Origin of the sequence: Paenibacillus nicotianae (genome assembly GCF_042681745.1) — a bacterium.
Lineage (GTDB): Bacteria > Bacillota > Bacilli > Paenibacillales > Paenibacillaceae > Saccharibacillus > Saccharibacillus nicotianae.
The window spans coordinates 288357-346027 of sequence record NZ_JBHUGF010000010.1 but is presented as its reverse complement, the minus strand read 5'-3'; the positions used below and the strand labels follow the sequence as shown (position 1 = coordinate 346027).

Here is a 57671-nt window from a genome sequence, read left to right as displayed (position 1 = left end):
ACTGCTTCAATTCCTTGTAAAGTTAAAGCAATATCGGTCATAATATTCTGAACCCATGACGTATTCTGTAACGAAGAACCGTCTGTTACATTAAATTCGGCTGCTGTACGCTCTAACCAGTATTCAGGCCACGGATGACTACGCGCAAAATGATAAAGACGCTCTACCAAAACCAAAGCAGCATCATCGCTACGCTCTCCACCGAACCAGTTCATTAAGCGATAAAATTGCTTGTTATCCCGCTCTTCTTCTTCGGTATACTTCTCTTCAAATAATTCTTCCAACAATTCTTCACGCAAAATATCACATTCATTTGCAGTTGCGATCCGAAATCCAGGATCAAGCGGAATCATTGAATAATAACGTTGAATAATTTCCAAGCAAAAAGAATGCAATGTCGTAATCGATGCTTGACTCAACAACGCTAATTGTTGACGCAAATGATCATCTTCTGGACGACGCAATACTTCTTTATCGAGAGCAGCCCGTATCCGTTGTCTCATTTCGGTTGCCGCTGCTTTGGTAAAAGTAGCTACTAACATCCGATCTACATCCATCGGCTGAATAGGATCAGTTACTTGACGAATAATGCGTTCCACCAGTACGGCTGTTTTACCAGAACCTGCCGCTGCTGCTACCAGCATATTGCCACCATCTAAAGAGATTGCTTTCCATTGATCATCTGTCCATGTACTATTTTCTGGCTTTGGCATCTCCTGTCTATTGGACAACAGTTGCTCATTGTCTGCAAATAGATCATCTATATATTCATTGTTGTCTTTATGATTATCGTTGTCGATCATGAAGGTGAATCTCCTTTCTGGTAGTCATGGCGGTTTTGTAACAGTTCCCATGTTTCATTTTTGCCCGGTTTTTGCAGTAATTTATATTGATTTTCTTTTAATGATTCATCAAATTGACAGACTGATTTGTAATCACAGTAATCGCAGGCTTTTTCTTGTTCTATACGATAAGGAGTAATCTGCGTAGTTCCATCGGTGATTTGTGTACCGATTTCCTGTGCTGTCTGACGGACGTTACGCAGTAATTCTTGCCATTGATCTACTGACGCGACCGCAGAACTGCTATAAAATCCTCCATCTGCTTTGACAGCTACAGGCAAAATAGCAGAATATCCTTTATCTAATTCATTGTCCATTTTGCTAATCACATCACGATCAGCCAGCAATAGCCCTTTCATTTTGAAACGCTTCAGCATTTCTTGTTGAGATTGTTGCATACTTAGTCCGTTACCTGCTTGTAGCATAGGATTATGCACATGAAAATACAGTGCACCTGCTGGTTGTGCTGATTGACCTAGTTCTTCTTCGGCATGAGTTAACAGCACATCCAGATACGTGAGCATCTGCAATGCTAAGCCGTAGTACACTTCATGCAATTTAAGATCGGTCTGGCTAGACTTGTAATCGATAATCCGTAGTAATAAGGTATTATCCCCTTCAGCTACATCTACCCGATCTATCCGTCCTACAATTTCCATCGTACATCCATTTGCTAATGTAAAACGAAGGGGTGGCCAGTCTCCATTCGGGCCAAATGCAAGTTCTAAATAGAGCGGTTCAAAATCTCCACGTCGTGCTTGCTCTCCCAACATCACTGAAGCACGACTTACAATCTCACGCAATTTACGTGAAATATAATTGTAGCGCTTAGAGCTAGAAAGAATCTGTCCTTGCAAACGCGGAATATGCTTATCAACTGCTTCATAAGCAATCTCTACACACTCTTCACGAGTCAATTGCCCCCATGCGCGTCCTTGCTCTTTGAGCATTGTAGCAAGATCCGTTAATGAAGCATGAAATAATTGACCGATATCCGGAGCTTTTAAGCGATATTCTTGACGCTCTCTCAATCTCAAGCCACGCGAAGCAAAGTGAGCAAAAGGACAAGATACAAATTGTTCCATTCCAGATACACTGGTACGTAACGTCTGTCCGTACAAATGTCGACTGGTATCTATATCTAATAAATCACCTGTATTTTTATAAAATAAAGACTGCACCAGCATACTTATCTGCGGTCTCAATGCTTCATGTGTCGTATACCAATTCAATACATGCCACCATGTGTTGGAAATCGTTGTTCCTCGACTCCATTCTCGTAGCTGTGCGATCAAATGCGGTAACGTTGTTGTAGGAGTACTCACATATTGCAACGATGCTATAGGGTCAGACTGAGCAGATAATGGAGACACTATCGATTGATTTTGTAAAAAAGGAAATAATTTATGGACATTTGTAATCACTTCTGAAGGCAAAAGCCCTTTATCTTCATCATCTGTTAACGCATAACTGAGACATAATTTAGAGCTTGCTACCGTCAGCGCATGATAAATCAAAAATTGCTCATTCAACAACAATCGTTTACTACCTGGCGATAATTCTAATCCACCTTCTAACATATTGGTTCGTTCCGGTTCGCTTAGAATACCACTGTCTGGAAAAAGGGACGGCACAATCCCTTCATTCATCCCTAATACAAATCCATATTTAATATCCATAGGACGGGTACGATCCATCGAACCGATCAACACCTGATCAATCGCTGGCGGTACAATCCCTAATCGAATACCACTAAGCCCTGTTTCCAGTAAGCCTGCAAAAGTTCCCAGATCAATAGCATCTTCTGCCATAATATCAACCATTTGATCCAGCAAATCGATAATTTCACCATAGATCTGAATATGCTCACGAGCTCGCAAAGGATTACCTTGTGCAGTAGCATGTGTACTCATTTTTTCCAGATGTATTGCAATATTGCAATCTTCTAATAATTGATAAAGCGCAATACACATTTCTTTGGCGTGCTTCGCTTTTTTGATTCTTTTTTCAAAGCGGTATAATGGCTCAATCACAAGCTGACGGGCTTGTTGCATACGTTGCCCTTCTGCTAATTCGCGTTCACTGATTTCTTTGACCTCATCACCAGCTTCCAGCGAAAGACTAGGGATGCCTTTCCATGGGTGTCCATCTGTCCAGCGTGATCCATGAATACCTGATGCTAACACAACATTTTCTAAACGGTCGATATCTTCTGTGGTCACACGTCCATCATCTGGAAGCAACAACCCTGTTTTGATACAACGGAACACATCTTCATACCGCCAGAAATATTGCACAATATCCAATGCTGAACGTATAAATTCTGCTAATGGATGCTGTAATATAGTACGCTTCTGATCTAGAAAATAAGGAATCTCGTAATCTTGCAGTAGTGGTGCAATAATATGTTCATAATCTGCTAATTGACGGACAAATACACCCATCTCTTGCCAGCGTGCACCTTCTTCACGAGCAAGTCGGATCATTTCCCGAATCGCACTTTCTACTTCTGAACGACGATCAGGAGCAACATACGTATAAATATCCTGTTGTTCATCGGCTTGCTTGATATACGATGCTTGTTGCCAGCGATGAGAAGAACGATACGCATTTTCTAAATGAGCTAACTGCGGACTAGATTGAAAACGAACAGGGATATCTGTAGGATTCTCTGAAAGATTTTCAACATCTATCGTAAAAGACTCATCAATAGCGCTAGCATACTGCTTTAATTTGATATACGTGGTAGCTGTCTGATGAAAAAGCTCCAATTCATGAGGCGGCTCACCATCATAAGAACGATCTAATGTTAAAGCAATCGTCACTGAATTGGCTTTTTGCAATAATGCTGCAATAACACCATATTCTTGAGGTGTAAAACTATGAAATCCATCGATCCAAATATCAACATTATGCAGTACCTGTGATTCTGGAATCGCTAGAGCAAGATCAGTTAATGTATTTTCTCCATCTACATATAATCCTTGCAAATTCTGTTCAAAATCTTGATAAATACGCTGTAAATCATGCAATTTATCGATTAATAAAGGAGAACGAGCTGAAGTTGATAACCGTTCACTGTATTCATTTAATTGCTCTAATGTAATCGTATGACGCTTAAATTCATTATATAATTCGCTTAATTTACCGATAAATCCAAATTGATCACTAGATGTGCCAAACATCCGTAATTGCGATTGATGTCGCTGAATGAGTCGATAAAGAAGCATTTTTTTACCTTCTTCACCAATCGGTGTTTTGGCACTTCCTCCTACATCTTGTAGCACCCAATTAGCTAGACGACGGAAACCATAGGTTTGTACACGCACATTTCCTTTAGATTGACGGGAACGAACAAGTGCATATTGGGCTTGAAAAGAACCCTGTTCAGGAACCAGTAGCAAAATAGGTGGTCCATCCGGTTGTTGTGTAATTTTATCGATAATTCGCTGTGTTATTGTGGTCGTTTTTCCACTTCCAGAGCGACCTAATAAAAAATGCAATGGCATGTGAGTTCACCCTTATTTACGTAGTATAGTCTTCACGATGCAAAAGTTTGTTCGAGATTAATCAGAACAAACGTTCCCTTTATTATAAAGTAATAGGTGTATATATGTAAATCCCCTCCGGTTCAACCGTACAGTGTGTACACGTTTCACAGAAGGGGATATTTTGGATCATTGCAAATACAATTGTATATTCATCATTTTCTATAATAGAATGGTTCCTATTATAGATATCTTAAAATTATTATTTAAAACGTTTTACTGCGTACTTCAAAAATAGCGAATTTCAAATAATGCCCTTCATCTACGCCCAAAATTTGCGGATGATCTTTACCTGCTGCACGCCATTCGATCAGACGTAATACTTTACCTGCATCTTTGGCTGCATCTTGAATCGTCTCCAAAAACAGATCAGGACGCATATGGTAGGAACAACTGGCTGTAACTAGATATCCACCTTCATTCACAAGCTTCATTCCATGTAAGTTAATATCTTTGTATCCGCGAACAGCACCTGCGACAGCACTTTTCGTTTTGGCAAAAGCAGGCGGGTCCAAAATAACAACATCCCATGAACGCCCACCCGCAGCAGTCATCGGTTTGGATGTGTCTTGTTTGCTATCTGCGCTACTACGTAATTGACGCTCATCTAATCCTTTGGCGTTACGACGCAAATAATCAAACGCATCATCGACAACAAATTCAACACGATCTTCAAATCCATTCAACCGTACATTTTCTTTCGCACTTTCGATGGCGTGTGCAGAGATATCAAGACAAGTTACTTTTTTGGCTCCATAATGACACGCATGTAGTGTAAAGCTTCCTGTATGTGAAAAGCACTCTAGCACATTAGCTCCATCCCAATAAGGGAAATCTACTATTTTACCATTGCGATTTACAGGCTTATGCGTCATATGCCCATCTACTTCAACTTCAGTCAGTTCAATTCCACTACGATCGCCCCAACCAAGCATTAAAGGAGCAATCGAAGCACGATTTTCACGCTGGTCAAAGAAATATCCTGTTTTCTGACCTTCTACAATATCGACTTCGATCAATAGACCATTTTCAGTCACTGTCACATGACGAGGACATTCTCCATATAATACACCTGTTACTTCTTCTAGTCCTTCTAATTTGCGAACAGATACATCGCTACGTTCATAGATACCCAGCGGTTGCATCACTTGTACCAATGCATCAATAATATGTTGACGACAAGCATCCATACCTAATGTTAATAATTGGACAACCAATACTTCTCCAAAACGATCTACAATCAATCCAGGTAGAAAATCAGCTTCTCCATAGACCAAACGATACGCATTTTCAGTAGGTAAAAAACGATTACGATGCTTTAGACAACGTGTAAATCGCTCTACAAAAAAAGCAGTATCCATTTCTTCTAACGGTTGATACGATACTACCCTTACAGTGATCTGAGAAGCAAGATTATAATATCCTGTAGCCAAAAAGCGCTTCTGATGAGTCAGTACATTAACCAATTGCCCCGGGATAGGATCTCCTTCAACCGAAGCAATCTCATTTTGAAAAACCCATGGGTGGGCTTGTTCTAATCTTTTTTTACGTTTGGGCTGCAATATCACGCTTGCCAATAGTGTTCCACTCCTTCTTGATATCCCTGCTAATCATTTATTATTGTTAACCTTTGTTAGCGTTCATTTCGCCTGTTTCATACATTATACATGCCAGTGCAGTCATCGCTGCTGTCTCGGTACGTAAAATACGTCTTCCCAATCCGGTAACGATAGCGCCACTTGCTTCTGCCGCTTCTACTTCTTGCTCGCTAAATCCACCTTCAGGGCCTACTACAATCATCACACGTATCGCTTTGGAAGTTGTCGTATCTTTGGTGATCAGCAATGATTCAGCAAAAGGTTGAACCACATCCCGAAGCTGATGCCCGTTTTCTTTTTCATAACAAAAACAGATCAAATCATACTCTGCAAACTGCTTCAATAATTGCTTCCACGATACAGGCGAATCAACCTGCGGGACACGACTACGATGACTTTGTTCTGCGGCTTCTTTCGCTATTTTGCTCCAACGCTGAATCCGTTTGACTTCTTTACGTTCATCATATTGCACAACAGTACGCTCAGATAAAAATGGCAGAAAAGAAGATGCACCGATTTCAGTACATTTCTGAATAACACTTTCCATTTTATCGGCTTTGGGTAGACTTTGAGCCACTGTTACAAATACGCTTGGTTCTCCATGTTGTTCTAATTGTTCTACGATCGACGCAGTCACTACGCCTTCGGCAAGTTCTGTAATTTCAACCAATACATCTAAAGATTGACCGTTACAAGCAATCACTTGATCGCCTATACGGGATCGCATCACCCGACTAATATGACGCGCATCTTCACCAGTAATATGCACTTCTTGCTCGTCAAACTGGTCTGCGGGTACAAAATATCGCTGCATATTTCATCCACTTTCTATCTGCATTTGATAACGTGCTAACTCAAGTTAATATCATACAACTTTTAAAGGGACAGGGCTAGGTGTAATGTATCATTCACCTGCTTCTGTCCCTTACATGGATTGATTTACTCATTATTTACAATTTCAATCGTGGCTTCATTTTTAATCTTTACTTCATTTATCCACCGAAAATAACGCCGGCAAACGTGTAAAAGCTAGATGCCAGATCCTGTGCTAATGTGTATAGTGGCGAAATCGTAACCGCACGTAATGGCGGTAAAAATAAAACAAGTAAAAAGATTAACATTGCCCATTGTTCCATACGTTGTAATTTTGCACTCGCACGTCTTGGCAACCAATCACTTAATATACGGTAACCATCTAATGGAGGCAAAGGAATTAAGTTAAATATAAATAAGAAACAGTTCATCAAAGCCATATACTGAACAAACATAAAGATTGCTTCATCAATACGAGTGTTAGCAAAAGAACCCACAATTCCAAAATAATTAAGTCCATAATAAATAACGACTGTAATTAAAGCTAGTAGCAAGTTACTAACCGGGCCTGCGGCAGATACGATAATCCCCATCAGACGTGGATTTTTAAAATTCTCACGAGTTACAGGTACAGGCTTCGCCCATCCAAAACCAGCAATCAATAATAAGATAATCCCTAGCAAATCAATATGCACCGCAGGATTAAGACTAACACGTCCTAACAAGCGAGCCGTTGGGTCTCCGAACTTATTGGCAAAGTAAGCATGTGAAAATTCATGTACTGTAAACCCAATCACCAATGCTAATACGTAAAAAGGTAGTACATCCAGTCGTACAAATAATAAGTTATTCAAAAAATCCATTACTTACCTCTTTCTCGCAACAAAGGCAATCCAATCTTCATCCCGATGTGCGCCTTCGATAATAAATCCGGCAGCTTCTAGAGCTTCACGAACAACATCTTCTTTATTTTTATAAATGCCTGATGCGATATATACACCGTCCGGTGTTAATGCTTCGTATACATCTTCAATAAATAGCAAAATGATTTCTGCTAAAATATTAGCCACTACCACTTGCACAGGTAAAGTTACATTCAGCTTGGTTGTTGCATCCGCTTTGAGCACAGATAACAGATCACTTTCAAATACAGTGATCTCTTGTTCTAATCCGTTCAAATGAGTATTTTCTTTAGCACTGGATACAGCTACCGGATCAAGGTCAAGAGCAAGCACGCTTTTAGCTCCTAATTTAATCGCTCCAATCGCCAAAATACCTGATCCTGTTCCTACATCGATTACTTCTTCTCCGCCTTTAATAACGGTCTCCAAAGTACGTAGGCAAAGTGATGTGGTAGGATGTGTCCCTGTACCAAACGCCATTCCTGGATCTAATTCAATAATCTGTTCGATTTCGCTCTCAGGTGTGTAATCTTCCCATGTTGGCTTAATCGTTAGACGCTCGGAGAGACGAATCGGTTTGAAATATTGTTTCCATGCATTCGCCCAATCTTCTTCGTCAACCGTTTTAAAAGACATTTCTGCTGTACCAACTTCAATATCAAATTCATGAAGTTGTGCTATACGTGCCCGCACTTCTTCCATCAGAATATTCATATCCGTTTCTTCTGCAAAATAACCTTGTACTACCGCTAATCCTTCAGGAATATCATTAAGCGGAAGTTCATACCATTGTCCGTATGAAGTATCGCGTGGCTTGTTCAATGTACCAGATTCCTCGATTGCTACACCGCCAGCTCCAGCTTCATGCAGAAAGTTAGAAATCATTTCTACAGCTTGCTCTGTTGTATGTATAGTTAACTCATGCCATAACATTATTATTTTCCCCCTAATAGTAAAACATACGTACGATTTATTGTACTACATCTATACGCCCAAATTCAAAATTCTCTTTCACACCTCATAAAGAGCGGAATGAAAAGCCCGGCTCATAAAGAACCGGGCTTTCTATTCAAAGATTCTATGATTTAATCACCACGGAAAGCACGTTTTACACGATCAAAAAAAGATTGCTCATTTTCATGAGTATGCTCACCGTTTAATGCTCCAAATTGACGAAGCAAATCTTTTTGTTCTTCACTCAGATTGCTTGGAGTTACAACAACCACTTTGATATGTTGATCCCCTTGACCTACGCCACGTAGACGAGGAACACCTTTTCCTTTAAGACGGAAATACGTTCCTGTTTGTGTACCAGCAGGTACTTTAATTTTCACTTTTTCATTCAATGTCGGAACTTCAATCTCATCACCCAAAGCTGCTTGAGCAAATGTGATCGGAATCTCACAATAGATATCATCATCTTCACGCTCGAAGAAATCATGCGGTTTAACGCGGAATACGATATACAGATCACCTGGAGGGCCTCCACGTGAACCACCTTCGCCTTCACCGTTAACTCGCATTTGTGCGCCATCATCTACACCAGCCGGGATACGAACATTAATTTTGCGTTGTTTTTGTACGCGACCTGTACCGCCACAAGTACCGCATTTTTCTTCAATAATCGTACCTGATCCTCCACAGTTAGAACAACTGCGACGGTTAACCATACGACCGAATGGTGTATTTTGTACCACTTCTTCTTGACCGCTACCATGACAAACCGAACATGTTTTAGGTTGAGTACCTTTTTTAGCACCTGTTCCATTACATGTATCACAATTTTCAGTACGATTAATCGTAATATCAGTTTCTTTACCGAATACCGCTTCTTTAAATTCAATCGTCATTGTATATTGAAGGTCATTTCCGCGTTGTGGAGCATTCGGATCACGCTGTCTGCCTCCACCACCAAAGAACATATCGAAGATATCGCCAAATCCTCCGCCACCTCCTGAGAATCCGCCTCCGCCCATACCTTGGTTCGGATCGATATGACCAAATTGATCATATTGAGAACGTTTAGAAGAATCGCTCAATACATCATATGCTTCTTTAACTTCTTTAAATTTCGTTTCTGCATCTGCTTCTTTGTTTACGTCTGGATGATATTTACGGGCTAGTCCACGATATGCTTTTTTAATTTCATCATCGGAAGCACTTTTGCCTACACCCAGTACTTCATAATAATCGCGCTTATCTGCCATCGTTCCACCTCGACTCCTTGTAATATAGATATCTTATTTCGCCTAAATCTTGATAGACTTTATATCTGTCGCACATTAGCCACACAATATCCAAGTGTATCCTTATAAACAAACGAAAGTCAAAGCACGGGATGCCCCGGCTTTGACCTTCCCACTTCATAAATGTTATTTATGTGGTGCTAATTATTTATCTTTTTTCTCGTCTTCGTCAACCACTTCATACTCAGCGTCAACAACATTATCTTTTTGAGTTGTTGTGCCTTCAGCACCTTCTGCTGCTTGACCTTCTTGTGCAGCTTGCTCATACAATTTAACAGCAAGAGCTTGAGCCACTTCACTTAGCGCTTCTGTAGCAGATTTGATTGCTTCTACATCGTTGCCTTCCAAAGCAGTTTTCAATGTTTCTTTCGCTGCATTTGCTTTTTCTACTTCTGCTGCATCAGCTTTTTCGCCAAGATCTTTGATTGTTTTTTCAACAGAGTAGATCAATTGGTCACCGCTATTTTTAACTTCAACCAATTCTTTACGTTGACGGTCTTCGTCAGCATGAAGTTCAGCGTCTTTCATCATACGTTCAACTTCTTCATCGCTCAAACCGCTAGAAGATGTGATCGTAATTTTTTGGCTCTTACCTGTACCTTTATCTGTAGCAGATACGTTAACAATACCGTTCGCATCGATATCGAAAGTAACTTCGATTTGTGGTACGCCACGAGGAGCAACAGGAATATCACCCAACATGAAACGACCTAATGTTTTGTTACCTGCTGCCATTTCGCGTTCACCTTGAAGTACATGGATTTCTACGCTTGTTTGGTTATCAGCATATGTGGAATATACTTGTGATTTACTTGTAGGGATCGTTGTATTACGCTCGATCATTTTAGTAAATACGCCACCTGCTGTCTCAATACCAAGAGACAATGGAGTTACGTCAAGCAAGACAACGTCTTTCACGTCACCAGTCAAGACACCTGCTTGTACAGCAGCACCCAATGCTACAACTTCATCCGGGTTAACGCCTTTATGAGGGTCTTTACCTGTTAATTTTTTGATTGCTTCTTGTACAGCAGGGATACGTGTAGATCCACCAACCAATACAATTTTGTCGATTTCGCTAGCGCTTAGACCGGAGTCTTTGATCGCTTGACGAGTAGGTCCAAGTGTACGCTCAACCAATGGAGCAGCCAATTCTTCGAATTTAGCACGAGTTAAGTTTACTTCTAAATGCTGAGGTACGCCATCAACAACAGTGATAAACGGAAGAGAAATTGTTGTTGTTAATACACCAGACAATTCTTTTTTCGCTTTTTCAGCCGCATCTTTCAAACGTTGTACTGCTGCTTTATCTTTACTCAAGTCCAAGCCTTGATCTTTTTTGAATTCACTTACCAAATAGTCGATAACCACTTGGTCAAAGTCATCACCACCAAGGTGATTGTCACCACTGGTTGCTTTTACTTCAAAGAATCCGTCGCCTAGTTCAAGGATCGATACGTCAAACGTACCGCCACCAAGGTCATAAACAAGGATTGTTTGATCTTCTGATTTTTCCAAACCGTAAGCTAAAGCTGCTGCTGTAGGCTCGTTGACAATACGTAGTACTTCAAGACCTGCGATTTTACCAGCATCTTTTGTAGCTTGACGTTGGCTATCGTTGAAGTAAGCAGGAACAGTGATAACTGCTTGAGTTACTGTTTGACCCAAGTAAGCTTCTGCATCTGATTTTAATTTTTGCAAAATCATAGCTGAAATTTCTTGCGGGCTGTAGCTCTTATCATCGATAGATTCTTTGTGATCTGTACCCATATGACGTTTGATTGAGCTAATTGTACGGTCAGGGTTAGTGATCGATTGACGTTTTGCTGTTTCACCAACAATACGCTCACCGTCTTTTTTGAAACCTACAACAGAAGGAGTTGTACGTGCACCCTCTGGATTTGGGATAACGACAGCTTCGCCGCCTTCCATTACTGCTACACATGAATTTGTTGTACCTAAGTCAATACCAATTACTTTACTCATCGTAAAACTTCCTCCTAGCATCTATTTAATATATTTTTTAAATTTTAGTAATCATCTATTGATAAGAATGATATCGAAAAGCAAAAGCTTGTATTAGCTGCTGACTTTAACCATTGCCGGGCGAAGTACTTTATCTTTCAGTACATAACCTTTTTGCAATTCTTCAACAACGATACCTTCTTCATGCTCATCAGACTCGACTTGCATCACAGCCTGGTGAAGTTCAGGGTTGAATGGTTGCCCTACAGCGTCCATTTGTGTCAAACCTGCTCCTTTAAGCACTTCGTCTAATTGACGGAAGATCATATCAATACCTTTGTTAAATGATTCTAACTCAGGGCTTTCCGGCTTAGTCGCCATAGCGCGTCCAAAGTTATCAACAACCGGAATCAACTCGGTAATCAATTGCTCGGAAGCATATTTCGCCAAGTTTTCTTTCTCTTTTTGTGTACGACGACGGAAATTATCAAAATCCGCTTGAGCACGTAGAACACGTTGTGTCTGCTCTTCTAGTTGTGCCAGTACACGTTCCAATTCAGCTTTGGATACCATTTCATCAGATCCAGTATCGGCTGTTGTAGAACCTTCTGTTGCTTCAGAAGCAGGTACTTCGCTTTCTACAGCTTCAGTTTCTGTATGATTAACCGGGATTTCTTGCTCCGATTGATTATTTTCTTGAAAGGATTGCTCTTTATTCAAGATTGTTCACCTCCTTAAAATACGTTAATAGCAGATTGTTATATTTATATTGAAATAGTATCTACTAACGATACCAATGATTCAAAATTTTAGTCATATCACGAGACAGTACATTAAGAATACCGATTACTTTCGCATATTCCATTCGTGTAGGTCCCAGTATACCAATTGTTCCTAACGATTCGCCATTCACTTCATAGGTAGCTGTGATTAGACTACAATTTTCAAATGCCTCATGTCTATTCTCTGTACCTATACGTACTTGAATACCATTTGGTGCCGAAGCTTCGGTAATTATTTTGGATAGTGTTGGTGTTTCTTCGAGTAGATCGAGAATACTTTTCACTTTGTCCATATCTTTAAATTCCGGTTGAATCAGCATATTGGTAGCACCGCTCAAAAAAATCTTCTGTTCTTGATCTTGATCAAAAGCAGCATTAAGTGTGCTCATCACTTCTTCATAATGATTCATATGGCGCTGCATCTCTTCGCCAATTTCTGAAAAGATACGCGATTTTAATTTATACAAAGGAACGCCGATCAATTTGCTATTTAGTAAATTGACTACCTGTTCCAATTCAGAAACAGCGACACCTTCTGGAATACGAATTTTACGGTTTTCTACTTGTCCGGTATTCGTCACTATAATCGCCAGAGCCGTCTGGTCATCCAGTGAGATTAACTGAAAATGACGTAATGATGTATTAAACACTTCAGGCCCTAATAGAATCGATGTATAGTTTGTCATATGGGACAAAACCATCGCAGCATGCTGTATAACCTGCTCTGCGGCTGTTAATTTCTCGGTAAAAAATTGTTTCAGTTCTTTTACATCTGAAGCGCCGATCGGTTGAAAAGGAGTCAGATGATCCACATAATAACGATATCCTTTATGAGAAGGAATACGTCCAGCTGAAGTATGCGGCTGTTCTAGAAAACCTAGCTCTTCTAGATCGGCCATTTCATTCCGAATCGTAGCCGGGCTGTATTGCACATCGCCACGTTTGGATATACTGCGGGACCCGACAGGCTCTGCCGAACGAATATAATCATCCACAATCGCATTTAGAATCATCTTTTGACGCTCGGTTAACATGTAGTTCCCTCCTTCTAATCATATCCAGTTTGATTTTGAATTTGATATAACATTTTTGCTTATCGTTAGCACTCAATCAACATGAGTGCTAACGACTAATACAAAAATACCAAACTGACTCGATTATTGTCAAGTTAGTTTGGCTCTTTTTTAATATATATTTGATTATATTGCTCTACTTTTTGATTTATACAGCAATAACTTTCAAAACAGCGATTTCATCGCAGCAATGTTGTTTGGGACAATGCACGCAATCTGTCCATACTTTTTCAGGAAAAATACTCGTATCTACCACTTCAAATCCATTCTTTTTGAAAAAAGAAACTTCATACGTTAAAGCCATTACTTTAGGAAGTTTTCTAGCAGCAGCATGTTCAAGTAATGTGTCGACTAACTTAGAACCTATTCCCTGACCTTTATGACCATCTGAAATACCTAACGAACGAATCTCAACAAGATCTTTGCCCAATTGACAAAGCGATCCGCAACCAACCAATTCGTTATCAATCTCAGCTACTACAAAGTGTTTCAATTGACGTTGCAACGCCTCACGAGAACGTGGAAGCATAATCCCTTGCTCGGCATAACCTGCAATCATTTGATACAGTGGTTCGACATCTTCTAGTACTGCTGCTCTACAAGTAACTACGGCAGGCATTTTGCTTTCCTCCTCATAAGGTGATGCGGATCTATAGAGATGATGTAATCCTTTGATCTAATCCGTATCATTTGTTTTGTATTTTTGTTGTTCATTTTTAATCATTTTATATTAAAAAATCACTGTTTATTGAATCAATCATAGGAATTGTAAACTGTCATCATATACTTCAATATTGAATCTTATAAGTGAATACGTATAAATATACATTAAGATGAATGATATTTCAATAGATTTTTAGAAGAAATTTATATTATTGTTATCGGATAATGAGTCTACTTTTGATTATAGTTTTTTTGATTTTCGATACATATTTACTTCTTAATATTCATATTTTATATATCCAGAAGCTGATCTATAGTTATTTTTTGTGCATGATTGGTTTTAATTTGATGACTTTGGTATTATCTGCTTGATGATATACAATATATTAATTACCATTTAACCAAATCGACATTGATTATTCATGTGATTGCATAATTTCTGTTTTATTTTTCCATCCATTATCAATATTTGTGTAAAATATAAACAAAAAACCTGAAGAATAACTCTTCAGGTTTTGATTATATCGTTATATTATTGAGCTGTTTCTGCTTCGTGCACCAGACTGCCTACAAACTCTCCAAAAACATCGTTACCAAACAGCAACCCTTTTTCGCTTAATTTATAACCTTCTGCTGTAGGTTCTATCAATGCTAGACGTAACAATTTTTCGATTTGTGGGCGGAAAATATCATCCAACTGTGCTCCATTAAATTGACGAACAAAACGTTCTTTGGAGACGCCTTGTAACAACCGCAGACCGACCATCATAAAGTCTTCCATCGCTTCTTCACGATCTACTTCAAAATGTTCTAATCGCGGCAAACCTTTGGCAGCAGCTTCGTTATAAGGATTCACGCCTTTGATATTCATATGACGTTTACCTCCTACATACCCATGCGCTCCTGCTCCAAGACCATAATAATCTTCATTATGCCAGTAGGTGGTATTATGACGACTGCTATAGCCCGGTTTGGCAAAGTTACTGATCTCATACTGTTCATAGCCTGCTTTTTTCATGCGTTCCATGAGTAGAAGATACATATTCAATTCATCATCTTCATCCGGTAAAGGAAGTTGATTTTTTTGGAACATCGTATGGAATAATGTATTCTCTTCCACTTTCAAACTATAGATCGAATAATGAGGCAGATCCAATTCTAGCGCACGATCTATACTATATGACAGCATTTCAAGTGTCTGATTCGGCAAGCCGAACATCAAATCGATCGATAGATTGTTTAGCCCCACTTTACGTGCATTTTCCAGACTGCGATACACATCATCAATATTATGGATACGTCCGATGCCGGTTAATAGCTCATTTTGAAATGCTTGTACACCGAAGCTCACTCGATTCACTCCGCCAGCTTTCATAATTGCCATTTTTTCTATATCAGTTGTGCCTGGATTGGCTTCCATCGTAAATTCGATATTTTCTGACCAGTTAGGAAAATGCTTACGAATACTTTGTAAAAAGTATTCCATTTCATCGTTTTTGAGAACCGTTGGTGTACCTCCACCAACAAAAATCGTATCAATTACTCCTGGTGGAGTCTGTTGTACTGTATATTCCATCTCACGTTCCAACGCCCGTAAATAATCCATTACTGGCTGATCTTTGAGAACATAAGAATTAAAGTCGCAGTAAAAGCACTTATTCGTGCAAAAAGGAATGTGCATATAGATCGCACGGGGCGCGTCGCTTTGTACATTGCTATTCATGACTCTTTTTCCTCCCCGTTTGTGGATAGTTGGTATTGCTACGCACTTATAGTGCAAAGCGCTTATAGTGCCAAGTGCTAGGACAAAAGGGAAAGCCTTGCGGCTCTCCCCGAATGATCCTAATATTGCGGTTATCTTGGTAAAACATGAGAAGTAAGATATTTTGCTTCGCAAAAATCACTTTTGATTGCACTAGAAGAAGTCGCGCTTATGGTGCCAAGCGCTTTAATCGTCGATTTTCAGTACTGCCATAAATGCTTCTTGAGGCACTTCGACATTACCGACTTGTTTCATCCGTTTTTTACCTTCTTTTTGCTTGTCTAGCAATTTACGTTTACGCGAAATGTCACCGCCATAACATTTAGCCAATACGTTTTTACGCATCGCTTTAACAGTTTCGCGGGCAACAACTTTGGTTCCAACCGATGCTTGGATCGGAATCTCAAACATTTGGCGAGGAATCAATTCACGTAACTTTTCACAAATGATCCGTCCGCGATGATACGCGCGTTCGCGGTGAACGATAAAGGATAATGCATCGACTTGTTCGCCGTTCAGCAAAATATCCATTTTCGCCAGATTCGATTTGCGGTATCCAGACACTTCGTAATCAAATGAAGCATACCCTTTAGTACTGGATTTCAATTGGTCAAAAAAGTCATATACGATCTCAGACAATGGGACTTGATACGTAATCGTTACACGAGTGGTATCTAAATATTCCATGTTGATAAATTCGCCACGCTTATTCTGACACAATTCCATAACCGTCCCTACATAATCGTTAGGTACGATAATCGAAGCTTTGACATAAGGCTCTTCTACATATTCGATCTTGCCCACTTCTGGATAGTTTGAAGGGTTATCGATGGTCATGATATCGCCGTTCGTCAATGTAACTTTGTAAATAACACTTGGAGCAGTTGTAATCAACGGAATATTGAACTCACGCTCAATACGCTCTTGAATAACATCCATATGAAGCAGTCCTAAAAATCCGCAACGGAATCCAAAGCCAAGTGCACTTGAAGATTCAGGCTCAAAGCTGAGCGAAGCATCATTCAATTGCAATTTCTCTAAAGCTTCACGTAGATCGATATAATCGGAAGATTCAATAGGATACAGTCCGCAATACACCATTGGATTGATTTTGCGATAACCTGGTAAAGGTTCTGGTGTTGGATTTTTGGCATCAGTGACAGTATCACCGACACTGGTATCGCCAACGGTTTTGATCCCCGCTACGATAAATCCTACATCCCCTACATTCAATTCATCGACAATCGCCATACGTGGCATAAATGCGCCTACTTCAATAACTTCAAATTCTTTACCTGTTGCCATCATTTTAATTTTGGAACCGGATTTGATTTTGCCATCGATAACACGAATATAGACAATAACGCCTTTATACGGATCATAATGAGAATCAAAAATCAATGCTTTGAGCGGCTTGTTCGGATCTCCTGTAGGTGCAGGTACTTTTTGTACAACCTGCTCCAAGATTTCCTTAATACCGATTCCTGCTTTGGCAGAAGCCAGTACAGCATCACTTGCATCCAGTCCAATCACATCTTCGACTTCTTGCTTCACCCGTTCAGGATCAGCACTTGGAAGATCGATTTTGTTGATCACTGGCAAAATTTCTAAATTGTTATCTAACGCCAAGTAAACGTTAGCTAACGTCTGAGCTTCGATACCTTGCGCCGCATCAACGACAAGCAAAGCGCCTTCACAAGCTGCCAGACTACGAGATACTTCATACGTAAAATCGACGTGTCCCGGTGTATCAATCAGATTCAGCAGATATTCCACACCATCATCTGCTTTGTACACAAGACGAACCGCTTGTAATTTGATCGTGATTCCACGTTCACGTTCCAAGTCCATTTGATCGAGTACTTGTGCTTGCATCTCACGCGAAGTGAGCGCGCCTGTATATTCCAAAATACGGTCAGCCAAAGTGGATTTACCGTGGTCTATATGCGCAATGATTGAAAAATTACGAATTTTTTGTTGTCTTACTGACATATCAGTCATGCCTTACCCCCAACACAAGCCTGAAATATACTGCTGATTATTGAAAAAAATCAACAATCCCATTAATCCGTTTATTATAGCAGTTGAGCGATTTTACAGCAATCCCACATCTCAAATATCATTGACTATAGTCAATAACGGTATTGCATTTGGCTAATGTACATGATAGAATATTTAAAGTTGTGAAGAATACGTATATGCTCTACAGGAGGTGAATGTAATTGCCTAACATTAAATCCGCGGTGAAACGTGTAAAAACTAGCGAAAAACGTCGTGCATTGAACGCTTCTCAGAAGTCTGCTCTTCGTACAACAGTTAAAGCTGCTGATACTGCACTTGTGAATACTGATGTAGAAGCTGCAAAAGCTGCTGTAATCGCTGCTTCCAAGAAGCTTGATAAAGCTGCTACTAAAGGTCTTGTCCACAAAAATGCGGCTGCTCGCAAAAAATCACGTTTGGCTAAAAAACTAAACGCGATTTCTAGCCAAGGCTAAATTTCGTGCAACAGATGATTGAATGTATTCATCATCTGCATATGATAAACTCCTGCATCGGCCATTCCGATCAGGGGTTTATTTTGTTGCTTTGCTATTATAATTTTAGGGTTACCCGCAGACGATATCGATTGTGGGTAACCCTTTTTTATTTTTTCTTGGATATATTTTTGATAGATGATCTAACTTTAGATACTTTACGCGCCCAAACGTAGCAAAAACATTTCCAATCCCAGTACTTTATCGATAGCCCCTGTTTTCATCTGATAATCGAGTCTACCTAAATGCGCTAAAATCGAACGTAATTTCTGACTATCGAATTTGCGAGCTTGTTCACCGGCTAGCTTGACTACATACGGATGCAGACTTAATTGAGAAGCCATCTGCTGTTGCGAATAGTTCTGACCTGCTAATTCTTTGACCTGCAACATAATTCGGAATTGACGAGCAATCAGAGCAGCAATTTTGATCGGCTCTTCACGTTGTTTTAGTAAATCATAGAAAATAGTCAAAGCTTGTTCTAAGCGAACAGCAGCAATCTGCTCTACTAAGGCGAATACATTTTGCTCTGTACTACGTGCTACCAGATGATGGACATCTTCTACAGTGATTGTACCGCCTTTGCCTGCGTGTAGACACAGCTTATCCATCTCTGCCGCTAAAATACCCAACCCCGTCCCTGCCGACTGTACAAGCGCCTCTGCGGCGGTGATAGAACATTCACATTCTAGTTTTTTAGCATGACGGATCAACCATTGTAACAATTCGTCTGCACCCATCGGTTGAAACGGTAATAGACACGCGGATGAAGATTTGAGTGCTTTGACTATTTTTTTACGTTCATCTAACTTCTCACCCTGTACCCAGAAAATAATAATACTGTAGTCAGCAGGATGTTCCATATAGCGTAGTAATGAATCGATACGATGTTCGATTTTGGTATCTTTGCCTGCAGTGAGCACAGACGAATCTTTTACAATCATTAATTTACGTGGCACCATAAAAGGAATCTCTTCCGCTTCTTCGATGACTGTTTCTAGCGGTGTCTCCGCAAGATCATACTGAGCCAAAGCAAAATCTTTATGTTCAGGTTCAATCAGTTGAGCGGTCGCAAAATCAATAAATTCACGAATACGATATTTTTCATTGCCATAGCACACATAAATAGCTGCTGGCTGATTATTTTTAATATCTTTACTTGCTGTTTTTAAGTCCATACTCCGTCCCTCCAGTTCGTCCTTTTTATTTTAACGGAAAAAGGAGCATACGACAAAGAACTTTCCAAAATACTCGGAAAGTTCTTTATTTGCACTGATGATCATGTACATCGATATTACTGAAGCCCGGCTGTAGAAAGTTTATACCATTTGGTTTTGCCTTCTTTAGCTACTTGATAATTAAACGCTTTGCCGTCTTTGGTCCATTGACCGTTTAACCAAGTACCGTCAATCGTAGCTGTAGCAACGACTGTACGACCATTGATATTATTTTTGGATAAGCTATCTAATCGCAACGTATTAGAGGTCGTCAATACCACTGCAAATTGCGAAGTTGGAGATATCCATTCTTGTTCTTGCTGTATCGTATTCGTACTAAATGAACGCACTTTGCTATCATCTTTGACTTTAGGATCAGCATCTGGTGCCAGACTATACGTTTTAGGTGCAACATCATTATTGGATGTTTCAGGCGTAGTGCTAGAAGCATTGTCTTTTGATGCTGAACTATCTTTGGATGAACTATCATCTGTACTTGCTTTTGGTGCTACTGTAGATGATGATTCATCGTTATTGGTTGTATTAGGTGTTGTACTATCGGTTGTCGATTTGGAATTGGTGGAAGAACTGTTATCTGCTGTTCCTTCACTTGTTCCTGTTGCAGAAGATGATTCGCTTGTGCCACTACTATCTGTATCAGGCGCAATTTGTTGCTGTTTCATCGACTGATCGTCATTGTTGCTTGTACTACTTGTGTCAGTGCCAGAACTCGGCGGACTTGATTCTGTTCCAGGTTGGGAACCTGCTGGCGGATTGCCTCCCTTGTTGCCTGAAGAAGGAGTGCTTTCCTGGCTAGTGCCTGTACCTGTCTCAGGAGTCGATTGATCCGGCGTTGTTGGTTGTTGATTGAGTCCACTGTCAGGTGCTACTTTTGGTGATTGTTCAGACTGTGGTTGTGTGTTAGCTTCAGGTGAAGTCGTTGATTCAGGCGTAGTTGTTGCAGGTGCTTGTAAGGTAGCATCTTGTTCAGCATTTGACTTTGCCGCGCCTGTTTCTTGATCCTTAGCTTGTTGCTCCATGCTTATCGTAGATGGTGCTGGTCCTGCATCTGAAAGTGTTTTGGGTTCGTATGTTGCAATCGACACTCCAAGAATAACACCAGCAGCAACCAGTCCACCAATTGTGCGTACAGGCAAGCGATCTCGCCATGAACTGCGTTGTCTACGACGTTCTGTAAATTCATCTTGTTTCTCATGTTGCGGTTCCATAATGCCAATATCAGAAGCAATCTCAGCACGACGTTCGGCATCGATATCATCTAAAGTAGGCAATATAGAATCGACTAGACTAAACTTAGGCTTAACATCAGGTAATTTCTCAAGCTGTAAAGATAAAGCGCTCATTATTCGAAATGTATCCGCATCATCAGGATTATTATCGATATGGCGGAACAGGATATCAGCATCTTCCTCGCTTAGATCACCGTCCAAATAGCGGTTCATCCATTCTTCCGCTACTTCACGTTTCATCCAGTCACTCCTCCTTTCTCATAATCTGCAAGCAGACTCTGTAATTGTTGACGGGCACGAAACAAATACGATTTCACAGTATTCAATGGCAAATCAAGACAATCTGCTATTTCGTTATAGGATAAATCTTGAATATAACGGAGTACAATAACGGTTCGGTGATGCTCCGGTAATTGATTGATCGCTTCACGTACATCTTCAGATGTATAAGCACGCATAACATCGTGTTCTACATTATCGCGACCTTCAAAAACCATCTCATGCTCATCAATCGAGACAGTCGGCTTGCTACGTCTAAATTTATCAATACATACATTTGTTACGATTCGTTGTACCCATGTTTTGAATTGTGCTTTTTCTTCATAGGAACCAATTTTGGTATAAATACGGATCAAAGCTTCCTGAGCCGCGTCTAGAGCATCTTGTTCATTGTTTAAAATGTAATATGCCGTTTTGTAGACATGATGTTCTATCTCTCTTAATAGGGTGATTAGAGCATCCCGGTCTCCCGCTTGGGCGGCCTTGATGAGTCCCTGCTCCACCACGGAGGATCCCCCTCTCCTTACAACTATTCAGACGCAATCTATTGCCTAATAGTTGCAGTTATTTTCAAATTAATTTTAATATTTTGATTCATTTGAATAATGAGTGGTCTACGCGCTTTTATCTTGCATTACCGAAAGATGTGAACTCTGTTGTTATAAAGACTTACCCTATGTAGGATTCATCCGAATCGAATGCAACGATGTAAACGGTTCAAGACTGTATTTAGAATAACAGAAACACTTGTATTCGTCATCCCGACAGTAGATATCGATCAGCATACAAGTGTATACAGTAACTTTTTCTATTCAATATGAGCATTACGGTAACGGAAACATGACTCGCTGTACTATCTCTCCATCGGGATGAACTTGAATCTGTATTTCTCCTTGAAGATCTGTTCGAGCTACTTCTGAATCAACTTTTTCTATCCGTTGCAACACTTCTTCTGTAGGATGACCATAAGTATTGGTAGCTCCTACCGAAATAACAGACAAGGCTGGTTGCCAGTACTGTAACCATTCTATAGAAGAAGACGTTTTACTACCATGATGACCAATTTTGAGTACATCAATAGGAAAAGTCGATTCTGCAAGTGATGCTGTAAAAACGGGATTTTTCTGAAAAGTAGAAGATTGTTGAAGCTGATATAAAATACCTTGTTCTTCGGCTTGATCCGCATCTCCTGTAAACAAAAAGTGACGATGATTCATCGTAAGTAAAAAAACGATAGAATAATGATTTTGATTTTCTTCACGTGGTAATCCTTTGTTGTTATTATAGATTGCGTTGTGTTGACGCGGTGGTTCAGGTGCCAAAAAGGTTAACGTGGTCTGATCATCTATCTGTAATTCACTACCCGGCGCAGGTGCAATCAAAGGAATCTGTTGATCCAGTATAGGTTTCATTAAAGAATGAAGACTATCTCCATCTGGCAAAGTACCATTAAACATAAAATGATTTACAGGAATTTGTTCGATAACAGCCGGCAATCCTCCTGCATGATCATGATCACCGTGGGTCAAAATCACCGCATCTAAATGATGTACTCCTCGCTTTTTTAACAATGGTACAAGTAACTTATTGCCAATTTCGTATGGATTTTTCCGTTTTCTCCATTCTTGTCCGGGCCGTTCAAATGTCATCGTTCCGCCGCCATCTACTAATATTTGTTTCCCCTGCGGAGTAGTAATCAAAATACTATCGCCTTGTCCAACATCTAAATACTGAACAGTTCCTTTGCCAGAAGTTATTGGTTGAGTATACCCATACACGATCAACCCAATCATGATTAATCCACTGATCCCACAAGCCACATATCTTCGCTTGATCCATGAAGATTGATAAGATAGAGCACGCCATTTAGAATATATAAAGTTTATAAATAGAAAAGATTGCTTGGTATTTATAAGGTTAGATTTAGCATAAGGACTATCCTGTACAGAAATACGTTTCTCTAAAGGCTGTGTGATAGCAGAGTGTTGATCAGCAGAAGAAGGATCTACATAATCAGCATATGATGGTTGTTCACGAAATTTCCACTGCGCAATACTTTGATGACAACGCAATCCTGTATACAACAGTACATAATATAATAAAATCCATAGAATAGAAGGCGAATACCAGATCGTTAACATTCCGGGTATGATATCAATCCAATCTACCAGATGAAATGTCCATGTGTTGATCCATGAGATTACATTTCCCAAGCTATGAGCTATTGGCAACCAGATATAACTAAGAGCAAGCACAATCGATCCAGCAGGCAATACAATCAAACTGACAATAGGAACCAAAATAAAATTAGCAACCGATGATAAAATCGAAAACTGATTAAAATAATAAATCGTTAAAGGAAATGAAATGATCTGTGCTACCCCTGTTACGGCTATCGCTCCTGCCCATTTTGCCGGTATCTTCTGAAGTAAAGGTTGCACTAAAGGTACAAAAATAACCAATCCCGCAGTTACAATAAAAGATAATTGAAAACTAACATTCAATAAATAATAAGGTTCATATAACAACATTCCTATACAAGCAGCACATAATATATGTAATCCATCTTTTAGTATTCCCCGACTAAGTGCATACAGACCGATCATTCCCATTATTCCTGCACGAACAGCCGAAGGAGAAGCCCCTGTTAATAACACATAAATAGGCAGTAACACTATTACTATCAAACAAGCACGTTCTATCGTCATTTTCATTTGACATAATATCCACAACAAAATAGCCGTATAAATCGCTACATGCAAACCGGATATGGCAAGAATATGAGTTAATCCTTGTCTGGAAAAAGAAGCAAATGTCTCGGGGTCAAGATCACCTGAATCGCCTATCAATAACCCTTTCATATATCCGCGATCATGATCATCGAACAGCAGATCTATATGTGCTCCCAAGTTAGCTCGAACTTGATCGTTATAACGTAGTAGACCCCATTTCCAAGTGGTTATTTTAGGTAAAGCTAAAGTCGCTTTTTCCAGTGAGTTGGCTCCTTTAGCACTAATGATCCAGTGTACATATTGAGTGCGCAGATAATAACGATAATCAAATGTATTAAAATTGCGAGCTTCGCCGGGCACTTTCCATATTCCTTGAATTTTGATATGGTCTCCACGTTGCCATAAAGCCGCTGTCTGTAATTCTGCTTCTGTTGCTAATTTCAGTTGAATTCTTACTTTTTCAGGTGTAGCAAGTGAGTGTTCTTCTTGTAATTGATACATATTCATAAAAAAAGTAACCAGATCCCCATCGACTTTGATCGGACTGATAATAACGCCTTTGCCTTGCACCGACTGATCGATCATCTGTGACGCTTGAAGTTGAAGGGTAGACGGGATATCACTCTGATTACGAATCTCATTCCAATGCCAGTATACAGTAGCGATCAACATCACCGAGCCCAGTATAAGAATAGAACGTTGAAGCTGAGGAAATACAAGATAACCTGAAAATAAAATCAACACTAGCCCGATCAATACCCACCAGATATATTCGCTTGCCAAACAAGCGATCATGCTCCCTCCAACCCATACTACACATAAAGCAACAAGTGGACGTGTTTGCAATCCTTTTCTCTCCGTTCTTATTTTTTTCAAAAGAACATCATAATTCTTTTATTATTATAGTGCTCTTCAAAATGAAGTTATTCAAAAGACATCCTATTTTCTACAATAGCTGCTATACTCTGCGATCATCTTGCCCTCTACGCAAAAAAAGAACCATTACCTCTATAAGTCACGTCCATCTTCTACAGATGTTGTGTACTTACAAGATAATGGTTCTTCCATATATCGTTCCCTAGTTTGCGATGAGGGCAGATGAATCTTATGAGATTAGCTAATTACTGTGGTGTCAGGTGGTGGATTGTAATGATCCAACTGACGGAAAATAATACCTTTTTGCTGCATCATAGCTGTAACTTTACGCGTATCTTTAGGATAAGGACGATAATAAACGATCTCTACAATGCCACTATTAGCTAACATATTGGCACATGTCCAACAAGGTTCATCGGTAACATATACTACCGAACCTTCGCGGTCAGCCCGATCGGTAAAAAGGAGTAAATTCTGCTCGGCATGGATCGTGCGAATACAACGTTGCTTTTTGACCATTGTTTCCACACCATCCACTTTGACCAGTTCGACTTCTTCTGAGATCATACAGCCATCTTCAGAACAATCGGGTACACCCATCGGTGCTCCATTATAAGCAGTGCCGAGTAACTTTTTCCCTTGTACCAGTACTGAACCGACATGACGACGCGGACATCGTGAACGTGTCGAGACCATATGAGCAATATCCATAAAATACGTATCCCAATCTTTACGTACCACTCTTACTCCCCCTTATATCCCCTAAAGCTGTACATAAGGCAACATCTTCGCTAACATTTTGCTACCGATTCCTTTGACATTATCCAATTCATTTACACTGCGAAAAGCTCCATGTGTATTCCGATAATCGATAATTGCCTGTGCTTTCTTTTCTCCAATACCCGGCAATTCAGTCAGTTCTGATAAACTGGCACGATTAATACTGATCCGACCATCTTGCACACTGGCAGATGACTCAACAACAGGCGTTGATACAGGCTCGGTCGTTGGAGATGTTGAACCTGTAGACTCTGATGCGTTCGTTGAAGTTGTGGTCGATCGTTTATCACTTGTAGAAGCAGGTATAGTTGCCATATCCTCTGAAGCGACACCAACTGTGCTCTTTTTAGAAGAAGCTGTTGTAGAAGTCGTTTCATTTTTGGAACGATCTTCTGGATTGGTTGGTGTAACTGTTGATTCTTGTGAAGCAGAATCTTTCGTGTGAGAAGCAACTGCCTGATCTTCTACAAGTGAAGCTTGTGCTTGTTCATGTAACGCTGTCCATTTCGTTTCTTGATCACTGGATTGTAACGTTCCGAATCCAATCAATCCTACACCAAGTACAGCGGAAATTACCGCTGTCCACATGATATCCCGTCTCATCATGACACCTCTGCCGTCGGGACTCCAGTGCATTACCGGAATCCCGGTAATAGACTCCCATCGCATAGGAGGTCAAACTATTTTACTTTTAAATCTATTTCTATACATTATTCATCATATGGTAGTTCATCGCTTCACTGTATCGTGATTAGTTAGCAACGATATTCACTAATTTGCCCGGTACAGCAATTACTTTACGAACTGTTTTGCCTTCGATCGCTTGTTGAACTGCTTCTAAAGATAATGCAGATTCTTCCATTGCTTTGGCATCTAGGTCTTTAGCAATTTTGTTACGTTGTACAATTTTACCATTCACTTGAATCACAATTTCCACTTCAGATTCAGTAGTCCATTGCTCATCAAATGTAGGCCATTCCACATACGTAATACTTCCTTCATGACCCAGACGAGCCCACAATTCTTCAGCGATATGCGGAGCAAGTGGAGATAACAATTGTACAAATTTCTCCATTAGATCGCGTGGCAATACGTCTGTTTTGTAAGCATCATTGACAAAGATCATCAACTGACTAATCGCTGTATTAAAGCGCAAGCCGTCCAAATCTTCCGTTACTTTTTTGATCGTTTTGTGAGCAGTGCGTTTGAAAGCTTCATCGCCTTCACCGTCAGTGATTTTAGCGTTTAATTGTCCTTCATCATTGATAAATAGACGCCATACACGAGATAAGAAGCGATACATTCCTTCTACACCATTTTCATTCCAAGGCTTCGTTGCTTCTAGTGGTCCCATAAACATTTCATATAGACGAAGTGTATCTGCACCATATTCGCTAACGATATCATCTGGATTGATCACGTTACCACGAGATTTACTCATTTTCTCGTTATTGTTACCTAGAATCATCCCTTGATTGACAAGCTTTTGGAAAGGTTCTTTTGTATCAACTACACCGATATCATAAAGTACTTTATGCCAGAAACGAGCATACAATAAGTGAAGTACAGCATGTTCTACACCACCGATATATAGATCGACAGGTAACCATTCTTTTTGCTTCTCTGGTGAGCACAACGCATCATCATTATGTGGATCGATATAACGCAAGTAATACCAGCAACTACCTGCCCACTGTGGCATTGTATTCGTTTCACGACGTGCTTTCATTCCTGTTTCTGGATCGATCGTTTCTACCCAGTCCGTGATATTAGCCAGTGGTGATTCGCCTGTACCCGAAGGTTTGATCTGATCGATATCAGGAAGCAATAAAGGCAATTCAGATTCAGGAACAGTCTTCATTGTTCCATCTTCTAAATGCAAAATAGGAATAGGCTCTCCCCAGTAACGTTGACGACTGAACAACCAGTCGCGTAGACGATACGTAACTTTACCTTGTCCTTTACCATTTTCCTCAAGCCATGCAATCATTTTGGCAATCGCATCGGTTGTATTTAATCCATTCAAGAAATCAGAATTTACATGTTCGCCTTCGCCTGTGTATACTTCTTCTTGTACACTGCCTCCAGCTACCACTTCTTTAATTTCCAAATTAAATTTCTTCGCAAATTCCCAGTCACGAGCATCATGTGCAGGAACTGCCATAATAGCGCCTGTTCCATAACCTGCAAGCACATAATCAGCGATCCAGATTGGTAATTTTTCTCCACCTGCTGGATTAATCGCATAAGCACCTGTAAATACGCCTGTTTTATCTTTTGCCAAATCGGTACGCTCAAGATCACTCTTATGTGTTGCTTGATCTTGATACGCTTTGACAGCCGCTTGTTGTTCAGGTGTTGTAATCACATCCACTAATTCGTGTTCAGGAGCTAGTACGCAATAGGTTGCTCCGAACAAAGTATCTGCACGCGTTGTAAATACAGTTAGATTTTTGTCTGTACCTTTAATATCAAAATGAACTTCTGCACCGACAGATTTGCCGATCCAGTTACGTTGCATATCTTTGATACTTTCTGTCCAATCCAATTCTTCCAAATCATCCAATAGACGCTCTGCATATTCAGTAATACGTAGTACCCATTGACGCATCGGTTTGCGAACAACAGGATGTCCTCCGCGTTCACTTTTGCCGTCTATGACTTCTTCATTCGCAAGTACTGTTCCTAATGCTTCACACCAGTTCACAGCGACTTCATCTACATAAGCAAGCCCTTTGTTATACAGTTGGATAAAGATCCATTGTGTCCATTTGTAATACTGTGGATCGGTTGTACTGATCTCACGATCCCAATCATAAGAGAAACCTAATGACTTGATTTGACGACGGAAATTATCGATATTTTTGAATGTAATATCGCGTGGGTGTTCGCCTGTATCCATTGCATATTGTTCTGCCGGTAGACCAAATGCATCCCATCCCATCGGATGAAGCACATTAAAACCACGCATCCGTTTGTAACGAGACACGATATCTGTAGCTGTATACCCTTCAGGATGTCCTACATGCAGACCTGCTCCAGATGGATAAGGGAACATATCAAGTGCATAAAATTTCGGTTTGCCCGGTTCTTCTTGTGTTTTAAATGTTTTGTGTTGATCCCAGTATCCTTGCCACTTCGGTTCGATCTGCTGTGGGTGATAACCAGGTTGCGTTGTTTTTGAATCTGTCATCAATGTGTCCTCCTTCGATCGTAACGATCGGATGTGTCTGTCGTATACCTGTATTTCATTCGTAGCTTACTGCTCATATGCGACAAAAAAACCTCTCATCCATAGCGCATAATATCGCTAGGGACGAGAGGTTGTGTCTCGCGGTACCACCCTAGTTAGTGAACAAGCATACTTTGCTATCCACTCACTTAGTTGCCTGATAACGGTAGGAAGCCGATGTCGTTCAGAAATAGAATAATGACGCTGCCTATGTATCAATGAAATAACAGCGCACTGTACTATTCTTGCAACATATCTCCAAGGCGAGTTCATATCAGCATCATATCGACTTGCACCACCCGTCGACTCTCTATCATTGCATGCTTACTGATATTACTATTCCTTTTCACTGAGCATTGTATTATAAAATATAACAATAGCTCTATTTTAAAAAATTCGCTCTGGAAAGTCAATCACAAAAGAAATTCATTGTCTTTCTTTGTATATAGTTCTATTCTGTCTCATCATTCCATTCTATTTTACTCTTTGTATATAAATTTTGGACAATTTGTGTAGTCTCTGTAGAACTTAATATTTTTTCTAATACCATTATAAATTGTTCTTCGTCTTGACATTCATACGCAAAATCTTCATACCAACTTTTATTTTCAATGACTTGTTTATCTAAATTAATTTGTGTATCAATAGCGATAGGATAATTTTTTTCCGGTTTAGAGTACACCGTAAATAAAGTATAAGAATAATCGTCTAAATAAGGCGCTACAATATTAAATTCTGTCGTTAATTTAAAACCATCTCTACGCTGAATGTCTATTTTTTTATTTAAGATTTCAATTTGAAGAATACCTTTTGTTTTTTCTATAAAAACTTCTTTTTGTTGTTGTAAAATACCTAAAAATATATTATTTTTACTTTCATCAATTAAATCTTTAAATCCCCAAAAATCTTCATTCATACTAATATCACTCCTTTTTATCAAATTTGATTCTGAATTTTATTGGTAAATGATCTGAATATACATTAGAATCAGGTTGTCCATGCTTATTAAGCAAAGAGTGTCCAGTTACACTAGATATAATATTTAAATATTCAAAATCAAAATAATCAATTAAAGATGGACGAATTAATACTTGATCAAATAAATTCCATACATAGCTTATAGCGCTTTTATGATAATAATAACTTCCCATAACTTCATTATTTATATTACCATGCAGAAACCACATCGGATTAAAAAAGTAACGATGCTTTACGAAATCTACTACTCTATCCTCTTTTTTAGCAACTTCTTTACTCATTACAGCATGAAATCCTTCTGTAGATACTATTTCTTCTGAAAAAGGATTCAAATTAAAATCACCTACAACCAAAGTATGCTTATATCTATGTTCTGTTTCAAACTTTACGATATCACGTTTGGTGATTTGTGCTTGATAGCCAATTTCTTTTCCTCTTTTCCATAAGCGACTTGGAAAATGAACACTTACTAACAATACTTTTTCAAAAGAAGGATTCAAGATTTCAAAAAAAGAATAGTAGTGGCTATCTTTTACTTTTTTTATTAGATGATGATTTTTATAGAATAAAAATGTTCTATTTTTTGGTAATTGTAATGTTGGCGTATAATTGATTAGATTTTGGTTTATCCATATTAAATCTCTACTATTTACTTCACTTAAAATAAAAACATCTATCTCGTTTTCAACTAATATATCTTTTAGGCAATAAATTGATTTAGAATTCTTTTTTAAATTCCAAAATAAAAAGTTGATATGTATCACCACTTTTTTCAAGTTTTTAATTATTGTAATAAAATCATTTCAAGCTCATTTAAGTATTTATAACTTATTTAAGTATATTAAAAAGCTCATATTTTGTCTATGGACAAGTATGAGCTTAGGTTTTCATATTTTGTTAGATGCATGATTACGCAATATTCTCTTGCACTTTGCGTTTACCGGCTACTTTAGCAGCATCTTCTTCTGGAGTTGTAATAAACTTGGTAATAATCGCGCTGATAAAGTAAAGAATAGCGAATACCCATACAACCCCTTCTGCACCGATCACACCGATAAAAGCAAATGCAATCGCAGGCGCAATAAAAGCAGATAAACCAGCACCTAGATTAACAATCGACATGGCAGGTCCTTTATTTCCGCCTGCTACGGATGGAGCGAGTGCTGCAATCGGAACATAGCCAGCTAATAATCCACCCCAGATAAAGCCGACAATCGTAGTCATCCACAAGTTACCGTTTGTCCATTCAGGGATATAGAACAATAATAATGTGAAAATACCACAACCGACTCCACCAAACCACATCACTGTCTGTCTCCATCCAAATTTGTCGCCGATAATACCGAACAATAGATTAAATACGATATTTCCTAAAAAAATCGTTCCCCAGATATTTAACCATGTCCCTGTGGCGATTCCGTACTGCGCCATATGTAATGGTAAAAACACAGGGAATCCATAAGAACCGACGCTGTTGATAACTCGTACAATGCCACTTAATCCCACTTTGGGATGTGTTTTGACTATGGTTAATCCTTTACCAAGTTCACGTAAGGTTTCGCGCGCATTGCCTGCTTTTTTTGGTAAACGATCACGATTGATTAACAATGCGAAAATAGCACCGATTCCAGCAAGTACAACTGCACTCCATAATGTCTGCATATATCCTAAATGTTTGATTGCATAACTGGAATAATATGCTCCTAATACAAACATTCCTCCAGAGTAGGCTACCCAGAACCAACCAATTGCGGTACTTAATTTATTTTCAGGACTACGATAAGTAACCCAAGTTAAAAAGGAATACGCGAATAATGGATAGCCGAATCCTTTGACAGCATATGTTAATAACATGATAGGATAATTCAAATCAGTTACGCCAAAAGCGATAAAAGCAGAAGTACCGATCACATACGCGATAAATCCGATCAACATCGATTTTTTCGCTCCAAATGCTTCTAAAAATACGCCTGAAAACCATGAAGCTATCGCAAGTGTCACTCCATATACAGTAAATAAAAGACTGGCTTGCTGGATACTAAGCCCTCGTTCGACCAGATAAGGGCTTAACCAACCTGCTTCTAATCCATCCCCCATCATAAATATCAATACTCCGAGATATCCCCAGACTAATGTTTTGGGAATCCCGATACGATCTAATACGTTCATGACATACACTCCTTTTTGGACTTTACTGGTGGTCTACTTTTCTCAGATACTGCTTTCAGATGAAGAAATTGTTGTAGCTTTTGTAGCCGATTCCGCTAATGCTAATTGTGCAAAAAAGAGCTGTGTCGCATGCCATTTTTGGTAATCTTTTTGCAATAGATCAGAAGGTTGTGGTTGAAATGTAGTGATCTGCTCGGTCTGAGTAGACTGAATATCCAAAGCTGTATTACAGATATAGGCTGCTCCTACAATCGAAGCATGTTCAAATCCGGTACGGATACGGATTTCTTTACCTAATAGATCAGCGATACTCTGGATTAGCGTACGACTTTGTAATCCTCCTCCACATGCCCAGATATACGAACGATCTAGCGATACTACTTGTGCCAATTGATCGAAATTCACTTTGATCGAAAAAGCAATCTCATGTAATGCTGATCTGACAAAGTGAGCCCGGCTTAATTGGTCTGATAGTGGAGCATCGAATAGAAATCCTCCACGTACACGCGCATTTTTGGCAGAAGATAAATAAGAACCTAAAGCCGCTACACATTGACTGTCTTCCAGTTCATTCATCTCTTGCTCCATCATGGCGTATCCTTCATTGGGATAGAAAATAGATTGCAATTTCTGATAGTTCAGACCTGTGATCCCTGGATTCGTTTCGATCAAAAATTGATGTGGTGTTGTATATGCATTAATCCATGCTTGTGCTGAATCATCTGTTGTAAATGTATCTGTAATTTTAGCGATAGGTGTTGTTGTACCGGATACAATAACGATATCTTCTGCTTGTGCACCTGTACTATGGATAGCCAATTGGGTATCTCCGCCACCTACGATAACAGGGGTATCGACAGGCAAGTTCAATTCTGCTGCTACACCAGGTAGTAATGTTCCGAGCACGCTACCTGAAGGTACTAATGAAGGTAATACTGTCGGTTCAATGCCAAATGTATGACACATGTCTGTAGACCAGTCATTATGCTCTACATCATAGAGAAGAGTCTCACATGCTTGAGACGGTTCGTAACTTAGCACACCACTAAGCGCATAAGTGACCCAATCGCTAATACTGGTAAAGCGATTCAATCGTTGATACTGCTGTAGATGACGCTCACGTAATCCGACTAACTTCATTGCTGAAAATAAAGCAGACGGCGTTCTGCCTGTAATCGGATAAATAGAAGGTTGATCACTATATCGTTCTTCCCACTCTCGGCCGCGGTTATCAATATTCGGCAATCCAAGATAAGATTCACCGGCTTCATCGACCAGTACAATACCTTGACGCTGGCTTGTTGAAGTGACAGCGAGAATATGAATATCTGGAACGTTAGATAATGCTAACTTCGCAAGTCCAGCGATCTGTTCCCATAAGACTTCCGGTATAAAGTGACGTGCATCTGGATAAAGATCATCATTATGATACAAAATATCAGCTCGTTCAATCGATAATACATTACCGTTGATATCCACAACAGCTACACGAGCATTACCGGTACCGATATCAAAGACTAGATACGCTTGTTGTGTCATTGTTAATATCCTCCAAAATCGCTTTATTGTAGAGCACTTTCACTGCGGTGTCATGATGCTCAAACCAATCTATAACTGCTGTATTCATAATTTCTACATGATGGTCTTCGACTTCATACGTTGCACCTGCCAAATGTGGAATCGCCAAAACATTAGGCAATGAAATGAGTTCATAATCTTTAGGAAGCGGTGGCTCTTGATCAAATACGTCTATAATCGCTCCACGAATTTGATTCTGCTGTAACTGTTCAACTAATGCATCATGATCTACTACTACTGAACGTGCTGTATTTACAAAAATCGCATCATGTTTCATCGATTGCAATAATTCTGTGCCGATCAATCCTTTGGTATCTTCAGTTACAGGTAAATGAATAGATACAATATCGCTTGTAGCAAATAACTCGGCTAACGATACTTTTTGATCACGCGGGTCAGGGCTGGTTACATATGGATCGTAATAACGAATATCGCAAGGGAAGCTACGTAAAATACCTGCTGTACGCTGAGCTACCGCGCCAAAACCAACCATGCCTACTGTTTTGCCAGCCAGTTCATTACCTTTAAATTTGAGATAAGCAGTTAAGCTACCACTTTGCCATTCTCCTGCTTCTAACCATTGACTGGATGGAATAATACTGCGTAAAAAGGTAATCAGACTGCCAACTACCATTTCAGCTACAGCTTGTGCATTACGTGCAGGTGTATAGAAAACAGGAATACGACGATCTGTAGCAACAGGTACATTTACATTGGAAGGCGTGCCCCGGCAGACACCGATAAATTGAAGCTTAGGAACTGCTTGGATTACTTTTTCAGTAATTTGATCTAATTCTGCGATAATTGCATCTGCTTCAGTTTCTTGTAATAACGAGATTAATTCGTCTTCTTGATAAGCTTGTCCATGATCTTTCCAGCAACGGTAAATAACTTCTCCAAACGTATCTGCTAGTTGTTGACGACCTTGCTCATGATAAGGGGCTGTAATTAATATTTTCATTATTCAATCTCCTTTGGTACACTTAGGTGCAGTGTTATTTAAGTGAAGCTTTAAAGTAAGAAAGTAACATGGTAGAGAGAGTTCTTTGTTTGCTAGCGATAGCGGTATGATTGTAAGTGTTAAGATTTTACATAGACTCTATTCGGTATACTGAAAAAATACAAAAACCTCTTTCCCATATCAAGGAAAGAGGTTAGCTATCTATTCATTATGCTATTCAAATAATCCGAACAGAATAATGCAATAATTGATCCTGCTTTCCTATCTCCCAAGCGATTCAAGCTTGCTGGAATTGGCACGTTTTTGCCGAGGTTTCGTAGGGCCAGTCCCTCCACCTCTCTGGATAGAAAATTCAATGTATGTAGTTGTCAAAAAAGCTTGCAAATCCATATCAGACACGATAAGGTATAAAACATCTAAATTTGTCGAATACGAAATAATTTTCTTTATTCTAATTAAACCTAGTAAAAAAGTCAACATTAAATCTAAAATTTGATTTATGATAGTTTATAACGTATTCAAAGCCTATTTCTGCCCTCATTACAGTATTGGTATTACGAAAGGAGCATGATATATGTCTACTTATATTGATCAACAAGATGGAATATTCCCTTCTGTCTGCTCGCTGGATTGTCCTGATCAGTGCGGACTGCTTGTGCATAAAGAAAAAGGTAAAATCATCAAAATTGCTGGAGATCCTAACCATCCAGTTACCAAAGGCAACATTTGTAACAAAGTTCGTAATATGACAGAACGTATTTATGATACCAAGCGCCTGACTACTCCACTCAAACGAATCGGAGCCAAAGGTGAAGGTCTTTTTGAGCCTATTTCATGGGAAGAAGCTATCACCACGATTACTTCAAAATGGAAAACGTTAATATCTACTTCCGGCCCTGAAAGTATTCTTCCATATAGCTTTTATGGCAATATGGGCAATCTGTCCGCAGAAGGCATGGATCGCCGCTTTTTCCATCGTATGGGTGCAAGCCTACTCGAACGGACAATTTGTACAGCCGCCGGTTCAGCCGGTTATAAATACACAATGGGTGGCAGTATTGGTACTGATCCTGAAGATACAGTAGATACACAGTTATTTATTTTCTGGGGGATTAATGCTGTCAGCACTAATATGCATCAGGTGACTTTAGCTCAACAAGCTCGCAAAAAAGGTGCTAAAGTGATTGTGATCGATGTGCATAAAAATCAAACAGGACGATCGGCGGATTGGTTTATTCCGATTTTGCCAGGAACAGATAGTGCACTAGCTCTAGGAATGATGCATATTTTATTTGCTGAAAATAAAGTAAACGAAGATTTTATGAAGCAATATACAGTAGGACATGAACAATTGCGTGAGCATGTGAAGCAATATGATCCTGCAACCGTATCAACGATTACAGGCGTACCTGTAGATGATCTATATCAATTGACTCGTATGTATGGAGATGCTAGCCCTGCTCTGATTCGGATCGGAAATGGTCTACAACATCATGACAATGGCGGTATGAATGTACGGACGATTGCCTGTCTACCTGCTATTACAGGACAATGGCTAGTACGTGGCGGTGGTGCTATCAAGTCTAATACATTTCAGCTCACCTTTAATGAAGAAGCACTACAACGTCCAGATTTGTTAGCTAATCGTAATACCCGTTCTTTCAATATGAATCAATTGGGGCGTGTGTTGTTGGAAGAGGCTGAACCTGTACAATCGCTATATGTATACAATTCTAATCCAGCCGTTGTCACTCCAGAAGCGACACTTGTAAGACAAGGATTAGCACGAGACGATTTGTTTACAGTGGTACATGATCTCTTTTTAACCGAAACTGCTAAATACGCAGATATCGTGTTGCCAGCAACATCTGCTTTTGAAAATACAGATTTCTACGCTTCGTACTGGCATCATTATATGCAGATTCAACAACCGGTTGTCGCTCCTTATGGCGAAAGTAAATCCAATACCGAGGTATTCCGTTTATTAGCTACAGCGATGGGTTATGAAGACCAGGCATTACAAGATAGCGATGAACAGCTTATTCGTCAGGCGCTAGATAATCCTGCTAATCCTGCACTCAAAAATATTACGTATGATTCACTGATCGAGCATCAATATGTCAAAGCAGACCGTCCCTATATATTCCCGGATCGTCTCCCTACACCAAGTGGCAAAATCGAACTGTATTCAGCCGATATGGAGCGTGATGGATTACCACCATTGCCTACTTATACACCGCTTCATGAACAAGGTAACCATCCTTATATTTTTGTACCGGGGCCTAATCATAATTTTTTAAATTCCACCTTTTCGAATAATGCCAAGCATATCGGTCTTGAAAAAACACCGAAGTTATTTATGAATACGGTGGATGCACAGAATGCCGGTATTGAAGATGGCGACTGGGTAACTGTCTGGAATGAGCGCGGTTCTTGCGAATTGCTTGCTACGGTAGGTGAGCATGTATTGCCAGGTGTTGTAGTGAGCCAGGGGCTATGGGCAGACACTGACAATCAGCAAGCGACCCATCTGGTCAATGCACTCACTTCAGATCGCTTAGCAGATATGGGCGGTGGTGCGACATTCTTTTCCGGTCGTGTCGATGTGATCAAGAAATCGAGTTAGTATTTAATAAATTGTACAACTATCATCATCGTTTTTAGACACTTTTTCGTTCAATTAATGTATAAGGAATAAGTCGTTTCACTGGCATGATAGTAGAATCCAGACTGCGTTCATAAAATAAAGAGAACGCTTGTCTACCGATTTCTTGTAAATTTTGATCAATCGTTGTCAGTTGTAATCCAGCAGAGATCGGTTGGTTATCATAACCAATAATCGCTAACTGTTCTGGAATACGTAATCCATATTGACGTGCGCCTAACATAACGCCTGCGGCGGCTTCATCGCCTGTTACGATTAATGCAGAAGGCGGAGATTCCATAGCAGCAATCTGCTTGGCGATCTGTTCTCCATCACTCATATGGATACAATCTGGAAAAATCCAATCTTGATACACTTCAAGCCCTGCGGCATGGAGTGTATTTTGGTATGCACGAAACCGCTCCTGACTGCTTGCACTTGTTTTGCGACCGATACAGTAACCGATGCGGGTGTATCCACGATCTAATAAATACTGAATTCCTCTACAAAAAGCACCATAATGATCGGTATACACAGCAGACAGATTGGATTCTTCTGTATATTCGCAGACAACTATCGGGCCTGATTCACTATATGATTGTAATTCTGCCCACGGTAAAACACGCGAACATGCAATTACTCCATCCACCTGTCTTGTACTGAGCATATGTAGATATTCTCGCTCTTGATCTGGATTATACGAAGTCTGACACAGCAATACATGGTAACCATATTGATATGCTTCTTCCATTACACCTGCAATAATGGCATGGTAATACGGATGATGACTAAACGGTAAAATCAAACCAACCGTTTTGGTTTTGCCACGAATTAGATTAATAGCTTGTGAATTAGGAGTATAGCTATTTTGCTCGATTACCTGTTGCACTCGTTCCCGTTTATCGGCTTTAACATAAGGATGATTATTGAGCACTCTAGATACTGTAGACACCGAGACTCCTGCTTGTTTAGCAATTTGTTTGATATTGACCATACGTCATTCCTTTCTTCTTATAATCGATCTTGAATCATTACTTCTATCATAGCTCAAAAACAGTATAAACGATAAACAACCGCCTTTTCTCTTGAACATGCTATCCAAGAAAAGGCGGTTGTTTTATATCCCTTTGTTACCTTATAGTTGTTCTCCGTTACTTTCTATCACCTGTTGATACCAATAGTAACTTTTTTTCGGAATACGACGCATATCTTTTTCACTATCTTCATCACGATTGATATAAACAAAGCCATAACGTTTCTGATAACCATTCAACCAGCTTAACAAATCGGTAAATGACCAGCTACAATAGCCGATCAGATCCACGCCGTCAGCAATGGCTTCACGACATTGTTCTAGATGAGAACGCAAATAATCAATCCGATAATCATCTTGAATACTTCCATCTGCTTCTAACTTATCAAATTCACCTAATCCATTTTCGGTAATAAAGACAGGCAGTCCATAACGGCTCGTAATACGACGTAATCCTATCCGCAAGCCGATTGGATCAATAGCCCAGTCCCAGTTAGACGTTTCTAAATGAGTATTAGGCGTTGTTTTGTATAGACCTGGTCTTCCTGTATCTTCATTGCTTCCTTTTTGTCCGGTGGTATTCATTTTGCCTTCAGCTACCCCATCTATCGGATTAAATTCATACGTAATCGTCTGATAATAATTAACACCGACAAAATCAGGAATCCCTTTAGTCAATAATTCAATATCGCCTTCTTCAAAAGTTGGTGCCAGACCATGCTCTTCCAGATAACGAAGAGCTACCTGTGGATAATGACCGAGACAATACGTATCCAACCACCAGTTATTTTGAAATTCTTCTGCATTCTCATACGCCAGCATATCACGAGGCTGACTGCTAGCTGGATACGAAGGAGAATAGGCAAAGCTAGGTCCTATTTTACCGTTTGGTACATATTTACGGAATGATTCAATCGCTTTGGCGTTTGCTAGAAAAGCAATATGATTCGCTTCGTAAAAACGTTTGCGATCATGTACACCTGGTGGATGCATGGCTGTAATAAACGCATGGTTAGAATTATAATTTTGCTCATTAAGCGATACCCAGTACTTCACTCGATCTCCATAACGTTTATACAATGTAATACAATATTGATTGAAATCTTCAATCATTTCTCTAGATTCCCAAGCACCGTATTCATCTGCTAGTGCTTGTGGAGCATCCCAATGATATAACGTTAATACCGGTTCAATCTGGTTCGCTAGCAATTCATCGATTAATTGATCGTAAAAAACCAAACCTGCTTCATTCACTTCACCTTTACCCTGCGGATAAATACGTGGCCAACTAATCGAAAAACGGTATGCTTTAAGACCTTGCTTTGCCATCAGAGCAATATCTTCTTTGTAGCGGTGATAATGATCTACAGCTACATCTCCATTGGTTCCTTTGAACGTTTTGCCCGGAATTTTGGTAAAAGAATCCCACATCGAAGGTCCTTTACCATCTTCGTTCCAAGCACCTTCTACTTGATATGCTGCGGAAGCTGATCCCCATAGAAAATCAGCTGGGAATGCTTTTTTGTGTTCATGATGCATTTGTACTCCTCCTTCAAGCGAATTGATGCTTTTATGATAAAGTATGAAATGCATTTCAGATCAAGCACTGTTTATAATAAAGGTTCAGCTATCTTCACTTGATTCCGTCCAGCCGACTTGGCTATATATAATGCTCGATCTGCTTGTTCAAACATGTTTTCAGGCTTATCTTGCGGATAACAACTAACACCTATCGATATCGTAATACGAATGATCTGTCCATCCTCTAATAGAAAAGGGTGATCTTCGATCTTTTTACGAATCGATTCTGCTATATTTAACGTTTTTTCTATTCCACAGTCATTCAAAATAGCTGCAAATTCTTCTCCACCTTTGCGAGCACAATGATCACTCGAACGCATGGTGTCTTTCAACAACTGAGCAACTTGAATTAGTACAGTATCTCCATCTAAATGTCCATACGTATCATTAACATGCTTAAAGTGGTCAATATCCAAAATAAGTAGACCAAAAGGTTGTGGATAATGCACTAGATTGATCGTTTTTTGTTCAAACATTTTTTCAAATGCTCTTGGATTATGAAGCCCTGTCAAAAAATCGAGATTGGCTGCTTCACTCATTAATACCAATACATCATCGGTACGTTTCATATAACGAAGTAAATAATAAACAAACAATACTCCGGGAATATAAAAAGTTGCAAATAATGCAATAATCAAAAACGATTTTTCTCCAAGCACAGAAATAACAGATAATGCGTATACCGCTAAAATGCCTACCATCATACGTATCCAGTAAGATAACTTTAGCTCTTTTCCTTTTTTCATAAACAATCCTGTAATCAAAAATGTAAATATCGCATTAAAAAATCCGATAAATGAACTAAAATTGATCGGGTCTATCAAAAACAGTCGATATACGCCAATAATTACAGCGGTCAGCAAACTGCTTAATGCTCCACCAAAATAAAAAGATAATATAATAGCCACCTGACGAAGATCCAGTACAATCATAGGTGACAAATGGAATGAAAAATATTTGGTTAATGTAATACCAATGATTCCAGCAAATACACCGGATAGTAATTTGATATAAAATGACTGAATATCGATTCTTTTACTCAGCCATTTTAAAATTAAATTACCAAAAAAGAGTGTAGTCGTCAGAAAGGTAAGGTTGTTTAGAAGCGATTGAACAATAGTCAGCATCTCAAAATCCTCATCTGTGAATTTGTAAAACAGTACATATTTGGTATATCAAAAAAAAGCTCCCTATATTGGGAGCTTCTATTAAATCATATCATATTATTTAATGGCTACAAAGAACAATCTAGCTGCATCTTCGCCAGCTTCTACCCATTCAAAATCAGCATAACAATGCACATCTCGAAAACCGGCTTTGATTAATTCTGTTATCAACCATTCTGGATCATACGAACGCTGAACATGGGTTTCTTCAAAACGCTCATATAACGCATTACGCTCTTCCCCTGTGCGGGCAAAGATCGTTAAATGATGTTCGATCTCGGTACGAACTTGATCATATTCACATGTCCATAAATACGAAACAGCACGCTCATCTAACATAAACGGTTGCTCTTCATCATAACGGCGTAGGGTTTGTGGATGATGCACATCAAATACAAACGTACCACCTGACTTGAGTCCTTTATACGTCGATTGGAATGTATCTACGATATATTCAGGTTCTGTTAAATAATTCAGACAATCGCAAAATGAAATCACACTATCCACCGGTTCAGGCAACATCCAATGCGTCATATTTTGACATACCCAGTTTACACTACCATTTTGAAAAAGACGGTGTCCTTGCGGAGTCGATTCTAGCTTGTCTTTCGCAACAGATAACATATCTGATGACAGATCGATTCCTGTTACTTGAAAGCCTGCATTGACAAGCGGAATCGTAATACTACCAGTTCCACAGCCAAGTTCTGCCACCGTACGAGGCATACCATATTTGTCCCAGACTTCACGTACAAAGCGTAGCCAGTCCGGGTAAGGCATATCTGCCATTAATTCATCATATACATAAGCAAACTTCCGGTACGACAATACGCTAACCGTCCTTCCGTACATCTGCAATATCGATTACAGAATGATCAATTCACACTACAAAGTCGCTAGTACTTAGGATTGCTTTTCTTCCTCAGATGAAGTCGATTGTGCAGAATCTGCTGGCTTCACTAGCATTGTCCAGTTTTCTTTCTGCTCTACAATACCTTCACGCATCAATTTACCAAGGGCACGTTTGAAAGCAGACTTACTAATGCCAAAACGTTGTTTGATAATATCAGGTGTTGTTGTATCCGAATAAGGCATTGCTCCATCAGGACGTTCATGTAAGAAAGCAAGTAAGCGCTCTGCATCTTGATCACGACCTACTTCTTTACGAGGAATCATAGATAGATTCACACGTCCATCTTCACGAACTTGTGTTACACGTACGTTGACTTTTTCACCGAGGCGAAGCATCCGACTGCGCTCGCTTTGATGAATCATACCCAATGCACCAAATCCAAGTACGCCACCTTCAACAATCACAAATGTTCCCATCTGCAACGGACGATAGACTTGTGCATCTAACCAGAGGTTCACCCAGGATTCAGGAGCGTGAAAAGTATGCTCCATAAATTCAAGCTCACCTGCTAATTTGGCACGTAGACGACCTTGACGATCATGCTCCATCATCACATACACTTCATCGCCTACTTGCGGACGAAGTTCTTTGAGTTCAGGCATCTCGCTCAGTGGCAATAACAATTGACGACCTAGTCCCATTTCAAGAAAAGCACCAAGACGTGGATGTAGATCTGCTACTGTTAGCTTCGCCATTCCACCTAGTGTCAAAAATGGTTTTTTCATCGTTGCTGCCAAACGATCTTCGGTATCATGGAAAATAAAGACTTCGATATGATCGCCTATTTTAATTTTTTTGGTGATTTCACTGTAATGAAGCAATACATCGTTTTCTCCATCGGATAGAAAAAAACCATACGGCGATACTTCACGCACCAATTCAAGCGTTAATACTGTACCGGATTCAAAACTCATACGTTCTCCATCACTTTAGCATCTGACCACAGACGCTCGATGTTATAGTATTCACGCTCATCACGATGGAAAATGTGAACGACTACATCGCCAAGATCCATCAGTACCCAACGAGCTGCATTTACACCTTCCATACCACGAATCTCTGCTTTAGCATCATGCATTACTTTACGGATTTCACTTGCAATCGCTTGTACTTGTGTATCCGAGTTACCATGACAGATTACAAAATAATCAGCAATCATCGATACACCACGTAGATCTAGTGCTACCAGATTGCTTGCTTTTTTACTTTCGGCTGCTTCTACAGCAAGTTGCAATAATTGTTCAGGATTCAATTTCATTAAAGTTCCCCCTCGAGTTGTAGCTGTTTGACCAAATCGTTGCGAGATAAAACTGTTAACGGAAAAATGATCTGACGTTTGGCAACCAATAACTGAATTGTTGAATCAAACCCAGCCACCAATCCAGCTTCAAGACTATGCTCGGCTAGACTACGGATATGATCGACTCCTGGAAAATCACGTCCAGGCTCTATATAATCAGCCAAACAAATCACTTTTTCCAATACAGTCATACCGACACGTCCAGACGTATGATAACGAATCGCATTCAATATTTCTTCATCGTCTACACCGTATTCTGTCTGCGCCGTATATGCTCCCACTTCAGCATGCCATAACGGCTTGTCATACAATAATAATTCATCATTTAACGCTTGTTCGCGTAATACTTGTTCTTGACGTTCAGTGCTCCAATATTTCGCTACATCATGCAAAATTGCAGCAATCTCTGCTTTGACCGGATCGGCGCCATATCGTTTGGCAAGTACAATCGCTGATTGCATCACGCCTTCAGTATGTTTCCAGCGTTTTTGTGGCATTTGAGCGGATACTGATGCCTTCAACTCATCGCGTGTCAGGTTCATAGATACCGCTCCTTTGTATATATTCATTCACTAGATCATGTACCATATAACGAACAGATTGTCCTGCTGCTAGACGTTGACGGATATCTGTAGATGAAATATCCACTTGTGGCATATTCACCAGAACTACTTTTTCCTGCAAATAATCCGGTAAATCTTCTTTACGAATGACCGAGCCTGGACGACCTACACCGATAAAAGTAAGCACCTGTGCTAGTTCTTCAATGCCATGCCATTGTGTTAAAAAGTTCACCATATCTGCACCAATAATAAAAAAGAATTCATGCTCTGTATACCTTGCTCGTAATTCGCGGATCGTATCAATCGTATATGATACACCCCCACGTACAAGCTCTATATCCAATGTACGAAAAGCAGGATTCGTTCCTACTGCAAGCTCCACCATCTGAAGACGTTCGTCTCCTCCAGCTCCCGCTTCGTGCTTATGCGGCGGAATATGTGACGGCATAAACCAGACTTCATCCAATGTACAACCTTGAAGTGCTGCTTCTGCTGCTAACATATGACCGATATGCACAGGATCGAATGTTCCACCCATAATACCGACTTTCATGAATACACCACCGAATACGATTTTATAATAACAATAAGATCAATTACGCTTTTGGTAATTCAATTTGTTTGTGATCTTTGGATTCTTTGTACAAAATAATTGTACGTCCAATCACTTGAACCAACTCGGATTTAGTGCTTTTTGCTAATTCTTCAGCCAAATCTTTTGGTTCTTCCAGACAGTTATTCAATACTGAAATTTTCATCAATTCACGTGTTTCAATCGCATCCAGTACATGACGAACAATACCGTCATTCATACCGCCTTTACCGATTTGAAAAATCGCATCCAAATGATGAGCTTGTGAACGCAAAAAGCGTTTTTGTTTTCCTGTTAACATATATTTCTCCTTCAATACCTATTCTTTTTGATGATTCATCGCTTCTAGTAAAGCACTACGCATCACAGATACAGGTGCAGATTGTCCTGTCCAATATTCATAAGCGTATGCTCCTTGATACACAAACATACCTAATCCACCAACTACTGTACAACCACGACTTTTAGCTTCACGCAAAAAACGCGTTTCTAACGGATTATAGATCAGATCGCTAACGACAATTCCTTCTGGAATTTGACTCTGTTCTAGCGGTGTCTCCTCATTATTCGGTGACATCCCGATCGAGGTTGTATTAATAAGTATATCGGTCTGCGGAAGAACTTTATCGAGTGTATCGTAGCTACCACTTTGTACTTGTAATGTGTCATGACTGAACTCTGTTGCTAGTTGTTCAGCTTTGTCTACTGTACGATTAATGATCGTTACACTTGCAGGTTCTTCACGCAACAAAGCATATACCACTCCACGCGCAGCACCACCTGCGCCTAGAATAGTAATATGTTTACCCGATAACTCACTATTTAATTCTTCTTTGAGAGAACGCACATAACCGATACCATCAGTGTTATATCCTTTTAATTTGCCATCTTTGATCACCACTGTATTAACAGCTCCACAGCAAATCGCTGATTCATCCAATTCATCCATCAACTTCATCATTTCGACTTTATGAGGAATCGTGACATTGAATCCGCTAAATCCTAACGCTTTGGTACCGGCTACTGCTTCACCTAGTTGCTCTGGCTTCACATGTAAAGGAACATACATCCCCGGAATCCCTGATGCTTCCAACGCAATATTATGCATAGCTGGTGATTTGGAATGCCCGATAGGATCTCCCATAACGCCCAACAAAAGCGTATGATGAGATAAATTTGTTTTCCGGTCTGTCATTGTATAGTTCCTCCTGTGAATTAAGATAGACTTACATTAGATCAATGATGGACGCATCATGACTTTGACACCTTTAGGCAAATGAATAGCAGCCAATGCGCCTGTACTACCATTAACTTTGATCCAACCCAATCCTGAAATAAATAGATCGCACTGTGAACCACGAGGAATACGGAATTCATGACGTGTCCATTCTGGCAAATCTGCTAAATGTTCTTTGGTTGGAGGTGCCAGCATCACGCCTGCATGATCTGCAAACAAGTCATCTGCACGTTCCAATTTGGTACGATGAATTTTGAGATTATTATTAATAAAGCAAGTAAATGATTGACGACCACCTTCGAGGTAATCAAATCGTGCCATCGCTCCAAAAAATAGCGTCTGACCTTCATTTAATTGGTATACCATCGGCTTCAGCGGTTTGTCCGGCATAATCGCAGCCAAATCCTGCTTCGTTACAAGTTCAGTATAACGAGATTCATACACGATACCCGGTGTATCAATAATAAAATGTCCATCATCTAATGGAATATTAACAGTGTCTAAAGTTGTACCTGGATAACGAGAAGTGGTTAGTTCTTCTTCCAGATCACTATAATCCGAAATAAGGCGGTTGATCAGTGTAGATTTCCCTACATTGGTCGCACCAACTACATACACATCACGATTGCCACGCATCTCACCTACCACTTCAAGAATACGTTCAAATCCAGTATTTTGTTTGGCACTACAAAGAATGATTTCTTCGGTTTTGAGCCCGATTTCTTTCGCTTCTTTTTGTACCCAGTTACGTAATTTGTTCCAATTAGTGACTTTCGGCAACAAATCGATTTTGTTCACAGCCAGAATTACAGGATTATTCCCTACAAAACGTTGCAATCCTGAAATCACGCTACCCTGAAAATCGAACAAGTCGACAATATGGATTACCAGTGCATCTTTTGTGCCCACTTCACTGAGCAATCGCAAGAATTCGCTCTGATCTACCGTTACTGTCGACGATTCATTATAATTGCGGATACGGAAACAGCGCTGGCATACTAGAGGTGTTCTTTCTAGTGCTTGTGCTGGTAAATATCCTGGTAATTCAGGCGCATCCATCTGTAGGGCAATACCGCATCCACTACATTTCGCGCCAGCGGTAAGACCGCTTTGTTCTGTCATTTATTGTTTTCCTCCTCGGACCACAGTCCTTTTCTACGCAGTCGTTTTCTGGCAAACCGCTCGACCTTACGGTTAACTTTGGTTCTCCAACCTTCATCATTAGCAGCGATAGGCAATACTAGAATCGTAAATAAACCTAGTCTGTTTCCACCATATACATCTGTTAACAATTGGTCACCGATAACAATAGTCTGTTCTTCGCTCCACTTCATCAGCGTCATTGCTTTACGAAATGGCGCATTAGACGGCTTGCGTGCCGCATGCACAAATTTGATATCCAGTGGTGTAGCAAATAAGGATACCCTGCTCATATTGTTATTCGAGACAATAATCAGCTCGAAGCCGTATTTTTTTACTTTAGCAAACCATTCAATCAATTCCGGTGTCGCATTTGGCGCTTTGGCACCAACGAGTGTGTTGTCTAAATCTGTAATGATTCCACGATAACCTTTGGCATACATTGCTTCTAGATCAATATCAAATACAGTATTCACGCGCAACTTGGGTACGAGCATCTCAAACAAGCTTTATTCACCTCGGTTTCATACGACAAACTATATCATAAGTGTAACCTATCTGACAAAAAGAAACGCCGCATCAGCGGCGTTTTTTTGTAGGATTTATCAATAGTTTGTTCAACGTTTTGAACAATCGTTCAGCCATCCACCATTATACTACTTTGTAGCCCTTTTGCGCCATCTTTTTCGCAAGTTTTGCAGATGATGTTGCATAGTGACCCACTCGTCCTCTGTAATCTGATCTGGACTGTATTTCGCTTTTTCAAACAATTCAAGTAAAGGTGTTAATTGCACTGCCAAATCAGGGCGTACCTCTTCCCACCTGCTTACAGATTCACGTAACGTTTCATAAGAACGACGATCCATACCATGCCGTTTCATCCATGCTAACCAGCGTTTGGATTCAGCCATGATTTTTTGCTGTGGTGTCAAAGCTTCACCTTGACGCATACGCATCAGCATAAAGCTTAATTCACGACGATAACGAATCAACATTACGATCGCCCAAGCAGCAATCACACCACTTGCTATCCAGATGACAGAAGTCGGTACAGCAGGTTCATTATCTTGTACAGGCGTTGCTGTTTCCTCTTCTTCTGGTGTCTGTTCTTCTTCCTCTGGTTCAGGTGTTGGTGTATCATCCGACGGAGTCTGTACCGTTTCTGTTACCATCGGCATATCAAATCCTGGTGTTGCTTCAATCGGTACCCATCCATAATCAGCAAAATAAATTTCTGCCCATGAATGTGCATCCGCATTGGTTACTGTATATTCTGTTGCGCCATCCGGGAAATAATCGCTGGTTACATAACCAGAAGCTTGTCCGGGAGCATACCCTTTAACCCAGCGAGCAGGAATATCTAATGAACGTGCCATCATAACCATCGCTGTAGAATAATAATCACAATATCCTTCTTTGACTTCAAATAAAAAGCTGTCTACAAAATCACGACTTTTTTTCTTTGATAAATCAGGATTGTTGGTATAAGCAAAATTGTTTTGCAAATACTGTTGTAATAATTCTACTTTCTTATAAGGTGTATCTCCTGAAGCTGTCACTTCGCGGGCTAAATTACGCACACGATCTGGCAATTCAGAAGGCACTTGAAGATACTGGTCTAACGATTTGTCGGCATACAATTGATTAAATGTTTTCTTTTCCAATTCTTTGACAGGTATAATCGGCACTCTGGAAACGAGTGAATACGATTCTGGAAATTTACGATTCTGACGGGTAGGGCTCCAGTGAATTTCACCAGGGTTACTACGCCAATCCAATTGAGATGTATCTGAACCACCGTCGACATCTGTAACTCTTCCGATCGTATAAGCACCGAATAGGACAGGATACGTTACATTATCTTCAGACAACATTTTGACCTGTTGCTTCACAGTTTTCTTTTCAACATCTGAAGATTCATCCAGTGGAAGCTCGCTACCTGCTTCTACCGATTGCAATTCACTCCATCCATTGCTAGAACGATCTATCCAACCTTCTCCTGAATAGACTGTACGTGTTTCTCCGCGCCAATAACTACGGCTAGTAGTGCTGACTGTCATTACAGGCGTATAGTCAAAATTAAATCCGCCACCTAGATTGGAGTCTTCTCGACTATATCCTGAAGATGCTCCTTGTCCATTTAACGGGTTAGAGCCGTTGATTGTAATTACTGCTTCCCCGCGCCAATTTTTCCATGCAGTGTACGGATCTTTCAGTGTAGGTTGAACTTCCGGTACATTGACCCCTACCAGTAAAATAATCGAAAAAATCACTGCAATATTAAAAATGATTTTGAGTGGATATCGGCGTAGATGTTTCCACCCTTTAGGAAATCGTTGCTGAAAATAACGAAAATGATTACTCACCAACCAACCCATGCCTGCAAAAACAACCCATGCTACTTCTTCCCACATCATAGACGTAGTAAAAGAATCTAAAATAGCCAAAGCTGCAATATTCGTACCAACAAACATAATAATCGCTCGGCGTGATGAACCAATTCGTGCTGAGACTTCTATCAATACCCATGCTGATAAAACAAACCATAGATAAGGCGATAATGTCTCTACAAATGTCTCTAGATTATCTGTTAACGAACCTTCTTGCCAGCTATAAAAGCCGTAATGATTTAGCACATAATAGACTGTGCCTAATACTGCAACCAATTTGATAATGAGGCGATATATGATTTTGAGCGGGATTAAAATATCGATAATCGCTACCACAGCCATTGTTGCTAACACCAGCGGAGTCGTTTCTTGATACCAGACTCCATCTGCATAATTAATCCATTGTAAAGCAATAATAAAAACCCATAATAAAGATAATGAATAGTACCAAGAGCGACTTATACCATTCCACCATTTTTTCAAATCGCTCCCCCTCCCAACGTAGCTGGCAATTGCTCTAATGAAGAAATAGGATAACAGGATACACCGCGTGCATGAGCAGACTGTGACCAGTTTATCACTGCTTCTTTATTTTTTTCGATCGAAGGATGAATTAAAAATTGAAGTGGTGTCATCTGACGCATACGAGCAAATTGAAAAATCTCCCACACTTTTTCATCCATTAAAGGCGTAATCAGAATAAATAAAGTGCCTGCCGGAAACATACGCGCATGGTCTTCCAGTTGATCTAACAAACGACCTTTGCCATCTGCTACGACATCCACCAGATGCAGACGCATTCTTTGACGTTCCCCTATATGATCTGATGGCAAAAAGACACCTTTGTTCTGTCCGGTCGTAAATAACCCCATTCCCATTCGTTCCCGCACTCCATAATCAAGCATTGATGCTGTTGTCGATACCGCTAATTCAAAAGCAGCATCCGATTCATAATGATCAGCTATCGCATCAAGCACTAATACTGTTTTGGGCAACGATTCATGTTCAAATTCTTTAGATTTCCAATTGCCTGTACGAGCGGTTGCAGACCAGTGAATACGAGAAATTCGATCTCCATACACATAATCACGCACACCGTTGATCTGGTTCGTTTCCGGTCGTGACATTAATTGCGACGTTTGCTGTCCACCAAGTCTAGAATAACGTGACCCCATTTGCCAGTTCGGAATAAAAGCGATACGTGGCAACACCAGAAATTCACCTGGCGCTGTGAATTGCCCTTTATTTTCAATCAAGCCAAAAATATCTTCACTGATACATTCTGTACCGTAAAAGCGATAACGTCCTCGCTCTAGTGGAGGAGTCTGGAATAACAGTTCTCCTTTGCCGCGCATACTAGGAATCAGACTTTCTTCAAAAGACCATGATTCTCCATTATGACGTTTGAGCGTTTCGCGGATAATAACATATGGTAATGGTAAAAATCCCGGAATCGTCACATCCAGACGCACCTGCACTTGATCACCAGCAAGAATCATTTCTCCCTGATCCCCTGCGGTCGACAAATGACGCTGGCCATGTGCGCGTCCTACTCCTCGAAAGCCACCACCTATTAAATAGAGCGATAATAAAGAAACCATCGCAAATAACATGACTGATGTTTTGCCACCTTGAAAAAGCACATAAAACAAACATCCAATCCATACCATAAACACCAACCATAATTTAGATGGTTGGCGTTTCCACTGCAAATTCAGACGCAAGTATGAAAATAAGGCTCTCATACTTATTGTCCCATAGATACAGGAGCATGAACTTGCTCCAAAATCTGCGCTACAATTCGTTCAGAACTCATACGTTCCATACGAGCTTCTGGACGTGGAAGGATACGATGTGGAATCACATAAGGGGCTAACTTTTTGACATCATCAGGCAGTACATAATCACGATTCTGTATAAAAGCATAGGCCTTAACAGCCATCATAAAGGACAGTGTTGCACGTGGACTTGCACCAAGTAAGACCGACGCATGTTCGCGCGTATGACGGATCACACTAACCAGATAGTCGCTAACCGATTCATCTAAATGAATATTACGAATCTCCTGCTGAATATCAGCGATATGTTGCATATCTGTGACCGGTTCTAAGCGATCTACAGGTTGTCCGGCAGCACCATGACGAAGTAAATTACGCTCTGTCTGCTCATCAGGATAACCCAGTGTAATTTTCATCATAAAACGGTCTAATTGAGCTTCAGGCAACATATACGTTCCTTCAAAATCAATCGGATTCTGTGTCGCACATAACATAAATGGATGTGGCAATGGATGCGTCTCTCCATCTACTGTCACACTACGTTCTTCCATAACTTCTAATAAAGCTGATTGTGTTTTGGTTGTTGCACGATTAATCTCATCGGCAAGCAAAATATTAGTCATAACCGGCCCTGGACGGAAATAAAACTGCTCATCCCGGGGATGAAAAATAGAAACACCTGTGATATCACTTGGTAAAATATCTGGATTACACTGAATACGGCGATATTGTCCACTCATCGATTTAGCCAGTGCTTTGATCATTTGCGTTTTACCGGTTCCTGGAACATCTTCAATTAGAACATGTCCTCCAGCAAGCAAAGCGGTAAGTAACAGCTCAATTTCAAATGATTTGCCTAATATACATGATTCTAGATTGGATCTTACAGCCGCGATGACTTGCATCGATTCTTTGCGTGCCGACATATATATAAAACCTCCTGCTTCTGGTTCATATTGTTATATTATGATGTAATGACGCTACCTTTGTAAAAAATGCGTATATAATTATATTGTACATGAACGATAAGTCAGAGTCACTTTAATGGCTGATTACAATTTGAAGTCAGGGCAAATAATTGGACATTTTTCGACATGAAGTTCATACTATAACAAAGAATAACACTGTTAAGGAGTGACCTACGTCAATGGATCAACAGACGCTTCAGATGTTTAAACAATTAACCGAATTCCCCGCAGTATCGGGGTTTGAAAGAGAACTTCGGCATTGGGTCAAAGAAAAAATGGAACCTTATACCGATGAATTTGTACAAGATCGACTCGGTAGCTTATTTGGTGTTATTCGTGGTGATGAACATGGACCGAAAATGATGGTCGCAGGTCACTTTGATGAAGTTGGATTTATGACAACTGGCATCACTGAGCAAGGGCTGATTCGTTTTCAACCTTTAGGTGGATGGTTCAGTCAGGTTGTACTTGCCCAGCGTCTGCATATTATTACTGATAACGGCCCTATTGTTGGCGTTGTAGGTTCTACTCCTACTCATTTACTCAGTCCAGAACAACGCAACAAACCGGTAGATATCAAATCCATGTATATTGATATTGGTGCAGATGATCGTGCAGAAGCGGAACAGATGGGATTGCGTACCGGACTGCAAGTTGTGCCGATCTGTGAGTTCACACCAATGGCTAATCCCAAAAAAATCATGGCAAAAGCTTGGGATAATCGCTATGGAGTAGGTCTTGCTATCGAATTATTACAAGCGGTTCATGGTGAAAAGCTTGGTGGTACTTTGTATTCAGGAGCAACAGTGCAAGAAGAACTGGGGCTTCGTGGTGCACGTACAGCGGCTCAGTTGATTCAGCCTGACCTTTTCTTTGGACTGGATTGTAGTGCTGCTAATGATATGACAGGAGATCGTAATGCGTTTGGTCATTTAGGCAAAGGTGCATTATTACGTATTTATGATCCGACCATGTTTACGCATCGCGGAATGGTTGAATATATTCAAGATACAGCAAGTACCCATCAGATTCCAGTGCAGTATTTTATTTCTGCTGGTGGAACAGATGCCGGACAAGTCCATGTCAGTGGAACAGGCGTCCCTTCTACTATTATCGGTATTTGTGGACGGTATATCCATACTTCTTCTTCTATTATTCATACCGATGATTATGATGCTGCTAAAGAACTGCTGATCAAACTTGTTAAAAATATGGATGCTTCTACGTATCGTACGATTTTAGATCGCGCTTAATCGTTTATCTGATACGTAAGTATTCTTTCTATTCCTATCTTTTTACTTATTATATACGCCAAAAACCGGTTATCAGATCTCTTTATTAGAGAAAAGTAACCGGTTTTTTTATCGTCTATCGACTCATTTACACATTATTTATTCGACCAGAAAAGAAGCAATGTACCGACTTTTTCTTGGTTTAATCTACATTACTCGTCAATTACATTGGCTAAAATAAGACTATATCTATGCGCCGTTTAACCCTATCGGCACATGTAATTCGGTTGTATACCCTTTATAATAATGGACAAATTAGATAGATAAAAGGAGAGAACTAATGACTTTAAAGACTGTGCTCTATCAAAAATGGTCTAGACATCTGGTGTTGCTGACTGTATGTTTGATGCCTTTTGGTTCGTTTGTCTATTCTGTACCTGTAATCGCAGAAGAAAATGCTTCTCCTTCTGCATCTAACAGCGTATCCACTCTATCCGATGTACCTACGGTCACTCAAAATGTATATGTTTCTCCTAAAGGAAGCGACTATTTGGGTGCAGGAACTTTCCAAGCTCCTTATCGCACTTTGCCCAAAGTACGCTCTGTATTACGGGATACGTATGCTGAAAGACCTGAAGGCGGTACAACCGTCTGGTTACGAGAAGGCGAATATGAACTGTCTTCCACCTTAGAACTTAATGAATTAGATTCAGGTACTGCCGATCGTCCGGTAACGTATCGTAATTATCCGAATGAACAAGCAGTGATTACCACTGCCAGAACGATTGATCCGACTCTCTGGCAACCGCTTAACCCGGAAGCAGCAGCCCGCGTGAATCCTGCTGTATATGCTGATCAATTAATTGAATTAGATGTCCAATCGCTAGGGCTTAAAAACACTTCTGGCTTTCCTGGAGGAACCACATTTACCAAAGAATGGGGTATTGCCGATCTGATTGTAGATGGTGTGCGAGAACCGATCTCTCAATGGCCTAATCCTCAACAAAAAATAGGCAAAAATCGTGTAGGTTGGGTGACAATGAATGGTTCGGCTGATCCGCAGTCCTTTTATTATGGTGAAGGTGGACAGCCGAAAGATGGGATTACGACGGACGAAGTGAATGCCGATCAGACGGATCGCACTGCACGCTGGCAACGTTCAATAGAACAAGGTCATGATCTATATCTCAAAGGATTCTGGCGCACTGATTTCGATCCGGTCACTAGCAAAGTCGAAAGTATTGATAATACGCGTCATATTATTCGGTTAGTCGATATGCCAGAAGGCGGAATAGGTTCAAAATGGAGCAAAGAAGTGCCAATAGCTGATTCTACACCAGCGATATCGTCAACTGCTAGTTCAGTAAACTTCCCTGCCCCATCTCCTGTAACGATTCATAATGATACGTATGTTACACAAGATGTCTATGTAGCTCATGATGTCTATACTCAGCCAAGTGTTCCCGTCTCTCCTCCTACCGTCACTTCTGTTACGTATCAAGTATATCGAGTCGGTACAGGGACAGAAGAATGGCAAGCACTGAATTTGTTAGATGAGATTGATATGCCCGGCGAATGGGCTTTGGATTTTAAAGATCAGAAAATCTACTATTATCCTGATGGAGATATAAGCAAGCAGAATATTATTATTGCTGATCGTACCGGCCCTATTATCAAATTAACGAATACTTCCTATCTCAACTTTGTTGGACTTACAATTGAAGGTGGATTGAATAATGGGATTGAAATGCAGAATTCTCATCATATTTTATTAGATAACAATACGATTCGAAATATCGGTGGCGGTGGAATTCTTGATTACTATGGTCATCACAATATCATACAAAATAATACTATTTATGAAACAGGAAGTTTTGGGATCAGTATCGGGTATGCAGGTAATCGAGATACTTTGATTCCAGCACAGTCTGTGATTACTAACAATCATATTCACCATACCGGTACTCTTATTGCTCTGGAAGGATTGATTATTACACAGTCGATTGGGATGACGATTAGCCATAATCTGATACATGATGTGCCCAAGCATGGCATACGATATGTGTATAACAATGATCTTCTATTTGAATATAATGAGCTTCATCATATTTCATTGGAAGATGGTGATGCAGGAGCATTTTATACGGCTCAAGATTGGACTTCATATGGCAATGTATTGCGGTATAACTATGTGCATGATAGCCCGCGAGCAAATGGATTTTATGCAGATGATGGAGATAGCGGAGATACATTTACTAATAATATAGTCTCCGGTGTATCCAAAGCTTTTCTATTTGGCGGTGGTCACCATAACCGGGCAACAGGCAATGTGATTGTCAATGCAACATCAGGTATTCAGATCGATGATCGCGGCATTGCACGTAAATATACCGCAGATAGCACCCATGCCGAGCAATTAATAGCCAAGCAACCTTTAGCAGAGCCGTGGAAATCGTATGGTCGAGTGCTAGCAGATACGTATGGATACGATACAAATCTATGGAAAAATATACTGAATCCGAAATGGCATCCAGAATATCCGAACGGTACTCATTTCAAAGATAATGCAGTTGTTCAGTCAGGTGCTCTTGTTATTCCCAAAAAAGGAGCAGTCGTGATTCAGAACAATCCAAGAATCAGCAGTATGCAATCAGCCGGATTGAATCCTAATACTACAAATGGGATCTATACACAAAATCCAACTATTCTGGCGATCTTTCCAACGATTAACCAGATCTATCCTCAGATTGGATTGCAAAAAGACAATACTACTTCTGTAACAGCAACTTCTGATTGATAAGTGATATAGACTAGCTATATAAATAGACTCGCCAAAGCATCCAATATGTTCAGACGTTGATCTGAAGATATTGGATGCTTTTTTTACATCACAGCTCAATATATCGGAGAATATGCTTGCTTGCTGAATAGGAAGGACATACTAATATGATTTACTTTACATACAAATTTTTACAAATAATAATAAGAAATTAAGGCGGTTATCAGTTGTTGGAACATATATTATACTGAAAGTGGCTAAAGAAACCGCACATTTTCAACTTTCTCTTATTGAATCTCTTCTAATTCTTCTCACTCTTTATTCTACTATTCCATCCAATTATCAACGTTATCTGACCTATTTCACCCTCTTGTCCTTGAAGTACTTTCTAATACTGGTATAACGAAACGGTATATCAAGGATTGATCCAATACTGATATCATCTGATAACCCTACTCTTGTATCAACATATATCTACCGTTAGCCATCTTAGAGTACAACTATTTGTTAATCATTGATCTGATTGCAATAGCATCCAGGATATTAGGGGGAAAATATAATGACAACAACGACGAAATGGGTAGCATGGATTGTATCGCTCAGCCTTATTTTAACTCTTCTACCAATCGGAAAAACAAGTTATGCTGCAACAACTCCTATGCTAAGTAGCGGAAGTACTGTTGCAACTAATGTGAATGTATATGTCGACCCTACCGGAAATGATGTTACAGGTACAGGCACCAAATCAGCACCTTTCAAAACACTGTTTAAAGCAAGATCTATGATACGTGCATACAAAGGTAATTTACCTGCTGGCGGTGTGACAGTCTGGGTTAAAGGTGGAACATACAATTTAGCAACCACATTCGATCTCAATGCTCAAGACTCAGGTACATCTGATAAACCAGTTATTTATCGAACGTATCCTGGAGAGACGGTTACGTTAACTACAGGCAAAGGCATCGATCCAACCTCATGGCAACCACTAAGCGCAGATGCAGCAGCACGTGTAAATCCTTCTATTCAACCGAGTAAACTACGCGAGCTAGATGTAGCTTCGCTCAATATACAGAATATTGCCGGTTTTGCAGGAGGTACAACTTTTACAGAACAATGGGGTATTGTTGATCTGATCGTGGACGGTATTAGACAACCGATCTCTCAATGGCCTAATGAAAATCAAAATATAGCAGCCAATCGTGCAGGTTGGGTAACGATGAACGGTTCCGCAGATTCCAAATCTTTTTATTACGGTGAAGGTGGTACGCCAGAAAATGGCATCACAGACGATGAAGTCAATGCAGATGGCACTAACCGTATTCAACGCTGGAAATCTTCAATGGCTAAAGGACATGATCTTTATCTTAAAGGATTTTGGAGAACAGCCTGGAGCCCTGTGACTAGCAAAGTAGGCGCTATTTACCCTAACGATAATATTATTTCTCTATATGATATTCCAAGTGGCGGTATGGGCGATAAATTTAGCAAAACCGTCGTAACTAATACACTCAAAAGTTCAACAGTCAGTATGGATGTGTATCGTCCTAATCTGATGTCGACTGCTTCTGTACAAAA

Annotated in this window: 45 protein-coding genes, 1 riboswitch and 1 other annotated feature (2 of these 47 cut by a window edge); of the genes, 5 read left to right on the top strand and 40 right to left on the bottom strand. The window is 39.9% G+C overall.

The window, feature by feature from the left end:
- From addA to lepA, 13 genes are all read right to left on the bottom strand, one after another.
- On the bottom strand, positions 1-803 hold the beginning of the coding sequence (addA, locus tag ACFSGI_RS05770) for a helicase-exonuclease AddAB subunit AddA (protein ID WP_204823227.1). The gene continues 3358 nt to the left of window position 1, outside the view; only the first 803 of its 4161 coding nucleotides appear in the window; it begins with the start codon at positions 801-803; its stop codon lies beyond the left edge, outside the window.
- Positions 800-4351: a helicase-exonuclease AddAB subunit AddB gene (gene addB / locus ACFSGI_RS05765; protein WP_204823226.1), complete on the bottom strand. Its 3552-nt coding sequence runs from the start codon at positions 4349-4351 to the stop codon at positions 800-802. The genes addA and addB overlap by 4 nt, the downstream gene beginning before the upstream one ends.
- A 245-nt stretch (positions 4352-4596) precedes the next feature.
- Positions 4597-5967 (bottom strand): class I SAM-dependent rRNA methyltransferase, encoded by a 1371-nt coding sequence (locus ACFSGI_RS05760; RefSeq protein ID WP_204823225.1) that lies wholly within the window; start codon positions 5965-5967, stop codon positions 4597-4599.
- A gap of 46 nt (positions 5968-6013) precedes the next feature.
- Complete coding sequence (locus tag ACFSGI_RS05755; protein WP_204823224.1) at positions 6014-6802, bottom strand: 16S rRNA (uracil(1498)-N(3))-methyltransferase; 789 nt, start codon at positions 6800-6802, stop codon at positions 6014-6016.
- 178 nt (positions 6803-6980) lie between these two features.
- Positions 6981-7664 (bottom strand): site-2 protease family protein, encoded by a 684-nt coding sequence (locus tag ACFSGI_RS05750; protein ID WP_204823223.1) that lies wholly within the window; start codon positions 7662-7664, stop codon positions 6981-6983.
- Positions 7665-7667: 3 nt separating this feature from the next.
- On the bottom strand, positions 7668-8636 hold the full coding sequence (gene prmA / locus ACFSGI_RS05745; protein WP_204823222.1) for a 50S ribosomal protein L11 methyltransferase: 969 nt from the start codon (positions 8634-8636) through the stop codon (positions 7668-7670).
- A 152-nt stretch (positions 8637-8788) separates the two neighbouring features.
- Complete coding sequence (gene dnaJ, locus ACFSGI_RS05740) at positions 8789-9910, bottom strand: molecular chaperone DnaJ (RefSeq protein WP_204823221.1); 1122 nt, start codon at positions 9908-9910, stop codon at positions 8789-8791.
- 183 nt (positions 9911-10093) lie between these two features.
- On the bottom strand, positions 10094-11935 hold the full coding sequence (gene dnaK, locus ACFSGI_RS05735; protein WP_204823220.1) for a molecular chaperone DnaK: 1842 nt from the start codon (positions 11933-11935) through the stop codon (positions 10094-10096).
- 93 nt (positions 11936-12028) lie between these two features.
- Entirely contained in the window at positions 12029-12634 is a 606-nt protein-coding gene (grpE, locus tag ACFSGI_RS05730; protein WP_204823219.1) for a nucleotide exchange factor GrpE, read from the bottom strand.
- Between the two features lie 64 nt (positions 12635-12698).
- The gene (gene hrcA, locus ACFSGI_RS05725) at positions 12699-13730 is read right to left on the bottom strand and encodes a heat-inducible transcriptional repressor HrcA (RefSeq protein WP_204823218.1); all 1032 of its coding nucleotides are present in this window, start codon (positions 13728-13730) and stop codon (positions 12699-12701) included.
- A gap of 187 nt (positions 13731-13917) precedes the next feature.
- Positions 13918-14388 carry an N-acetyltransferase gene (locus ACFSGI_RS05720; RefSeq protein ID WP_204823217.1) on the bottom strand — a complete coding sequence of 157 codons (471 nt, stop codon included), beginning with the start codon at positions 14386-14388 and terminating at the stop codon, positions 13918-13920.
- Positions 14389-14964: 576 nt separating this feature from the next.
- Positions 14965-16155 (bottom strand): radical SAM family heme chaperone HemW, encoded by a 1191-nt coding sequence (gene hemW, locus ACFSGI_RS05715; protein ID WP_204823216.1) that lies wholly within the window; start codon positions 16153-16155, stop codon positions 14965-14967.
- 225 nt (positions 16156-16380) lie between these two features.
- Positions 16381-18195, bottom strand: coding sequence for a translation elongation factor 4 (lepA, locus tag ACFSGI_RS05710; RefSeq protein WP_204823215.1), 1815 nt, complete (start codon positions 18193-18195; stop codon positions 16381-16383).
- A 221-nt stretch (positions 18196-18416) separates the two neighbouring features.
- On the opposite strand from lepA, the gene rpsT reads away from it, so the two are divergent.
- On the top strand, positions 18417-18689 hold the full coding sequence (gene rpsT / locus ACFSGI_RS05705; RefSeq protein WP_204823214.1) for a 30S ribosomal protein S20: 273 nt from the start codon (positions 18417-18419) through the stop codon (positions 18687-18689).
- Between the two features lie 197 nt (positions 18690-18886).
- Here rpsT and holA read toward each other — a convergent pair whose 3' ends face one another.
- The 12 genes from holA to ACFSGI_RS05645 all read right to left on the bottom strand — a co-directional run bounded on the left by holA (position 18887) and on the right by ACFSGI_RS05645 (position 34780).
- Positions 18887-19906 carry a DNA polymerase III subunit delta gene (gene holA / locus ACFSGI_RS05700; protein WP_204823213.1) on the bottom strand — a complete coding sequence of 340 codons (1020 nt, stop codon included), beginning with the start codon at positions 19904-19906 and terminating at the stop codon, positions 18887-18889.
- Between the two features lie 116 nt (positions 19907-20022).
- Positions 20023-21435, bottom strand: a complete 1413-nt coding sequence (locus ACFSGI_RS05695) for a hypothetical protein (protein ID WP_204823212.1) — start codon at positions 21433-21435, stop codon at positions 20023-20025.
- Complete coding sequence (locus tag ACFSGI_RS05690) at positions 21432-21980, bottom strand: RNA polymerase sigma factor (protein WP_204823211.1); 549 nt, start codon at positions 21978-21980, stop codon at positions 21432-21434. Before ACFSGI_RS05690 ends, ACFSGI_RS05695 begins: the two co-directional genes overlap by 4 nt.
- A gap of 318 nt (positions 21981-22298) precedes the next feature.
- On the bottom strand, positions 22299-25052 hold the full coding sequence (locus ACFSGI_RS05685) for a ComEC/Rec2 family competence protein (RefSeq protein ID WP_204823210.1): 2754 nt from the start codon (positions 25050-25052) through the stop codon (positions 22299-22301).
- Positions 25053-25319: 267 nt separating this feature from the next.
- Positions 25320-25823, bottom strand: a complete 504-nt coding sequence (locus ACFSGI_RS05680; protein ID WP_273613136.1) for a deoxycytidylate deaminase — start codon at positions 25821-25823, stop codon at positions 25320-25322.
- Between the two features lie 21 nt (positions 25824-25844).
- Positions 25845-26531, bottom strand: coding sequence for a ComEA family DNA-binding protein (locus tag ACFSGI_RS05675; protein ID WP_379282669.1), 687 nt, complete (start codon positions 26529-26531; stop codon positions 25845-25847).
- Positions 26532-26613: 82 nt separating this feature from the next.
- Positions 26614-29055, bottom strand: a complete 2442-nt coding sequence (gene leuS, locus ACFSGI_RS05670) for a leucine--tRNA ligase (protein WP_204823209.1) — start codon at positions 29053-29055, stop codon at positions 26614-26616.
- Between the two features lie 116 nt (positions 29056-29171).
- Positions 29172-29453, bottom strand: a binding site (T-box leader).
- Positions 29454-29545: 92 nt separating this feature from the next.
- The gene (locus ACFSGI_RS05665) at positions 29546-30010 is read right to left on the bottom strand and encodes a hypothetical protein (RefSeq protein ID WP_204823208.1); all 465 of its coding nucleotides are present in this window, start codon (positions 30008-30010) and stop codon (positions 29546-29548) included.
- Positions 30011-30017: 7 nt separating this feature from the next.
- Positions 30018-30848: an endonuclease/exonuclease/phosphatase family protein gene (locus ACFSGI_RS05660; protein ID WP_204823207.1), complete on the bottom strand. Its 831-nt coding sequence runs from the start codon at positions 30846-30848 to the stop codon at positions 30018-30020.
- Positions 30849-30981: 133 nt separating this feature from the next.
- The gene (locus ACFSGI_RS05655) at positions 30982-32241 is read right to left on the bottom strand and encodes an MFS transporter (RefSeq protein WP_204823206.1); all 1260 of its coding nucleotides are present in this window, start codon (positions 32239-32241) and stop codon (positions 30982-30984) included.
- Positions 32242-32283: 42 nt separating this feature from the next.
- Positions 32284-33780, bottom strand: coding sequence for an FGGY-family carbohydrate kinase (locus ACFSGI_RS05650; RefSeq protein ID WP_204823205.1), 1497 nt, complete (start codon positions 33778-33780; stop codon positions 32284-32286).
- Positions 33752-34780 (bottom strand): 2-hydroxyacid dehydrogenase, encoded by a 1029-nt coding sequence (locus tag ACFSGI_RS05645; protein ID WP_204823204.1) that lies wholly within the window; start codon positions 34778-34780, stop codon positions 33752-33754. Before ACFSGI_RS05645 ends, ACFSGI_RS05650 begins: the two co-directional genes overlap by 29 nt.
- A 258-nt stretch (positions 34781-35038) precedes the next feature.
- A riboswitch (SAM riboswitch) is annotated at positions 35039-35130 on the bottom strand.
- Between the two features lie 224 nt (positions 35131-35354).
- Here ACFSGI_RS05645 and ACFSGI_RS05640 point away from each other — a divergent pair.
- Entirely contained in the window at positions 35355-37406 is a 2052-nt protein-coding gene (locus ACFSGI_RS05640; RefSeq protein ID WP_204823203.1) for a molybdopterin oxidoreductase family protein, read from the top strand.
- A 34-nt stretch (positions 37407-37440) separates the two neighbouring features.
- Here the strand turns inward: ACFSGI_RS05640 and ACFSGI_RS05635 are convergent, their stop codons facing one another.
- The 15 genes from ACFSGI_RS05635 to ACFSGI_RS05565 all read right to left on the bottom strand — a co-directional run bounded on the left by ACFSGI_RS05635 (position 37441) and on the right by ACFSGI_RS05565 (position 52043).
- Positions 37441-38418: a LacI family DNA-binding transcriptional regulator gene (locus tag ACFSGI_RS05635; protein ID WP_204823202.1), complete on the bottom strand. Its 978-nt coding sequence runs from the start codon at positions 38416-38418 to the stop codon at positions 37441-37443.
- 141 nt (positions 38419-38559) lie between these two features.
- Positions 38560-39996, bottom strand: a complete 1437-nt coding sequence (locus tag ACFSGI_RS05630; protein WP_204823201.1) for a glycoside hydrolase family 1 protein — start codon at positions 39994-39996, stop codon at positions 38560-38562.
- 71 nt (positions 39997-40067) lie between these two features.
- On the bottom strand, positions 40068-41165 hold the full coding sequence (locus ACFSGI_RS05625) for a GGDEF domain-containing protein (RefSeq protein ID WP_204823200.1): 1098 nt from the start codon (positions 41163-41165) through the stop codon (positions 40068-40070).
- Between the two features lie 96 nt (positions 41166-41261).
- On the bottom strand, positions 41262-42056 hold the full coding sequence (locus ACFSGI_RS05620) for a class I SAM-dependent DNA methyltransferase (protein WP_204823199.1): 795 nt from the start codon (positions 42054-42056) through the stop codon (positions 41262-41264).
- Between the two features lie 51 nt (positions 42057-42107).
- Positions 42108-43031 (bottom strand): CvfB family protein, encoded by a 924-nt coding sequence (locus tag ACFSGI_RS05615; protein WP_204823198.1) that lies wholly within the window; start codon positions 43029-43031, stop codon positions 42108-42110.
- Positions 43028-43375: a ribosome silencing factor gene (gene rsfS / locus ACFSGI_RS05610; protein ID WP_069329867.1), complete on the bottom strand. Its 348-nt coding sequence runs from the start codon at positions 43373-43375 to the stop codon at positions 43028-43030. Before rsfS ends, ACFSGI_RS05615 begins: the two co-directional genes overlap by 4 nt.
- On the bottom strand, positions 43375-43959 hold the full coding sequence (yqeK, locus tag ACFSGI_RS05605) for a bis(5'-nucleosyl)-tetraphosphatase (symmetrical) YqeK (RefSeq protein WP_204823197.1): 585 nt from the start codon (positions 43957-43959) through the stop codon (positions 43375-43377). The genes rsfS and yqeK overlap by 1 nt, the downstream gene beginning before the upstream one ends.
- Positions 43940-44533 (bottom strand): nicotinate-nucleotide adenylyltransferase, encoded by a 594-nt coding sequence (gene nadD / locus ACFSGI_RS05600; protein ID WP_204823196.1) that lies wholly within the window; start codon positions 44531-44533, stop codon positions 43940-43942. The genes yqeK and nadD overlap by 20 nt, the downstream gene beginning before the upstream one ends.
- A 43-nt stretch (positions 44534-44576) precedes the next feature.
- Positions 44577-44873, bottom strand: coding sequence for a ribosome assembly RNA-binding protein YhbY (gene yhbY / locus ACFSGI_RS05595; protein ID WP_069329869.1), 297 nt, complete (start codon positions 44871-44873; stop codon positions 44577-44579).
- An 18-nt stretch (positions 44874-44891) separates the two neighbouring features.
- Positions 44892-45767 (bottom strand): shikimate dehydrogenase, encoded by an 876-nt coding sequence (aroE, locus tag ACFSGI_RS05590; protein ID WP_204823195.1) that lies wholly within the window; start codon positions 45765-45767, stop codon positions 44892-44894.
- Positions 45768-45803: 36 nt separating this feature from the next.
- Positions 45804-46931, bottom strand: a complete 1128-nt coding sequence (gene yqeH / locus ACFSGI_RS05585; protein ID WP_204823194.1) for a ribosome biogenesis GTPase YqeH — start codon at positions 46929-46931, stop codon at positions 45804-45806.
- A complete protein-coding gene (locus tag ACFSGI_RS05580) occupies positions 46928-47455 on the bottom strand; it encodes a YqeG family HAD IIIA-type phosphatase (RefSeq protein ID WP_204823193.1) in 528 nt (175 codons plus the stop codon). Before ACFSGI_RS05580 ends, yqeH begins: the two co-directional genes overlap by 4 nt.
- Before the next feature lie 150 nt (positions 47456-47605).
- Entirely contained in the window at positions 47606-49822 is a 2217-nt protein-coding gene (locus ACFSGI_RS05575) for a DUF4129 domain-containing transglutaminase family protein (protein WP_204823192.1), read from the bottom strand.
- Entirely contained in the window at positions 49819-51084 is a 1266-nt protein-coding gene (locus ACFSGI_RS05570; protein WP_204823191.1) for a DUF58 domain-containing protein, read from the bottom strand. Before ACFSGI_RS05570 ends, ACFSGI_RS05575 begins: the two co-directional genes overlap by 4 nt.
- A 2-nt stretch (positions 51085-51086) precedes the next feature.
- Positions 51087-52043, bottom strand: a complete 957-nt coding sequence (locus ACFSGI_RS05565) for an AAA family ATPase (RefSeq protein ID WP_204823190.1) — start codon at positions 52041-52043, stop codon at positions 51087-51089.
- Between the two features lie 221 nt (positions 52044-52264).
- Between ACFSGI_RS05565 and ACFSGI_RS05560 the strand changes: the two genes are divergently transcribed.
- The 3 genes from ACFSGI_RS05560 to ACFSGI_RS05550 all read left to right on the top strand — a co-directional run.
- Positions 52265-53338: a M42 family metallopeptidase gene (locus ACFSGI_RS05560; RefSeq protein WP_204823189.1), complete on the top strand. Its 1074-nt coding sequence runs from the start codon at positions 52265-52267 to the stop codon at positions 53336-53338.
- A gap of 319 nt (positions 53339-53657) precedes the next feature.
- A complete protein-coding gene (locus ACFSGI_RS05555; protein ID WP_204823188.1) occupies positions 53658-56114 on the top strand; it encodes a right-handed parallel beta-helix repeat-containing protein in 2457 nt (818 codons plus the stop codon).
- A gap of 541 nt (positions 56115-56655) precedes the next feature.
- Positions 56656-57671 carry the 5' portion of a right-handed parallel beta-helix repeat-containing protein gene (locus ACFSGI_RS05550; RefSeq protein WP_204823187.1) on the top strand. It continues 1435 nt past the right edge of the window, so 1016 of the gene's 2451 nt are visible here — the first part of the coding sequence; the start codon lies at positions 56656-56658; the stop codon falls past the right edge of the window.

Coding starts and splice junctions, on each gene's coding strand:
- aroE (WP_204823195.1), bottom strand. CDS start 45,767: ATGACAGACCGGAAAACAAATTTATCTCATCATACGCTTTTGTTGGGC.
- ACFSGI_RS05555 (WP_204823188.1), top strand. CDS start 53,658: ATGACTTTAAAGACTGTGCTCTATCAAAAATGGTCTAGACATCTGGTG.
- prmA (WP_204823222.1), bottom strand. CDS start 8,636: ATGTTATGGCATGAGTTAACTATACATACAACAGAGCAAGCTGTAGAA.
- ACFSGI_RS05635 (WP_204823202.1), bottom strand. CDS start 38,418: ATGGTCAATATCAAACAAATTGCTAAACAAGCAGGAGTCTCGGTGTCT.
- ACFSGI_RS05650 (WP_204823205.1), bottom strand. CDS start 33,780: ATGACACAACAAGCGTATCTAGTCTTTGATATCGGTACCGGTAATGCT.
- dnaK (WP_204823220.1), bottom strand. CDS start 11,935: ATGAGTAAAGTAATTGGTATTGACTTAGGTACAACAAATTCATGTGTA.
- ACFSGI_RS05630 (WP_204823201.1), bottom strand. CDS start 39,996: ATGCATCATGAACACAAAAAAGCATTCCCAGCTGATTTTCTATGGGGA.
- dnaJ (WP_204823221.1), bottom strand. CDS start 9,910: ATGGCAGATAAGCGCGATTATTATGAAGTACTGGGTGTAGGCAAAAGT.
- ACFSGI_RS05755 (WP_204823224.1), bottom strand. CDS start 6,802: ATGCAGCGATATTTTGTACCCGCAGACCAGTTTGACGAGCAAGAAGTG.
- ACFSGI_RS05560 (WP_204823189.1), top strand. CDS start 52,265: ATGGATCAACAGACGCTTCAGATGTTTAAACAATTAACCGAATTCCCC.
- yhbY (WP_069329869.1), bottom strand. CDS start 44,873: ATGTTAACAGGAAAACAAAAACGCTTTTTGCGTTCACAAGCTCATCAT.
- lepA (WP_204823215.1), bottom strand. CDS start 18,195: ATGACTGATATGTCAGTAAGACAACAAAAAATTCGTAATTTTTCAATC.
- leuS (WP_204823209.1), bottom strand. CDS start 29,055: ATGACAGATTCAAAAACAACGCAACCTGGTTATCACCCACAGCAGATC.
- holA (WP_204823213.1), bottom strand. CDS start 19,906: ATGGACTTAAAAACAGCAAGTAAAGATATTAAAAATAATCAGCCAGCA.
- ACFSGI_RS05665 (WP_204823208.1), bottom strand. CDS start 30,010: ATGAATGAAGATTTTTGGGGATTTAAAGATTTAATTGATGAAAGTAAA.
- ACFSGI_RS05655 (WP_204823206.1), bottom strand. CDS start 32,241: ATGAACGTATTAGATCGTATCGGGATTCCCAAAACATTAGTCTGGGGA.
- ACFSGI_RS05620 (WP_204823199.1), bottom strand. CDS start 42,056: ATGTACGGAAGGACGGTTAGCGTATTGTCGTACCGGAAGTTTGCTTAT.
- yqeH (WP_204823194.1), bottom strand. CDS start 46,931: ATGACAGAACAAAGCGGTCTTACCGCTGGCGCGAAATGTAGTGGATGC.
- ACFSGI_RS05645 (WP_204823204.1), bottom strand. CDS start 34,780: ATGAAAATATTAATTACAGCCCCTTATCATGAGCAAGGTCGTCAACAA.
- ACFSGI_RS05565 (WP_204823190.1), bottom strand. CDS start 52,043: ATGTCGGCACGCAAAGAATCGATGCAAGTCATCGCGGCTGTAAGATCC.
- rsfS (WP_069329867.1), bottom strand. CDS start 43,375: ATGAAATTGAATCCTGAACAATTATTGCAACTTGCTGTAGAAGCAGCC.
- ACFSGI_RS05750 (WP_204823223.1), bottom strand. CDS start 7,664: ATGGATTTTTTGAATAACTTATTATTTGTACGACTGGATGTACTACCT.
- ACFSGI_RS05640 (WP_204823203.1), top strand. CDS start 35,355: ATGTCTACTTATATTGATCAACAAGATGGAATATTCCCTTCTGTCTGC.
- ACFSGI_RS05570 (WP_204823191.1), bottom strand. CDS start 51,084: ATGAGAGCCTTATTTTCATACTTGCGTCTGAATTTGCAGTGGAAACGC.
- hrcA (WP_204823218.1), bottom strand. CDS start 13,730: ATGTTAACCGAGCGTCAAAAGATGATTCTAAATGCGATTGTGGATGAT.
- yqeK (WP_204823197.1), bottom strand. CDS start 43,959: ATGAACCTGACACGCGATGAGTTGAAGGCATCAGTATCCGCTCAAATG.
- ACFSGI_RS05675 (WP_379282669.1), bottom strand. CDS start 26,531: ATGCGATGGGAGTCTATTACCGGGATTCCGGTAATGCACTGGAGTCCC.
- ACFSGI_RS05625 (WP_204823200.1), bottom strand. CDS start 41,165: ATGCTGACTATTGTTCAATCGCTTCTAAACAACCTTACCTTTCTGACG.
- ACFSGI_RS05615 (WP_204823198.1), bottom strand. CDS start 43,031: ATGAGTTTTGAATCCGGTACAGTATTAACGCTTGAATTGGTGCGTGAA.
- hemW (WP_204823216.1), bottom strand. CDS start 16,155: ATGAATAGCAATGTACAAAGCGACGCGCCCCGTGCGATCTATATGCAC.
- nadD (WP_204823196.1), bottom strand. CDS start 44,533: ATGAAAGTCGGTATTATGGGTGGAACATTCGATCCTGTGCATATCGGT.
- addB (WP_204823226.1), bottom strand. CDS start 4,351: ATGCCATTGCATTTTTTATTAGGTCGCTCTGGAAGTGGAAAAACGACC.
- ACFSGI_RS05720 (WP_204823217.1), bottom strand. CDS start 14,388: ATGCCTGCCGTAGTTACTTGTAGAGCAGCAGTACTAGAAGATGTCGAA.
- ACFSGI_RS05695 (WP_204823212.1), bottom strand. CDS start 21,435: ATGAAACGTGAAGTAGCGGAAGAATGGATGAACCGCTATTTGGACGGT.